General features: G+C 34.8%; 48 protein-coding genes and 4 pseudogenes (2 of these 52 running past the window's edge). 37 read left to right on the top strand and 15 right to left on the bottom strand.

Annotated elements, in window-relative coordinates:
• The 21 genes and pseudogenes from QWZ06_RS12275 to QWZ06_RS12375 all read left to right on the top strand — a co-directional run.
• Positions 1–469 carry the 3' portion of a DUF4199 domain-containing protein gene (locus tag QWZ06_RS12275; protein ID WP_290298387.1) on the top strand. 134 nt of this gene lie to the left of the window's left edge, so 469 of the gene's 603 nt are visible here — the last part of the coding sequence; its start codon lies off the left edge, out of view; the stop codon is at positions 467–469.
• Between the two features lie 16 nt (positions 470–485).
• Positions 486–1,435 (top strand): annotated as a pseudogene (locus QWZ06_RS12280) (glycosyltransferase family 2 protein).
• On the top strand, positions 1,435–1,824 hold the full coding sequence (locus tag QWZ06_RS12285; protein WP_290298388.1) for a hypothetical protein: 390 nt from the start codon (positions 1,435–1,437) through the stop codon (positions 1,822–1,824). Before QWZ06_RS12280 ends, QWZ06_RS12285 begins: the two are co-directional and overlap by 1 nt.
• A 110-nt stretch (positions 1,825–1,934) precedes the next feature.
• Positions 1,935–2,693, top strand: a complete 759-nt coding sequence (locus tag QWZ06_RS12290) for a hypothetical protein (protein WP_290298389.1) — start codon at positions 1,935–1,937, stop codon at positions 2,691–2,693.
• A gap of 389 nt (positions 2,694–3,082) precedes the next feature.
• Positions 3,083–3,559 carry a DUF4280 domain-containing protein gene (locus QWZ06_RS12295; protein ID WP_290298390.1) on the top strand — a complete coding sequence of 159 codons (477 nt, stop codon included), beginning with the start codon at positions 3,083–3,085 and terminating at the stop codon, positions 3,557–3,559.
• 11 nt (positions 3,560–3,570) lie between these two features.
• Positions 3,571–4,128, top strand: coding sequence for a hypothetical protein (locus QWZ06_RS12300; protein ID WP_290298391.1), 558 nt, complete (start codon positions 3,571–3,573; stop codon positions 4,126–4,128).
• 305 nt (positions 4,129–4,433) lie between these two features.
• On the top strand, positions 4,434–5,543 hold the full coding sequence (locus QWZ06_RS12305; RefSeq protein ID WP_353959964.1) for a phospholipase effector Tle1 domain-containing protein: 1,110 nt from the start codon (positions 4,434–4,436) through the stop codon (positions 5,541–5,543).
• Positions 5,544–5,621: 78 nt separating this feature from the next.
• Entirely contained in the window at positions 5,622–6,662 is a 1,041-nt protein-coding gene (locus QWZ06_RS12310) for a DUF2931 family protein (protein ID WP_290298392.1), read from the top strand.
• 74 nt (positions 6,663–6,736) lie between these two features.
• A complete protein-coding gene (locus QWZ06_RS12315; protein WP_290298394.1) occupies positions 6,737–7,768 on the top strand; it encodes a DUF2931 family protein in 1,032 nt (343 codons plus the stop codon).
• A 158-nt stretch (positions 7,769–7,926) separates the two neighbouring features.
• Positions 7,927–8,325, top strand: coding sequence for a hypothetical protein (locus tag QWZ06_RS12320; RefSeq protein ID WP_290298395.1), 399 nt, complete (start codon positions 7,927–7,929; stop codon positions 8,323–8,325).
• A gap of 151 nt (positions 8,326–8,476) precedes the next feature.
• Positions 8,477–9,178: a GIN domain-containing protein gene (locus QWZ06_RS12325; RefSeq protein ID WP_290298397.1), complete on the top strand. Its 702-nt coding sequence runs from the start codon at positions 8,477–8,479 to the stop codon at positions 9,176–9,178.
• Between the two features lie 56 nt (positions 9,179–9,234).
• Positions 9,235–10,950: a phospho-sugar mutase gene (locus QWZ06_RS12330; RefSeq protein WP_290298398.1), complete on the top strand. Its 1,716-nt coding sequence runs from the start codon at positions 9,235–9,237 to the stop codon at positions 10,948–10,950.
• A gap of 17 nt (positions 10,951–10,967) precedes the next feature.
• Positions 10,968–11,867, top strand: a complete 900-nt coding sequence (locus QWZ06_RS12335; RefSeq protein WP_290298399.1) for a hypothetical protein — start codon at positions 10,968–10,970, stop codon at positions 11,865–11,867.
• Positions 11,868–11,897: 30 nt separating this feature from the next.
• Complete coding sequence (locus tag QWZ06_RS12340) at positions 11,898–13,151, top strand: pyridoxal phosphate-dependent aminotransferase (RefSeq protein WP_290298400.1); 1,254 nt, start codon at positions 11,898–11,900, stop codon at positions 13,149–13,151.
• A 150-nt stretch (positions 13,152–13,301) separates the two neighbouring features.
• Positions 13,302–13,892: a hypothetical protein gene (locus tag QWZ06_RS12345; protein WP_290298401.1), complete on the top strand. Its 591-nt coding sequence runs from the start codon at positions 13,302–13,304 to the stop codon at positions 13,890–13,892.
• A gap of 131 nt (positions 13,893–14,023) precedes the next feature.
• Positions 14,024–15,010 (top strand): phosphatase PAP2 family protein, encoded by a 987-nt coding sequence (locus QWZ06_RS12350; protein WP_290298402.1) that lies wholly within the window; start codon positions 14,024–14,026, stop codon positions 15,008–15,010.
• Positions 15,011–15,243: 233 nt separating this feature from the next.
• On the top strand, positions 15,244–15,966 hold the full coding sequence (gene kdsB, locus QWZ06_RS12355) for a 3-deoxy-manno-octulosonate cytidylyltransferase (protein WP_290298404.1): 723 nt from the start codon (positions 15,244–15,246) through the stop codon (positions 15,964–15,966).
• Positions 15,967–16,068: 102 nt separating this feature from the next.
• Positions 16,069–16,467 (top strand): hypothetical protein, encoded by a 399-nt coding sequence (locus tag QWZ06_RS12360; protein WP_290298406.1) that lies wholly within the window; start codon positions 16,069–16,071, stop codon positions 16,465–16,467.
• Positions 16,464–17,129, top strand: a complete 666-nt coding sequence (locus QWZ06_RS12365; protein WP_290298407.1) for a histidine kinase — start codon at positions 16,464–16,466, stop codon at positions 17,127–17,129. Before QWZ06_RS12360 ends, QWZ06_RS12365 begins: the two co-directional genes overlap by 4 nt.
• A gap of 37 nt (positions 17,130–17,166) precedes the next feature.
• The gene (locus QWZ06_RS12370) at positions 17,167–17,742 is read left to right on the top strand and encodes a glutathione peroxidase (RefSeq protein ID WP_290298408.1); all 576 of its coding nucleotides are present in this window, start codon (positions 17,167–17,169) and stop codon (positions 17,740–17,742) included.
• A 61-nt stretch (positions 17,743–17,803) separates the two neighbouring features.
• Entirely contained in the window at positions 17,804–18,595 is a 792-nt protein-coding gene (locus QWZ06_RS12375) for a tetratricopeptide repeat protein (RefSeq protein WP_290298409.1), read from the top strand.
• Positions 18,596–18,710: 115 nt separating this feature from the next.
• Here the strand turns inward: QWZ06_RS12375 and QWZ06_RS12380 are convergent, their stop codons facing one another.
• Positions 18,711–19,370 (bottom strand): NAD(P)H-binding protein, encoded by a 660-nt coding sequence (locus QWZ06_RS12380; RefSeq protein WP_290298411.1) that lies wholly within the window; start codon positions 19,368–19,370, stop codon positions 18,711–18,713.
• Between the two features lie 175 nt (positions 19,371–19,545).
• Here QWZ06_RS12380 and QWZ06_RS12385 point away from each other — a divergent pair, with 175 nt between their 5' ends.
• Both QWZ06_RS12385 and QWZ06_RS12390 read left to right on the top strand, forming a co-directional pair.
• Positions 19,546–19,899, top strand: a complete 354-nt coding sequence (locus QWZ06_RS12385) for an MmcQ/YjbR family DNA-binding protein (protein WP_290298412.1) — start codon at positions 19,546–19,548, stop codon at positions 19,897–19,899.
• A 101-nt stretch (positions 19,900–20,000) separates the two neighbouring features.
• Positions 20,001–20,483, top strand: a complete 483-nt coding sequence (locus tag QWZ06_RS12390; protein WP_290298413.1) for a hypothetical protein — start codon at positions 20,001–20,003, stop codon at positions 20,481–20,483.
• 44 nt (positions 20,484–20,527) lie between these two features.
• Here QWZ06_RS12390 and QWZ06_RS12395 read toward each other — a convergent pair whose 3' ends face one another.
• Positions 20,528–21,448 carry a bifunctional riboflavin kinase/FAD synthetase gene (locus tag QWZ06_RS12395; protein WP_290298415.1) on the bottom strand — a complete coding sequence of 307 codons (921 nt, stop codon included), beginning with the start codon at positions 21,446–21,448 and terminating at the stop codon, positions 20,528–20,530.
• Positions 21,449–21,736: 288 nt separating this feature from the next.
• On the opposite strand from QWZ06_RS12395, the gene atpD reads away from it, so the two are divergent.
• The 3 genes from atpD (at position 21,737) to QWZ06_RS12410 (ending at position 24,524) form a co-directional block, all read left to right on the top strand.
• The gene (gene atpD / locus QWZ06_RS12400; RefSeq protein WP_290298416.1) at positions 21,737–23,245 is read left to right on the top strand and encodes a F0F1 ATP synthase subunit beta; all 1,509 of its coding nucleotides are present in this window, start codon (positions 21,737–21,739) and stop codon (positions 23,243–23,245) included.
• Between the two features lie 88 nt (positions 23,246–23,333).
• Complete coding sequence (locus QWZ06_RS12405; protein ID WP_123871407.1) at positions 23,334–23,615, top strand: FoF1 ATP synthase subunit delta/epsilon; 282 nt, start codon at positions 23,334–23,336, stop codon at positions 23,613–23,615.
• 90 nt (positions 23,616–23,705) lie between these two features.
• On the top strand, positions 23,706–24,524 hold the full coding sequence (locus QWZ06_RS12410) for a hypothetical protein (RefSeq protein ID WP_290298420.1): 819 nt from the start codon (positions 23,706–23,708) through the stop codon (positions 24,522–24,524).
• Between the two features lie 605 nt (positions 24,525–25,129).
• Here the strand turns inward: QWZ06_RS12410 and QWZ06_RS12415 are convergent.
• From QWZ06_RS12415 to QWZ06_RS12440, 6 genes are all read right to left on the bottom strand, one after another.
• Positions 25,130–27,325, bottom strand: coding sequence for a B12-binding domain-containing radical SAM protein (locus QWZ06_RS12415; protein ID WP_290298422.1), 2,196 nt, complete (start codon positions 27,323–27,325; stop codon positions 25,130–25,132).
• A 454-nt stretch (positions 27,326–27,779) separates the two neighbouring features.
• Positions 27,780–28,532 carry a hypothetical protein gene (locus QWZ06_RS12420; protein ID WP_290298424.1) on the bottom strand — a complete coding sequence of 251 codons (753 nt, stop codon included), beginning with the start codon at positions 28,530–28,532 and terminating at the stop codon, positions 27,780–27,782.
• Between the two features lie 54 nt (positions 28,533–28,586).
• Positions 28,587–28,820, bottom strand: a complete 234-nt coding sequence (locus QWZ06_RS12425; protein ID WP_290298426.1) for a DUF4870 domain-containing protein — start codon at positions 28,818–28,820, stop codon at positions 28,587–28,589.
• 217 nt (positions 28,821–29,037) lie between these two features.
• On the bottom strand, positions 29,038–29,295 hold the full coding sequence (locus QWZ06_RS12430; protein WP_290298427.1) for a LytR/AlgR family response regulator transcription factor: 258 nt from the start codon (positions 29,293–29,295) through the stop codon (positions 29,038–29,040).
• 14 nt (positions 29,296–29,309) lie between these two features.
• Positions 29,310–29,771, bottom strand: a complete 462-nt coding sequence (locus QWZ06_RS12435; protein ID WP_290298429.1) for a LytR/AlgR family response regulator transcription factor — start codon at positions 29,769–29,771, stop codon at positions 29,310–29,312.
• 3 nt (positions 29,772–29,774) lie between these two features.
• The gene (locus QWZ06_RS12440) at positions 29,775–31,619 is read right to left on the bottom strand and encodes a sensor histidine kinase (RefSeq protein WP_290298431.1); all 1,845 of its coding nucleotides are present in this window, start codon (positions 31,617–31,619) and stop codon (positions 29,775–29,777) included.
• A gap of 378 nt (positions 31,620–31,997) precedes the next feature.
• Here QWZ06_RS12440 and QWZ06_RS12445 point away from each other — a divergent pair, with 378 nt between their 5' ends.
• From QWZ06_RS12445 to QWZ06_RS12455, 3 genes are read left to right on the top strand one after another with little or no spacing between them, the layout of a single operon-like run.
• Positions 31,998–32,459, top strand: coding sequence for a hypothetical protein (locus tag QWZ06_RS12445; protein WP_290298432.1), 462 nt, complete (start codon positions 31,998–32,000; stop codon positions 32,457–32,459).
• 55 nt (positions 32,460–32,514) lie between these two features.
• Positions 32,515–34,074, top strand: a complete 1,560-nt coding sequence (locus QWZ06_RS12450) for a hypothetical protein (protein ID WP_290298434.1) — start codon at positions 32,515–32,517, stop codon at positions 34,072–34,074.
• Positions 34,075–34,091: 17 nt separating this feature from the next.
• Positions 34,092–35,780, top strand: coding sequence for a tetratricopeptide repeat protein (locus QWZ06_RS12455; protein ID WP_290298435.1), 1,689 nt, complete (start codon positions 34,092–34,094; stop codon positions 35,778–35,780).
• 218 nt (positions 35,781–35,998) lie between these two features.
• Here QWZ06_RS12455 and QWZ06_RS12460 read toward each other — a convergent pair whose 3' ends face one another.
• The 3 genes and pseudogenes from QWZ06_RS12460 to QWZ06_RS12470 form a co-directional block, all read right to left on the bottom strand.
• Positions 35,999–36,883 carry a DMT family transporter gene (locus QWZ06_RS12460; protein ID WP_290298437.1) on the bottom strand — a complete coding sequence of 295 codons (885 nt, stop codon included), beginning with the start codon at positions 36,881–36,883 and terminating at the stop codon, positions 35,999–36,001.
• Positions 36,884–36,959: 76 nt separating this feature from the next.
• Positions 36,960–38,230, bottom strand: a pseudogene (locus QWZ06_RS12465) (aminotransferase class I/II-fold pyridoxal phosphate-dependent enzyme).
• An 80-nt stretch (positions 38,231–38,310) separates the two neighbouring features.
• Positions 38,311–39,347, bottom strand: a pseudogene (locus tag QWZ06_RS12470) (PLP-dependent cysteine synthase family protein).
• A 222-nt stretch (positions 39,348–39,569) separates the two neighbouring features.
• Between QWZ06_RS12470 and QWZ06_RS12475 the strand changes: the two are divergent.
• From QWZ06_RS12475 to QWZ06_RS12485, 3 genes and pseudogenes are all read left to right on the top strand, one after another.
• Positions 39,570–43,053, top strand: a pseudogene (locus tag QWZ06_RS12475) (glycosyltransferase family 117 protein).
• A gap of 90 nt (positions 43,054–43,143) precedes the next feature.
• A complete protein-coding gene (locus tag QWZ06_RS12480) occupies positions 43,144–44,631 on the top strand; it encodes a DUF8728 domain-containing protein (protein WP_290298438.1) in 1,488 nt (495 codons plus the stop codon).
• Between the two features lie 120 nt (positions 44,632–44,751).
• On the top strand, positions 44,752–45,279 hold the full coding sequence (locus QWZ06_RS12485; RefSeq protein ID WP_290298440.1) for a DUF1697 domain-containing protein: 528 nt from the start codon (positions 44,752–44,754) through the stop codon (positions 45,277–45,279).
• A 112-nt stretch (positions 45,280–45,391) separates the two neighbouring features.
• Here the strand turns inward: QWZ06_RS12485 and QWZ06_RS12490 are convergent, their stop codons facing one another.
• Positions 45,392–46,975: a Na+/H+ antiporter gene (locus QWZ06_RS12490; RefSeq protein ID WP_290298442.1), complete on the bottom strand. Its 1,584-nt coding sequence runs from the start codon at positions 46,973–46,975 to the stop codon at positions 45,392–45,394.
• A 523-nt stretch (positions 46,976–47,498) separates the two neighbouring features.
• Between QWZ06_RS12490 and kdsA the strand changes: the two genes are divergently transcribed.
• The 5 genes from kdsA (at position 47,499) to QWZ06_RS12515 (ending at position 54,602) form a co-directional block, all read left to right on the top strand.
• Complete coding sequence (gene kdsA, locus QWZ06_RS12495; RefSeq protein WP_076351837.1) at positions 47,499–48,308, top strand: 3-deoxy-8-phosphooctulonate synthase; 810 nt, start codon at positions 47,499–47,501, stop codon at positions 48,306–48,308.
• Between the two features lie 43 nt (positions 48,309–48,351).
• Positions 48,352–50,589, top strand: a complete 2,238-nt coding sequence (locus QWZ06_RS12500; RefSeq protein WP_290298447.1) for a TonB-dependent receptor plug domain-containing protein — start codon at positions 48,352–48,354, stop codon at positions 50,587–50,589.
• Between the two features lie 154 nt (positions 50,590–50,743).
• Complete coding sequence (locus QWZ06_RS12505; RefSeq protein ID WP_290298449.1) at positions 50,744–51,124, top strand: HYC_CC_PP family protein; 381 nt, start codon at positions 50,744–50,746, stop codon at positions 51,122–51,124.
• 115 nt (positions 51,125–51,239) lie between these two features.
• Positions 51,240–51,713, top strand: coding sequence for a DUF3347 domain-containing protein (locus tag QWZ06_RS12510; protein ID WP_290298450.1), 474 nt, complete (start codon positions 51,240–51,242; stop codon positions 51,711–51,713).
• Positions 51,714–51,818: 105 nt separating this feature from the next.
• Positions 51,819–54,602, top strand: a complete 2,784-nt coding sequence (locus QWZ06_RS12515; RefSeq protein WP_435384138.1) for a multicopper oxidase domain-containing protein — start codon at positions 51,819–51,821, stop codon at positions 54,600–54,602.
• A gap of 205 nt (positions 54,603–54,807) precedes the next feature.
• Here QWZ06_RS12515 and QWZ06_RS12520 read toward each other — a convergent pair whose 3' ends face one another.
• From QWZ06_RS12520 to QWZ06_RS12530, 3 genes are all read right to left on the bottom strand, one after another.
• Entirely contained in the window at positions 54,808–56,841 is a 2,034-nt protein-coding gene (locus QWZ06_RS12520) for an alpha/beta hydrolase family protein (RefSeq protein ID WP_290298453.1), read from the bottom strand.
• Positions 56,842–57,071: 230 nt separating this feature from the next.
• Positions 57,072–57,572: a GNAT family N-acetyltransferase gene (locus QWZ06_RS12525; protein WP_290298454.1), complete on the bottom strand. Its 501-nt coding sequence runs from the start codon at positions 57,570–57,572 to the stop codon at positions 57,072–57,074.
• Positions 57,573–57,580: 8 nt separating this feature from the next.
• Positions 57,581–57,671, bottom strand: the final stretch of a protein-coding gene (locus QWZ06_RS12530) for a hypothetical protein (protein ID WP_290298455.1). 488 nt of this gene lie beyond the right edge of the window; the window shows 91 of its 579 coding nt (coding positions 489–579); its start codon lies beyond the right edge, outside the window; its stop codon occupies positions 57,581–57,583.

Genomic DNA, 57,671 nt, shown 5'->3' on the forward strand with positions numbered 1-57,671 from the left:
AATTCTATACACCGGAGCCGCATTCTGGTCGGTAAAAACCTATTGGAACAACAATAGAGTGGTAACTTTTAAGGAAGCTTTCAAAAGAGCATTCATTCCGATGTTTATCGGAGGGATTCTTTCAATATTCAGTATTTATGCATTTTTAAACTTTGCAGATACTGATGCAAAAAAGCTTTTGAACTATCAATATGTCCAAAGACAGAAGTCGGAACTGGATACAGAATATACTTCAGCGAGAAAAATTTTGAAGCATCAGAAAGATATTGATGAGCTGGATCAGAAGTATAAAGAGAGAGTACAGAGCTTTGCTCCAGACGTTGTAAAAGGAAAAGATATGCTTACTGCAAGTCATTTTTCAGGATATTTTGCAGCAATTCTTATATTTTACGTAGTTTTGTCGGTGTTTTTCGGAGCATTTTTCAGAACAAGAAGTATCTATCAGCCCGAAGAAACAAATCAAGACTAATTTTTATTAAAATTAAATGAACTTATCTATAGTTATTCCGTTACTGAACGAAGAAGACTCTCTGGAAGAGCTTTTTTCAAGAATTGATAAAGTCTGTCAAACCAGCAGTTTATCTTACGAGATTTGGTTTGTAGATGACGGAAGTACGGATTTATCGTGGAGTATTATTGAGAACCTGAAAGTACAGTATCCTCAGATCCACGCTATTAAATTTCCAGAAATTATGGGAAATCTCAGGCACTTCATGCTGCCTTTGCAAGAACAAACGGTGATGTAGTAATTACCATGGATGCCGACTTACAGGACTTTCCGGAAGAAATCCCTGAACTGTATAATATGATCATTCAGGACAATTACGATATTGTTTCCGGTTGGAAGAAAAAACGTTTTGATAATGTAATGACGAAAAATATTCCGTCAAAACTCTTCAATGCAGCAGCAAGAAAAGTTTCCGGGGTTTATCTTCACGATTTCAACTGTGGTTTGAAAGCTTACAAAAAGCAAGTGGTAAAATCTGTAGATGTATATGGAGATATGCACCGCTACATTCCGGTATTAGCTGCCAATGCAGGTTTCAGAAGAATTACGGAAAAAGAAGTACAGCATCAGGCAAGACCTTACGGGACTTCGAAATTCGGAACGGAGAGATTTGTAAGAGGATTTTTGGATCTGGTAACCCTTTGGTTTGTAAGCCGTTTTGGAGGAAGACCAATGCATTTCTTCGGAGCAGTAGGAACTGTAATGTTTATTTTAGGTTTCCTTTCAGCATTATGGCTGGGAGTATCCAAGCTGATTGATGTAGCCAGAGGAATCTATGGCCATTTAATCACCAATAATCCTTGGTTTTACATTGCTTTAACCATGATGATTATGGGAACTTTGCTATTTGTAGCCGGATTCTTAGGAGAAATGATCATCAGAACCAACCGCGAGCATAAGAATTATAATATTGATGAAGTGATATAATGGAAGGACAATTACCCAAAATTTATTCTAAAAAAGTAATCTTAGGATTTTCTATTTTTCTATCAACACTCTTTGGTGGGGTTTTATTATATCAGAATCTAACCGCAGTAAATAAGAAAAAAGAGGCCTATTTAGTATTGGGTGTTTCTATTATAATCACTATACTTTCCGGAATTATTGTGAGTATTCCTGAAAACCCTAAAAGTTCACTTGCCTATTTGTGTGGCCTTGCAGGGGGATCAATACTTTCGTATTACTTTGTTCCAAAGTACTTTTCGAATGAAGAACAATATCCCAGAAAAGCAATTTGGAAACCGTTAATTGTAGCTATTATTTTGGTAGCAATTTTGGTTACTGCAGCAATATATTCGTTGCCTGCTGAAAATTAGACTGTATCAATATACACAAAAAAATACCTCAGAAGTGATATGCTTTCTGGGGTATTTTTTTGATTCATACATTTATTTTCCGATATTAGTGTGAGATGAAAAACACACAAATGGAAAATATTAGAATTGAAATTAAAGATATTACCGATCTGGATTCCCTTTCCAGAGAATACGATATTTCTAAGGAAGAACTGATTGCCTTTCACAATCAGCATTGTGCTTTACACGAAATTATTCCGGGAAATCTACCGAAATACCTTAAATATATTTATATCCCTGCTGAAAAGAAAAGCAAATGGAAAGAGAAAAGCCTTCTCATTTCACAAATAACACTTCCCGATACCCTTGAAGAATCTACCTATGGTATATTGATTACGACTCTTCTTCCGGAGACAAAAATACAATACCTTGTTGATATCCAAAGAAAAAGAGAGCTGATTGTATCCGTTGTCAGGAGAAAAATGTACATCAATGATCAGGAAATAGAATTGATGGTTGAAAAGCTAATGGAAACAGCAAGTGAGGCGCTCTATCCACTACAAATTTCTTTAAAAAAAGACGGAAGAACAGAAGAAATACTCAACGGAAATGAGATCAGAAAGCGGTGGAAGGAAGAATATTACCCCAAAATACAAGAATATTACGTAGGAGAGGCAGCAGATGAAATCATTGAGAAGTTAAACCGATTTTATGAAAAGATGAGCGGAAGTACAGAAGCATTGCATTACAATCTGTTTTATGCAACTTACTTTATACCGCTATACACTTCATATCCTGATTATCAGAAAGAAGAAATACTTAGCTTCTATTTCCTTCTCTGGGGAAGAGCATTTCTTATACAGCTGTTTTTTCGTTACAAAAAATGCTGACGGATCATGATCAAATTCTCATCCATGTAAAAGGAGAACAAGTAAATAGCCCCATTACGACGGATTTGAAGAAAGGTACTCTTGACCTTCTTTATCAACTTGATAGAGAGACAAAAAGTATTTCTTCGATCGTAGGGAGATTATCATCTTTTCATCAAAATAATGAAATTGATATTGTTATTGAAATATATCGGCAAGAATCTTATATTTGATATACCTAATCATTAAAATTAATGGTATGAAATATATTGTGACCCTAAAAAAGGGCATACTTAAATTTCGACCTATTTTGTTACCGGAATAAGAAATTTCCAGAGCGAATGATCTATCCTTTAGATGGTTCATGTAAGCCTTAGAACAAAATAAAATTGTAAAAACACAAAAACACAATGAGCGAGAAACATTTAGTATGCCAGGGGGCTATATGTAAATGCCAGTTCGGCACGGCTCCGGATAAGTTGCTGGTGAAAACCCAGAGCAAACGATACATTAACGATAAGGATGGCAGTAGTAAACTGACGGCTACTCACGTAGATATTGGTAAAACTTTCGAGAAAAATACCTTTGGAAGTTGTGCTAAAATGAACAACAATCCTTGTCAGGTTACCATCACCCAATGGAGCGGTTATTATCAGAACATTACACTGGAAGATAATGGGGGGAAAGCTCTGTTGGAAGACAGTAAAGCGACCTGTCCGATAGGAAGCCCGGATTGTATTACCATTATCAACCATGGACAAACAGCGGAAATTTCGCAACAAAACACAAATAATGCACGTTCCGAGGTGCTTGCAGAAATATTTCCGTTTGTTGATTTGAAGAAAGAAGAAGTTGTAGAGGAGGAAGAGGATATCGTTAAACTTTAAAAAATACATTGATGAAAATTATAGGAGAAACAAGACCTCTTACTTATAAATTATACAACTACAGCCTGCTGGCCATCACAGGAAATCCTAAAGTAAAAGAATGGAAAATAGAATACAACGGTAAGATACTATCGACCAACGCTGCGGGAATTTTTAAATTTCATCCCAATCTGGCAGGAAAGAAAGTAAGACTTATTGCTGTCGTTACTCAGAATAGTAAAAATACTGAATATTCTATTGATTTATACGTTCTTTTGGGAAATCCAAAAATTCTATCCATAGAATGGCAGGATTTCAGAGGTAAACCCATAGGAAAAAGGAAGGTGGGGTATCTGGATAAAATACGATTAGCCATTAAAACAATCAATATCCCAAAAGGGGATTCCCTGAAAATATCCGTGTATGAAGATGATACTACTGGAGACCGTACAATGGGAGTGTATACGACCAGTGGCGTAGATGATAAAGGATTTGCCTATCTGTATTTTAATCAACTCAGTCTTTATCAGGATGCTCTGAACAAAAAGATTGGATTGATGAAAGCGAACATGAGTATTATATCAAGGTAAAATATGAAAATTATATCAACCGTACAGAAGAAAAAATACAGCTAGTTGTACAAAATGAGCTCGTACAGCATGTTGATAAGCCGCAACCAACGAATAAGCCTGTCGTAGTTGCTGCACCCGATAAAAAGCCTAAACAAAACGATAAAGTGAAAAAAAATGTAGTTTTCAATATGTTCTTTGATGGAACCATGAACAATATGACTAATACTACGGAAAGGATTGGAAAAACAGATGTTTATAACAGGAAAAGTAATAAAAAAGATGATAGTTATACTAATTTCTACTCCAATGTGGCTTTATTGTATATGAATAATGATGTTAAAGAAAATGAAGATATTATTAAAATTTATACAGAAGGGATAGGTACGGAAGATAAGAAAATGGATCAGACCTTTCCGGGGGGAGCATTGGGTACGGGTATCGCTATTTACATGAGGGGTATTAAGGATAAAGTACAGCGGGGAATACAACAAATGAAGGATTTTGCCGATAAAAAATATTTCGATAAAGGTGTATCTATTGGAAAGGTCACGATCAATGTATTTGGCTTTAGTCGTGGCGCAGCTGCCGCAAGGTATTTTTTGTCTCAAGATTCATTAATCATGATTAAGCTGAATTTAAAAAGTTTTCAAGATATTACCTTTAACTTTATTGGTTTGTTTGATACCGTTGCATCTTATGGTATCCTCCATTTAAATGATGTTATAGAGCTTCAGTTGAAATTAAAAAATAGAGCAAAAAAGATAGTACAATTAGCTGCTGCTGATGAATACAGGAATAATTTTAAATTGACTAATATTGATAGTTCTGTAAAAGCGGGTGTAGGATATCAGCTTACCATGCCTGGAGTACATTCGGATATTGGCGGGGGCTATAGCGAAGTAAGTGACGAAAAAAGATATTTAGGAGAATACATGGTATATGGAGATAATGACATTACAGCAAAAAAAGAACTTGAAAAAATAAAAAAACGCTATATTGAAGAAGGATGGTATCAGCCGGAGCAGTTTATGATTACAAAAGAACTTAAAACCAATTTTTCTAAACTGTATAATCTTTCTTACAGTCATTTATATACATTATATGGAGTAAGAAAAGGGTTGTCTAATAGCTACCAATATATTCCTTTTGCAATTATGAAAACATTTTGTGAGAAGCATGGAAAAATGGTATTTAAAAAAACAACTGATAACATATATACCGTATCAAAAGAATTACAAACTGTAAAGGGAGAGTTGTATGATTATGCAATTAAAAACGATGGTATTAATTCTCTTGCAGTTACGCTTCCTAAAGAGCAATTAATGTGGGTTCGAAATAAATATCTTCATCGTTCAAATAAAGATGATGAGACATTTAAAATGGATGGACGTTATGTAAACGGAAAACCAGAAAGAGATATTTTAAAAGGTTAAAAAAATATTATGAAAAAGTTATTAGGACTATTACTGATAATTGGGCTGTTAGTTAATAGTTGCGAAAAAATAGACAATATGAACAATAGGTACGAATGGCTGACTTTGACAACTGCCGATATGGGATATCCAATGGAAATAAAAGGAGGTACTTTCTATGATGAAAAATATGAAGATATTGCAGGCATTCCTGCTGATATGACTTTATCGTCTCAATGGTGGAGTGGCGATTCTGGAGTAGTTATAGCTGGAGATCAATATCGTCCTGTTCCTTTTGGTATGAAGATCAGATGGTTTTCTTATGCAGAAGACAAGTTTTATGAAGGTGATTTTAAGTTGGATTATGAAAAATTGTCTAGCCTATTTAAGGAAGGGTTAAAATGTAAGGAAAGTTCTAATTATAAATATTTTAAAGTATCTATTGCTCCTGGAGGACAAGTATTCCTTTATTTACTGGGTGGCAATTCTCTTTTGGTGGGAAGTTATCAGGCTAAGGAATATGTTGTTAATGATTTTAAAAAAGAAATGCATCTGCCTTTGCATACAGAAATTACAAGGAATGAATTGGTAAACCTTAATATAAAAGAGATGCCTCTTCAAACCCAACAGGAAATTTCAGAAAAAAGAATCAATACCAAGATTTGGAAAGATATAAACCTTCATTATCCATGGAAATATACTTTTAAAGTAGCTGACTTTAACAATTCTTTTGATTTGAAAAAACAGAAAATGGGGGTTGATTATATTAATGGTGAGGAAGCATGGTGTATCTCTGACGTAGATTACTTGACACAGTCCTCTCCCAAAGCTATTCCATTAGAGATCGATGGAGAATTTGAAACATCAGCGGGAAGAAAATTTACTATTCGTATTTATCCTGGGAATGTAAATAGACAAGAACCTAAGATGCAGCCTTATGAGATAAGGAGGGGTCGCGAGCAGGAACTGGTGAAGTTGTTTAAAGATTTTTATACAAAAATAGGAAAGAAGGATTTTGAGATCCACTTAAAACTTTCACCAGATTTTAAAACTGGTAAAGTATATCTTAAGAAAGACAATGTAGAGCAGGAAATCCCTAAGGTACAAGTAGATATTTTTGATATGACATTTGATCAATGATAAATAAGCTATTCCCAATATTACTCTCATTATTGATTGTTTTGCAATTTTTTAGTTGCGAAAAAATAAATAATATGAACAATAAGTACGAATGGCTGACTTTGACAACTGCCGATATGGGATATAATATGGAGATTGTAGATGGATCTTTTTATGATAATAAAGGAGAAGAAATCGCTGGAATTCCTAGTAGACAGGTTCTGCAATCTCAATGGTGGAATGGAGATTCCGGAGTTATGATTGTAGGAGAACAATATCGACCCATTCCTTTCGGTATGAAAATCAGATGGTTTTCTTATGCGGAAGATAAGTTTTATGAAGGCGATTTTAAATTGGATTATGAAAAACTGTCGAAGCTATTTAAGGAAGGATTAAACTGTAAAGAAAGTTCCAATTATAAATATTTTAAAATAGCCCTTGCTCCTGGTGGGCAGGTATTTCTTTATTTACTGGGAGGGAATTCTCTCTTAGTTGGTGATTTTTTAGCGAAAGAAAGCCATTCGTTGCAATGGACTGATCTTGGAAATAAAAGTAATGAACAAAGGAATAATGCGGTAAAACATTTTCAAGGTGAAATGCCTCTTCAAACGCAGCAGGAAATTTCAGAAAAAAGAATCAATACCCAGATTTGGAAAGATATAAACCTTCATTATCCCTGGAGCTATACTTTTAAGGTAGCTGACTTTAACAATTCTTTTGAAATAAAAGAAAAGGATATAATAATTAACTATATCAATGGAGAAAATGCTCGATGTATTTCTGGAATAGATTACTTAACCAAGCCATCTCCCAAAGCGATCCCATTGGAGATCGATGGTGAATTTGAAACTTCAGCCGGCAGGAAATTTACCATTCGTATTTATTCAGGCAATGTAAATGGAGAAGAACCCCAAAAACAAACGTACGAGGTGCAAAGAGGTCGCGAGCAGGAACTGGTAAAACTGTTTAAAGATTTTTATGAAAAGGTTGGGAAGAAAGATTTTGAAATTCATCTAAAACTATCACCAGATTTTAAAACCGGTAAAGTATATCTTAAGAAAGATAATATAGAGCAGGAAATCCCTAAAGTACAGGTGGATATTTTCGATATGACATTTGATCAATGATAAATAAGCTATTTCCAATATTACTCTCATTATTGATTAGAGAGCTTTGCGTTAAAATTAAATAAGTCCTATATAAAGAATATAAAGAGAGGCACCCTTAGAAAATAGGGTGTTTTTTATTTATTTTTACGCCGAATATAACCCTTAAATAATATTAAATGCCTAATGTACAAAGACTGTTTGCTGTTATATTTCTATTGTCTATATCCTCATGTTCATCCAAAAGATTGATAGGTTCATGGGAATTTATAGAACTATATGAAGGAACAGTGCCAAAGATTGATACCTTGAAAAACAAACAGAATCATTCCAAGTACGGAACAGGCATTTTGAGTTTTCATCAAAATAATTCTTTTGACTCCAGAGACCTTACAGGAAATTACCAAAGTAAAAATAACCTGGTGAAAATGAAATACAGTGAAGGTAAAGATACAGTACAAATGAAAATCTCCTATATCAATAAAGACTATTTGCTGTTGTCATCAATGTCTGAGAAACCTTATACATGGTTTTATAAAAGAATAAAATACAAAAAACAGCTTCCACCTGAAAACTGAAAAATTGAATATTATCAGGTATTTTATTGCCAAAAGACAAAGATTTTTAGAAATTTTAATCCTATTTTTGTTAAAAGATATTGTTGAAAGCCCTGAAAACTTTCAATAAAGCAGATCATAATGATCATCAGTAGAATATTTAAAATTAAATATGAAAAAAGTACTATACACATTGATGCTGGTTGCCGTAGTTTCCTGCGGGAAAGTTTCCCCAAAAGGAAATATTGAAAAGAAAGATGTGGACGTTCCGGAATTTGTAAACCTGGATCTGGATGGTAAATTCCGTGTATTTTATGCCAGAGGGGAAAAGAACTTCGTGGAAATAGAGACCTATCCTAACGTAGCCAGTAATTTGGATGTAGATGTAAAGGATAAAACCCTTACCATCAAAGAAAAAAGAGGAACAAAAGGTGTTGATTTTTACAATGTAACGATCTATTCAAAATATAACCTTGAAAAAGTAGCTGTTTCAGACTCCGTTGAAGTAAATATTTCAAGTGAAATTAAAACCGATAATTTCAGACTGAATATGAAAAACAATGCAAGCTTCATGGGATCTGTCAATACAAGAAGGGCAGAAGTGGAAATGCATAACAGAAGCCGTGCCAACTTTTTAGGATTAACCAAAGATGCCGTGATCAAGATTTCAGATACAGCAAGCTTAATTGCTCCTTACTGGAAAATTACCAACCTGAATATCGATTCTAAAAATGGAAACTATGCTGAGGTAAATGTAAAAGACTCTTTAAAAGGAAATATCCAGAACACGGCAAAATTCATCTACTATAATGATCCGATCAAAGCATTTAAAGTAGAGAAAACAACTAAGGTTGAAAATAAAAAACTGGATTAAAACAGTAAAATTTAAACGAGAACTTTACGAACTATAAAAAAGAACAACATACAAATATGAATACATTAGAAAAAGCGAAACTTTGGTTAAGTGATACCTTCGATGCAGAAACGAGAAGTGCAGTACAGGCATTAATCGATAGCAATTCCCCGGATCTGGAAGACTCTTTTTATAGAGAATTGGAATTCGGAACAGGAGGTATGCGTGGAATAATGGGAGTAGGAACCAACCGCTTAAATAAATATACATTAGGACAGGCGACTCAGGGATTGGCCAACTATATGCTTGAGCAGTTCAAAGGAGAGGAAATCAAAGTTGCTATTGCTTATGATGTGCGCCACAATTCAAAAGAATTCGGGAAACTGGTAGCAGATGTTTTAACAGCAAACGGAATTAAAGTATTGCTTTTCAAAGATCACAGACCAACTCCTGAATTGTCTTTCACGGTTCGTGATAAAAAATGTAACGGCGGAATCGTATTAACAGCTTCTCACAATCCACCTGAATATAACGGGTATAAAGTATATTGGAATGACGGTGCACAGATCGTTCCGCCAAACGACGAGGCCATTATCAAAGAAGTATATTCTGTGAAATTTGAAGAAATTAAATTCAACGGAAATGATGACTTGATCGAATGGATCGGAGAGGAGCAAGATGACGTTTACATTGATGCATGTATTGAAAACTCTACATACCAAAACGAAGGAAAAGAAAATTTAAATATTGTTTTCACCTCTATTCACGGAACTACCTATACTACGATTCCTAAAGCATTAGCAAAAGCAGGTTTCAAAAAAGTAGATTTGGTTAAAGAACAGATGATCCCAAGCGGAAATTTCCCTACTGTAGACTCTCCAAATCCGGAAGAACCAGCAGCATTAGAGATGGCTATGGATCTTGCAAAGATTACCAATGCTGATATCGTGATTGGAACAGACCCGGATGGGGATAGATTAGGAATTGCAGTAAGAAACCTGGATGGTGAAATGCAATTATTGAATGGAAACCAAACCAATACAATCCTTACGTATTACATCCTGAATGAATGGAGAAAACAAGGCAGAATTACAGGTAAAGAATTCATTGGTTCTACCATCGTAACTTCTGATATTTTCTATGATATTGCACAGAAATTTGGGGTTGAATGTAAAGTAGGTCTTACAGGATTCAAATGGATCGGAAAAATGATTCGTGAAGCTGAAGGAACTCAGAAATTTGTGTGTGGTGGAGAAGAAAGTTTCGGATTCATGACCGGAGATTTTGTTCGTGATAAAGACTCTTGTGGAAGTATCCTTTTAGCTTGTGAAATTGCTGCATGGTGTAAAGCCAACGGGAAAACAATGTATCAATACATGATCGAAATCTATGAAGATCTGGGGATGTATTTTGAAGGATTAATCAATATTGTTAGAAAGGGAAGACAAGGTGCTGAAGAAATTCAGAATATGATGAAAGACTTCCGTGAAAACCCTCCAAAAGAATTAGCAGGTTCATTAGTAGAAGAAGTAAAAGATTTCAAAGAACAGACAAGTCTTACCATTTCTACAGGAGAGAAAAAAGTAATGAACGAAATTCCACAATCTAACGTATTGATTTACTATACACAGGACGGAACTAAAGTGTGTGTAAGACCTTCAGGAACAGAACCGAAAATTAAATTCTATGTTTCAGTAAAAGATGCGATCTCTTCTGAAGCAGATTTTAAAGATAAATTAAAATCATTGGAAGCAAAAATTCAAGCCGTTAAAACAGATTTAAAACTGGATTAATCTCTTGTAAAGCAGATATGATAAAAAAAATAGTAGCAGTTTGCATACTGTCTGTAGCTGTAGTTTCTTGTAAAAAGGAGACTGCAGTTCCGGATGGAAAATCTGTAAACGACTCAATTGCTAAAAACGAAACCAAAGAGAATCAGTACAAACCCATTGATACAGCTTGTTCTTCCAACAATAAAACGGAAGATTATATTGCAGCTCTTCAATGGTATCGTACGAAAATTGATAAGGAAATTGCAGGAAACAGTCCGGAACAGAACAATAAAGTGTACGAAGATTATGTGAAAATCAGAGATAAGTACACCGATTGTTTTAACGATTCACAAACTGAGATATTAGATAAATATATTGATTATCACACGAATGAACCGGGAACCGAGCACCTGCCGGATAACATAAAGAAAATGGCAGCCGAGCTGAATAAAGCAGGTCTTGAATTCCGTGAAATGGGAGAAGGACTTACAGAAATTCATTCGTTACCAGGATATTATGAGTCTGTCTTTAAAAATAAAGTAACTCCTGATTATGGAGCCTATATCTCGCAGATGGCAAAAGACAATAAGGAAAACTATGCTGTGAATGGTGGTCTTTTAATTACCTGGGAAGAATTAGGAGATCGTTTGATCGAATGGGAAAATTTTATCAATAAATATCCCAAAAGCCAATTAATAAGGGCAGCAAAAGATAATTACCACAATTATTTGCTGGATTATCTTCTGGGAATGGACAGTGATCGTATCTATGATAATGAGGAAGGAAAAATTTATGATGATAAAAAGGAAGCGTACAGCACACTCATCAAAAAATATCCAAACTCTGCTACTGCAAAAAAAACTAAAGAACTAATAGCCGCTTATGATGCCCATGTACCTGTGGATCAGATAGAAGAGAGAATCAATTTGAAAAGATAAAATATTAGTAAATTTTAAATAAGAAATAAAGTGAAAGTTTCAAAATTAGCAGCGAACCTGATCGGTTCTGAAATTGTAAAAATTGGTAACGAAGTAAATGATCTAAAAGCAAAAGGTGCAGAAATTGCCAATCTTACTATTGGTGACCTGAATTCTAATATCTATCCTATCCCAGCATTGCTGAAGGAGGAGATTCAGAAAGCCTATCAGAATAACCTGACAAACTATCCACCTGCCAACGGACTTTTATCTTTAAGAAAAGAAGTTTCCAAAGACTTAAAAAACAGATGGAATCTGGATTATTCACCCAATGATATTTTGATTACAGCAGGATCAAGACCGTTGATCTATGCCGTATACAAAACCATCGTAGACGAAGGAGATAAAGTAGTATATCCTACACCATCATGGAACAACAATCACTATGCTTACCTTACTTCAGCCAATGCTGTAGAAGTAAAAACAAAGCCTGAAACCAATTTCCTTCCAACAGCAGATGATTTAAGACCTCATTTGGACGGAGCAGTTCTATTGGCACTTTGCTCTCCATTGAACCCAACAGGAACCATGTTCACAAGGGAACAACTTTCTGAAATCTGTGAATTGGTAATTGCTGAAAACAAAAAAAGAGGAGCAGACGAAAAACCATTATACTTAATGTATGATCAGATCTATTCTAACCTTACTTTTGGTGCAGAACATGTAGATCCGGTTTCTCTTTTCCCTGAAATGAAAGAATATACAGTGTATATCGATGGGATTTCAAAATGTCTGGCTGCTACAGGAGTACGTGTAGGTTGGGGATTCGGACCTGCACATATCATTGATAAAATGAAAGCACTTCTTACTCACGTTGGAGCTTGGGCACCAAAACCAGAGCAGGAAGCTACAGCAAAATTCTATGAAAATCCTGAAAATGTAAATGTATTCGTAGAAGACTTCAAAGGAAAATTGGAAGAAAGCCTAAAAGTTCTTCATGGTGGAATTCAGGATCTGAAAGGGAAAGGTTTAACGGTAGACAGTATTGAGCCGATGGGAGCACTTTACCTTACTATCAAATTAGATTATATCGGAAAAACAAAACCTGATGGAGTTGTTCTTGAAAACTCTTCAGACCTTGTATTTTACTTAATCAATGAAGCAGGGGTTGCTTTAGTTCCGTTCTCAGCATTCGGGGAAGATACATCTGAACCTTGGTTCCGTGCTTCCGTTGGAGGGTTAGCTGTAGATGAAATCAAAGGAATGCTTCCGAAATTGGAAACTGCTTTGAATAATCTGAAGTAATAAGTTTAATTCATTTATAAATGTACCAGTGTAACAATAGCCACCAATAGAAAAATTGGTACATTGTTACACTGGTATATTGTTATATTGGTACATTATAGTAATTATCGCGCTGAGCGGAGTCGAAGCTTTTTTACAACCTTATAACCCATGAAACCTTCCAGAAAATCCTTTATTGAAACAAAATATCTGTTCTATTCCACACTGGTTATCATTCCAATAGTGATCATCAGTGTTTGGCTTTCCGGGAAAGGTGATCATCGCTCATTATTTCAAAATTCTATCTTATCAACCTCTATTTTGGCAGGAGCATTTTTCCTGTTTATTACTTTAGGGTTATATTATGGTCTGAAATTAAAAGATAATATGGGAGGTATTTTAAACAAGGAAAGAATAAAGAAATATGCCAACAAAACTCCTGTAATGGATGGTTTTGATTTTGATCCTCCTGCAGTCGGAGATGGAATAGGAGGATTCATCATTTCAATCTTCTTATGGATTATATTTTCCATTGTGCTTATATTCCTTTCCTATTTTTTAGGGCTTTTCTTTTGGTCGGCCTTATTATTTCTGGCTGCCATGCTATATTGGATTTTTTTTCGGGCATTGCGTTATGTATTTAAAAACTCTCGCAAATGCAAAGGAGATTTTGTAAAAAGCATTGGATTCGGCTTTTTATACTCGTTTGTCTATATTTCCTGGATCTATGGTATCATTTTCATGATCAATTATATCAACTAAGGCCTGGTTATTATTTTACAAAAAATTAAATAAATATTAAAAATTAAATAAATATTTTGTAATAAGGATAACAAGGAATTATCTTTGAGCCCTTTATAAGCTAAGAATAAACAGGGTTGAAAACAACAACGATGAAAAAATTGAGATTTTTGCTATTGCCAATGTCTATATTGGTATGTTCACAAGAAATAGATACACTTCAGGTAAAAGAATTATCACAGACACCTGAACTCCCTAAAGTACAAACATATACCCTAAAAGACGGATCTGTACGAACGTATCCAAAGCCTAAATTACTAGATTTTGTGACCAAGCTGCCTCGAAATTTTATTGATACTAATAAAGACTTTGTAGCAAAAGATCATGCTTACTATTTAGGAGGTGCCATTGCCTCAACACTCATCCTTATTCCTTTTGATCAAAAATTAATTGATAATTCAAGAGAGTTAGGAGAAAGATGGGGAATGGATAAAGATAACAACTATACCAAACTGGGTGGGGTTTTCAAAATTCCTAAAGACATCGGATCTACATTATATCTTATAGGAAATGGATCTACATTGGTATTCCTGGGAATTGGTTTTGGAGCCTATGGTTTGATTAAAAATGATTATAGAGCGCAAGCTACAGCCAGTGGATTAATGGAAAGTTTAATTCTTTCCGGAGTTTTCACTCAAACGATCAAAAGAATTACCGGAAGAGAAAGCCCGTTTATTGCAGAAGAAAATGGAAATAAAGGCGGTGCTTGGAATCCGTTTCCAAGTTTTTCAGCATTTGGAAAAAACACTTCTAATTATGATGCTATGCCATCTGGGCACTTAACAACATTTATGGCTGGTATTACCGTAATTGCAGACAACTATCCGGATGCAAAATGGATAAAACCTGTAGGATATACATTAGCCGGAGCTTTATGTTTTCAGATGATGCAAAGTAAAGTTCACTGGGCTTCCGATTATCCGGTAGCATTATTAATGGGGTATTTTATTGGAAAAACAATCTCAAAAAGCAGATATACCTCTTCAGAAAAAACAATAGGAAAAACAAAATATAAATTTGACCTTATGGCATCCCGCCAATGGGAATATAATATGGTAGGGGTAAAGCTATCCTTTTAATGCATTGACTCATTTAAATAAAAATCTATATCCGATTCTCACATTTTCATCGAAAATGTGGGAATTTTGTTTTTTGAAAAGAATAAAAATTGCAGATTTTAATGAGGAAATTAGTCAGAATACCACATTTATAGGACAAACTAAAATAGTTTTCACTATTTTTGGTCTGAATAAGCCCTATCACTCTTTATTTTGGAGAGATAGCTTGAAAAGACTTAATTAATATTTACTGAATGAAAATAATCGCTGTCATCCCTGCACGCTATGAAGCAAGCCGTTTTCCAGGAAAACTAATGCAGACACTGGGAGAAAAAACTGTTATTACCACCACTTATCAAAATGTAGTAGAAACAGGACTGTTTGACGAAGTATTTGTAGCTACAGATTCTGAAATCATCTTTGATGAAATCACCAGGAATGGAGGAAAAGCTGTAATGACAGGACAACATGAAACAGGAAGCGATCGCATAGCTGAAGCTGTACAGAATATCGATTGTGATATCGTAATTAATGTTCAGGGCGATGAACCGTTCCTTAAGCTGGAACCCTTACAACAACTGATCGAAGTTTTTAAACAAGATATACAACAAGAGATTTCTCTGGCATCCTTAAAAATAAAATTGTCCGAAAAAGGAGAAATAGAAAACCCCAATAATGTAAAAGTAATTACTGATAATAACGGTTTTGCATTATATTTCAGTCGTTCTGCCATTCCTTTCCACAGAGAAGTTTCCTATGATGTGAGCTACTTTAAGCATATCGGGGTATATGCATTCAGAAAAGAAGCCTTATTACAATTTTCAAAACTGGAAATGAAACCATTGGAAATATCTGAAAAGATCGAATGTATCCGATACTTGGAGTACGGAATGAAAATCAAAATGATAGAAACCAATTTCATTGGAGTAGGGATTGATACACCAGAAGATCTGGAAAAAGCAAGGAAGTTAATTTAAAAATAAAATAATTTGAGAATAGCATCATTTCGATTTTACTTTCTCTGCCTTTTTGCTTTTTATCCCAATTCCTCTTATATTTGAATTGATAAATAAGTTATTTTGGTAAAGATCTTATTTTTAATAACATTATTCTACGGTTCAGGTTTGAAATCTCAGAGTCTGAATCATAAAAAATTCTATGCCCAGATTCATCATAGTTGTGTGGCAACCAGCAACGGTGCCTATGATAGATACACTTTTCTGGTTTTAGAGTTTAAAAATAATGAAGTATTTCCGTCGTATTTACAAATACCTTCCGGAGAGAAAAAAAGAAAAGATCCTGTTACTTATCGATTTGAAAATAAAATATTATATCTTACAAAAACGTTAGGTTTTAAAGAAGATCCGGGAATGGTTTTTAAATATATAAATGGAAATCTGGTTCCCCAACATAAAAAAAGCAAGCCAGACTTGATTTTTAAACCTTCTTTAAATAACTATTTTAATAAAGCTAAATGAAAAAAATAATATACTTAGTCCTTTTTACCGTTACAAGTTCACTGTATTATGCCCAGACCGCAAAGGAAATTATAGATAAAAATATTGAATTATCCGGAGGTTTAACCAATTGGAAGCTTTTAAACTCCGTATTGTTACAAGGAAAAGTAGTATTAGGAATCAAAGATGAGTATCCCATAAAAATATACCAACAACGTCCCAATCTTACCAAAACCATTATTGTAACTGGTGGGAAAGAAACAGCGATTGAAGGTTTTGACGGAAACAAAGGCTATGCAATGAATTATGCTGCCAATAAGCTTCAGGAATATCCGGAATATGTGCCGGAAAATTTTGATAACGATTTTATTGACTGGGAAAATAAAGGCTTTGTTGCCAAATACCTTGGAAAAGAAAAAGTAGGTGAGGTTTATTGCCATAAAGTGGAACTTACCAAGAATGTAAATAAGAATATGTATTATTTTGATACAACCACTTATATGCTTTTAAAGGAAATTAAAAAAGAAGAAACCGTCGTATATTCCGATTATAAAAAAGTAGGAAATCTTACGATGCCTTTCAGGATAGAGTCTTCAAGCCCTAAAAAAGATGGAGATTATGTAATGTTACTTAATAGAATAGATATCAACAAGGTTTTTCCTGCGAATATCTTTAAGTTTTAATTCATCTGCAGTTCAGACTGCGTAAAATTTATAAGAAATGAAAAATATTTTTTTACTGTTGCTTTCATTAACAGCGTTCCTGCAAAGCTGCACCAACCAAAAAAGTGAAATTTCTAAAGCTAAAACCAATGAACTTATGGGAAAAACAATATATGATTTTAAAGTAGAAAGCCTTGATGGAAAGGAGATCAACTTTGCGGATTTCAAAGGAAAGAAAATCCTAATCGTCAATACCGCTTCCGAATGTGGGTTTACTCCTCAGTATGCAGATCTTGAAAAAGTATATGAAGAATATAAAGATAAATTGGTTGTAGTAGGTTTTCCAGCGAATAACTTTGGCGGTCAGGAACCTGGTACTAACACTGAAATCGGAACATTCTGCCAGAAAAACTATGGCGTAACATTTCCAATGGCTGCAAAGGTTTCTGTAAAAGGGGATGATACGGCACCGATCTTTAAATATTTAACGGAACAGGAACTCAACGGAGTAAAAAATACAACGATCCTTTGGAATTTTACCAAATTCCTGATCGATGAAAACGGGAAACTGATTGATAGCTATGTAAGCACAACAAAACCTACGAGCGAATCAATTACAAAGCATTTGAAATAAATAAAAAAAATATTTATATACAGAAAGTGGATGTTATCATCCACTTTTTTATTTTTGCACCATGAAAAAACTAGTAATTATTTTTATACTTATCCTTTCTATTAAGGGGTTTTCACAAAGTTATTTTTCAGGAAAAATCAACTATTGTACCCCAAAAAAAGAAGAATCCAAAAAGAAATTTGATGCAGCTATTATTGCCCTGAGCTATCCTGATCTTTATGAAAAAGCTGCCAATGCTATGGTGCTAATTGCAGATAAAGATCCTACCTATTGTGATGCTTATTTTATGGCAGGATATCTTTTCAGATTACAGGAAAAGCATGATGATGCTCTTGCTTATTATTACGTAGCAGATAGCCTAGCCCAGAATAAATCTCCAGAATTTAAGCAAAACTTTGCCATCGAATTGATGAGATCCGAAAAAGCTGATATGGCGAGAGAAAAGTTTCAGGAAATGGTAAAGTACTTTCCTAATAGTCCGGAAGGATATTATGGAATAGCCAATACTGCAATTGTTCTGCATGATTTTGATAATGGATTAAACAATTTGAAAAAAGCTGAAAAGCTATATGAAAACTCTGGAGAAGTAAAGAATGATGTAAAATATATGTATGGAATGTTGAATTGTCTCAATGAAAATTATGAGGAAGCATTACCTTATTTTGATGAAGTATATTCTACATATAAAAAAGATGTAGGGTATTTATCTCTTTATGCACTTACCCTAATAAAGGTGGGTAAGGCCAGTAATGATGAAAAAATTATCAAAAAAGCCTGGAAAACGTATGAGAAAATAAAAGATGTACAAGGGCCAGAGGATCTTTCTGAAAAAATAAAGAAGGAATTCTCTTAAAAATTAGAATTTGTTATATAAAGCAATTCCGTAAATCTGTGTAAATCCATGCAGGCTGTGGTGATATTTATTTAGCCACAGATTTTTGCAGATTTACACAGATTTTTTGTTAGTACTATTTATCAATCACCTTGTCCGCAAAACAAAAGATATTTCCAAGCTTGATACTGGAGTAGCCATTACTTTTTATTTTAGAAGAATTGATCATAGCTTTGGCTAAAATATCAGTAGGTAAGGGTTTTTGGCTTTCCAATAACCCCAATTTATTGGCAAATTTTATAATCCTGCTGCCCAGAACTTCACCTGTTCTTTCAGAATCTTTTCGTTCCAACATTCCAGGTTTAAAGATGGTGATTTTATTGAAATGTAATTGTTTTACAGCTTCTTCCAGTTCGCCTTTCATTTTAGAGTAAAAGATCTTAGACTTCGGATCGGCTCCATAAGCTGAAACAAGAATATAATCTTCCACATTATTTTCTTTGGCAGCTTTGGCAAACTCATACTGATAATCAAAGTCTACTTTTTTCTGAGCTTCTTTGCTTCCGGCATCTTTCAAAGTAGTGCCCAAACACGAAAATGCAACATCTCCTTTTACCATTCCGTTCCATTCTTCAGGTTTTTCGAAATCTACAACATGAACATTAAGCCTGTCGTTCTCAATTCCAACAGGTTTTCGTACAAAAATATCGACTTCCTCAAAAGCCTTATCATTAAGTAGTTGATTAACCAAGTCTTTTCCTGTAGCGCCTGTAGCACCGATTACTAGAGCTTTCATAATAATGGAGTTTGATGTAATAGTATTTTCTTTCTTAAATTTACTAAATTTGAATAAAAGATAAAAGATAAAAGATAAAAGATAAAAGATAAAAGATAAAAGATAAAAGAATACCTTAAACATCTAATCATCAATCCTAATATTTCTAATTACTATTACTCATTACTCATAATCTATGGATGCCAACGAAATACTAGACTATTGTCTTGCCAAAAAAGCAGTTACGGAAAGTTTTCCTTTTGATAACGAAACCCTTGTTCTAAAGGTAGATACCAAAATGTTTCTATTGATGGGACTGGAAAAGCAGCCTTTGTCCATTAATGTTAAGACAGATCCGGAATGGAGTGCAGAGCTTCGGGAACAGTACCCGCAGATTACCGGAGCCTATCATATGAATAAAACCCATTGGAATTCCATCTCTGTAGACGGTTTGAAAAAAGATTTGATTTTTAAATTAATAGATCATTCTTATGATCTAGTATTTCGGTCTCTTACTAAGAAAGTTCAAAATACAATCAATAATTCTTAAAAACGTTCAGTTGATACTTCAGCCTAAAATCAATTCGGGTATGAATTTTGTTGTCAAATATCTGTGAAATATTAAATACACATTAATTAAAATAAGAATATATGAAAAATCACCTTTTATTATTCATGGCAGCGGGGGCACTAACTTTATCAAGCTGTAATAAAACTGAGAAAAAAGATCAGATCGTTACTCCTGAAACCACTGAGAATATGAAGTCAGAAAATCTTAAGATTGAATTTACAGGAACAGATAAATTTATGATCAAGAATCCAAAGCTTAAAGTGAGCTTATATGGAGTAAGTGAAGGGCTACAGGATGCTCCTGCAACCTTAATTACTGAAAAAGAATTTGAAGGAAAAACAATTCCTTTTACCATTGAATTGCCAGTACCACAGGATGCAGAAAGCAAAATCAATCCAAAACCTACCAATGGAGTAAAATATTATATTGCTACTGAATGGGATTCTGACGGCAACGGAAAGGCCAATGAAAAAGGAGATGTCTTTATTGACCACGATAAAGCTTTTCCTACTGTAAAATTAAATAGTGACACTCAAAAAATCTATGTCAAGATTTTGAAATAAAAACAAAAAAGGCTATTCATCACTGAATAGCCTTTTTCTCTATCTTAAAAATTAAATTCTTCTGTTAGCCGCTTGTCCTCATCAAGTCGTTCAATAAGTTTTTCCAATCCTTCAAATTTGATTTCATCATGAAGAAACTCTCTGAATCTCACCGTAACCTTTTCATCATAGATATCATCATTAAAATCAAGGATATATACTTCAACTGTTAATTTTTCTCCATTTACCGTAGGGTTGGTTCCGATGCTCAGCATTCCTTTATATTGCTGGCCTTTTACTTCCACTTCAACAATATAAGCACCTTTTTTAGGTAAAAGTTTGATAGATTCAGTATCAATATTGGCTGTTGGATATCCAATGGTTCTTCCGATTTTTTTTCCATGAACTACAGTTCCGGAAACAGGGTAAGCATACCCCAACATTTCATTGGCCTCTTTAATATTCCCTGTTAAAAGAGCATTACGAACCTTGGTAGAGCTGATGTTATTCTCATGAATATTAATGGCTTCCATTTGTTCCACTTCAAAATCAAGTTCTTTAGATAACTCTTGAAGTAGTTCAAAATTTCCGCTTTTATTTTTTCCGAATGAATGGTCGTATCCTATAATAAGGTATTTTACATTCAGTTTATCAATCAGAATCTGACGTACAAATTCTTCTCCGGTAAGGTTTCTGAATTCTTCATCAAACTCTTTCAGGAACAAATTATCAATATTATATTTTTCAATACGTTGTTGCTTTTCCTGTATGGTATTCAGAAGCTTTAAATCTTCATTAGGATTAAAAACAAACCTTGGATGTGGCCAGAAAGTAAGAATGGCAGTTTCCAGATTGTTTTCTGTTCCTACTTTAATCAATTCATCGATAATACTTTTGTGCCCAAGATGTACTCCGTCAAACATACCTAAAGACAATGCTAGAGGCTTCTGAGAGGAATAATCTTTAAAATTCTTGAAAACTTTCAAAACGGAAAAATTTGATTGCAAATATAAAGCCTTTATTTTGAATGCAGCGATTGTGAATAGGGGAAATTGAAATTATGAAAATAGAAAAATTTGAAAATAATATTTGAAGAGATGATCATATATTGCCTTCAAATAATAAATAGATCACAAAAACAACATTATAATTCTCCTTTCAAAGGGATAAACCTTCATCTTGCAGCCTTTGGTAAAAGCATGATAAAAATCTTTTTTTTACCAATTGCGTGTTTACGAAGAATCACTATATTTGCACCAAGAAAAAATTTAGCAATGGCAAACCAAATTAAAGGTAAAATTTCTCAAATTATTGGTCCGGTAATCGACGTTGTCTTCAATGATGTGGAAGCAATTCCATCAATCTATGATGCGTTAGAAATTACAAAAGAAAACGGTGAAAAAGTAGTTTTAGAGGTAGAACAACATATTGGCGAAGATACAGTAAGATGTATTGCAATGGACGCTACTGATGGTCTTAAGAGAGGTCAAGATGTAATCGGATACGGAAATCCTATTACTATGCCAATCGGTGAGGCTGTAAACGGAAGACTATTCAACGTTGTTGGTGATGCTATCGACGGACTTCAAGATATTTCTAAGGAAGGTGGTCTTCCAATTCACAGACCAGCTCCAAAATTTGATCAATTATCAACTTCAGCAGAAGTTTTATTTACAGGTATTAAAGTAATCGACTTAGTTGAGCCTTACGCAAAAGGGGGTAAAATTGGATTGTTCGGTGGTGCCGGTGTAGGTAAAACAGTATTGATTCAGGAGTTGATTAACAATATTGCAAAAGGACACGGAGGTCTTTCTGTATTCGCCGGAGTAGGTGAAAGAACGAGAGAAGGAAATGACCTTTTGAGAGAGATGCTTGAATCAGGAATTATCAAGTATGGTGATGATTTCATGCACTCTATGGAAAACGGAGGTTGGGATCTTTCTAAAGTAGACCTAGAGGTTATGAAAGAATCTAAAGCAGCTTTCGTATTCGGACAAATGAACGAGCCGCCAGGTGCAAGAGCTAGAGTAGCACTTTCTGGTCTTACATTAGCTGAGTACTACAGAGATGGTGGTGAAAGCGGACAAGGTAGAGACGTACTTTTCTTCGTAGACAACATCTTCCGTTTTACACAGGCTGGTTCTGAGGTATCTGCACTTCTTGGTCGTATGCCATCAGCGGTAGGTTACCAACCAACTCTTGCTTCTGAAATGGGTGCGATGCAGGAAAGAATTACTTCAACTAAAAATGGTTCAATTACTTCAGTACAAGCGGTATACGTACCTGCGGATGACTTAACTGACCCGGCTCCTGCAACAACGTTTGCTCACTTGGATGCAACTACGGTACTTGACAGAAAGATTGCTTCATTAGGTATTTACCCAGCGGTAGATCCATTGGCTTCTACTTCAAGAATCCTTTCTCCAGAAGTTATCGGTCACGATCACTATAACTGTGCTCAAAGAGTAAAAGAAATTCTTCAAAGATATAAATCACTTCAGGATATCATCGCGATTCTTGGTATGGAAGAACTTTCTGAAGAAGATAAATCAGTTGTTTACCGTGCAAGAAAAGTTCAGAGATTCTTATCTCAGCCTTTCCACGTAGCAGAACAGTTTACAGGTATTCCAGGATCATTAGTAGATATCAAAGATACAATCAAAGGATTTAACATGATTATGGATGGTGAATTAGATCACTTACCAGAAGCTGCTTTCAACTTGAAAGGAACGATCGAGGAAGCTATCGAAGCAGGACAAAAAATGTTAGCTGAAAACGCTTAATAAATTAGACACAAGATACCAGATAGCAGACATGGGACTTTAACGTTGTCTGAAATCTGAAATCTGAAATCTTCAAATCTAAATTAAAATGAATATAAAAATATTAACACCAGAATACGTAGTTTTTGAAGGAGAAGTAAACTCAGTATTATTGCCTGGAAAAAATGGTGAATTCCACATCATGAAAAACCACGCAGGAATCGTTTCTTCTTTAGTTGGTGGGAAAGTAAAGCTTTTTACTAATTCAGTAGATGAAGCTTTCGCTAAAAACCTAACCAAAGAAAATGATAAAGACTCTGTTTTTTCATATTCTATCAAGAGCGGTGTTGTGGAATTTAATCATAACAAAGGAATTATCCTTTGCGAATAATTAAATGAAAAGCTAAATATATTTTCAAAAAAGTGTAACTTTGGTTACACTTTTTTTATTTTATTTCAAGTCATGTAAAAATCTGATTCTATGAAGAAAAATATAATCATATTCTTTACAATTTTGAGTGCATGCCTCAATGCTCAAAATATTAAAACCAAAAGAGGAATTATCAATTTAGATGGCGTTCCAGTGGCTAAAATTTCAAATAAATCCAATGAATATACTTTCATGGATCTAAAGGAAACACCCTTATACACTATAAAATTTATTGATAAAAGTATTGTAGACTCTGTAAGAGACAGCTATATTCAGGTCAATAGAGTATACAATAGGGATAAAACCATCGAAGTGGATTATACCTCACCTTCTGCATTTTCTGGGGAAGAGAGATCGGCTGTCTACACTTCTGTGAAAGACTTTAAAATCATTGATAATAAAGGTATCAATGTGAAAACTCTTGATGAGTTGTTTTCAAATGTTCCCAAAAGAAAATTGGATAGTAAGACCAAAGATGCCTATACGATCAGAAAAAAGATCGATAAAATGAATCTTGAGGTAAATAAAGTAGGAGAGATCCTCAGCAATGGGGTTCCTGTAGGATATTTTACCAATTTACCTGTAAGTTTTGGTTCAGATGATAAGATCCAGGAAAAGAGTTTTATAGATATTGAAATCTATGATGCCAAAAGTAAGCTCATTGGGAAATATATTACGACAACTAAACAGCTAAAAACAGCTGGCGGAAAGTCTTTCACTCTTTTCAGAGAAATGTCTGGAAGAGCCTCAATTTTAAAGTATCCAACTTATAAAGCTCTTGCAGAACGTATGGCCATTATGGATCCAAATTTTATTAAAATTCAGGAAAAAGTATCTGTAGGGCCTGTTACAAAAGATAGTCCTAATTAAATTTAGCTAAAAAACATATGATAAAACCTTGGAAAGATTTTCTGAGGTTTTATATTTACTAATATTTTGAAAATAGATCTTCTATTCGTGCATTCGTGGTGTATATTTTTTGCCACTAATGCACGAATTTTCTTTTTCCTGGATATAAATAATGATATAATATTCAGTGAAATCAGTGGCATCTGTAAGAACCCTTTTAGTAGAATTTTATCATTCTGAAAAGAATCCCACTATTGCATTTTAAAATAAGAGGCTGAATTCCTGTAGAATGACAAAGATTGTGTATATGTTGTTTTAACAGATATAATAGAAATGTAAATGCTATTCAATAGAAACGGGCTTTAGCCCGTTTTATAATAAGCATAAAATTCCATTGGCTTTAGCCAAAACCTATAAAAATTTTGTCTATAGTTTTAATAAGTTTCTTTTTATTCTGAAAGAATATACACAAAGTAATGAATGAAATTATGATTCAGATTCCTACGAAAAGATAAACATGCAGATTATTTTTTATTTTGGAAAATTCATCTGCGTTATCAGCAAAATCAGCGCGAGAAAAAAAAAAATCATTAATTAGAAAATCCCTGAGAAAAATCATCACAATTTTACAAACTCAAAATCACCCCATTTTCCTTCAATTGCTGCATCGGTTTTGAGAACCAAAACAATTCAAAATCTTCAAAATTCTCCTCAAATTGAGTCTTAAGTTGTTGAGCTGTAGGTTTTTTCTGATTGTCTATAGAGTGTTCTTCCAGAATAGTCATCAGCCATTCCGCTTTGTCCTGTTCCATTTCAACCTTTACAATATTGGTTTTTAAATGAAATGTAAGAAGCGTATATGTACCAGAATATTTCTTTTTATTTTTTACGCGATTCTCAGCGATTACATTTTTGGTTAAAAAGACAACTTTTGAATTGGCCTTAAATTTAAAATCTTCATCCTCCAGTAAGCTATCGTGAATATAATCGGGATGAATGGTTGTTCTCGGAATTTTAAAATCAAACCATTCCTGAAGGGGAAGTTCAAAGTTGATTCCGTGCATATAGTTGAACAAAGATTTTTTTAAACCTGAACTAAATTTATCATGATTGATTCCGGTCTTGTCTGTAAAATCGATATCATTATTAGCAAATAGGATTTCCTGTTTGATTGGAGTAACTCCAAACTCTTCTGGGTTCAATCCAACAGGCGAATGGGCGGTCATGGCGAACTGATGCCAAAAACCACTTTGTAAAATTCCCATTTCAAATAACTGACGAATCATTTCCATGGAGTCAATCGTTTCCTGAATGGTTTGTGTTGGGTAGCCATACATCAAGTAAGCATGGATCATAACTCCGGCTTCTGTAAAATTTCTTGTCACTTTTGCAACTTGTTCCACAGAAATTCCTTTATCAATTAATTTTAATAAACGATCACTGGCTACTTCCAATCCACCGGAAACGGCAACACAACCTGAAAGCTTTAATAAATAGCATAAATCGCGGGTGAAGCTTTTTTCAAAACGAATATTAGTCCACCACGTAACCACGAGATTTCTACGAAGAATTTCAAGGGCAACTTCTCTCATTAAGGCTGGTGGCGCAGCTTCATCTACAAAATGGAAGCCGGTTTCACCTGTTGTCTTAATAAGTTCTTCCATTCTGTCAACCAGAATTTTGGCGGAGATAGGTTCGTAGATTTTAATGTAATCTAAAGAAATATCACAAAAAGTACATTTTCCCCAATAACATCCGTGAGCCATGGTTAGCTTATTCCATCTTCCATCACTCCATAAACTGTGCATTGGATTGGCAATCTCAATAACTGAAATATATTGATCCAGCCTTAGATCCGTATAATCCGGAGTACCAATATCTGCCTGCTTATAATCATGTCTTTTGGTGGTGTTTTTATAAACAACTTCATGATTTTCAATTAAAAATGTTCTCTTATATTCAGATTCTTTGTTGTGTTCAGGGTGACAAACATTTTCACACAAAAGTTCAAGAGGAAGTTCACCATCATCCAACGTTATAAAATCAAAAAATTCAAATACTCTTTGATCTTTGATTTCTCTTAATTCTGTATTGGGAAAACCACCACCCATTGCAATTTTAATGTGTGGAAAATTTTTCTTTATAAACTGTGCACATCTGAATGCTGAATATAAATTACCAGGAAAAGGAATCGAAAAACAAACTAATTTAGGCTGAATCGTTTTTATTTTTCCACGAAGAATGGTTAAAGTAAAATCATCGATAAATGTTTGATGATCAGATAACTTTGAGTATAACTCATCAAAGGAATTAGCACTTTTACCAAGACGTTCCGCATATCTGCTGAATCCGAAATCAGCATCAATATTTTCAACAATATAATCTGAAATATCTTCCAGATATAACGTTGAAAGATGCTTTGCTTTATCTTGAAGTCCCATATTTCCAAAAGCAAATTCCATATCGTCCAATTGGTTGAAACGGGAAGCTTCCGGAAGAAAATTCATGCTGCAGATCTGTCTTGCCAGCGTTGGGCTTTTCCCTTGTAAAAAAGGAATAACCTGATCGATGGTTTTTAAATATTCTTCTCTTAGTGCATAAATTCTCTGAGAGTTTTCAGAAATATTCTGAAGGTCAACTTCTTTATTGAAAACCTTTTGCAGTCCACCTTTTGAAAATAGCTCCAAAATAACATCTATTCCCAAATCGATCTGATAACTGGAAATATTTTTAGTATTTAAAAACCCTTTAATATAAGCTGTTGCCGGATAAGGAGTATTAAGTTGGGTAAAGGGCGGAGTAATAAGAAGTAGGTCTTTCAACAGAAATTTTTTGCAAAGTTATTCTAAAGTTTTTTTAGAAAAAAATTTTTTGCTCTGATTATAAACAGGGTTGAAATAATACCTTCCTACTTTAAATTATTCTATCACAGGTCTCACAGATTTTGCAGATCATCATATAGTGTTAGAGTACTATTACATAATGAAAAATTCGTGCATTCGTGGCAAAAATATCTGCCACGAATGCACGAATTAAATAGCCTAGGTGTACAAATTTTCAAGTAAGCTATTTGGATTTTGTTTTGACACAAAGTTTTTTATAACTAAGCTGAATATTTCAAGGAAGCAAAAGATGGAATCAATTTCATTGATTCTAATTAAGCGAGCGCATAGTCATACAGCTTCTTCAAAGACGAAGTCGGTTACTTAGCTCTCTAAAATAAAGCATTAGAATCATTTTAGCTTTACGTTTTTAAAAAACTATAAAAATAAAGAATTATTTAAATACAGTATCAGCAGGGTTACTACTGATGAAATTAAGAAAAGATTCCTCGTCGAAATATCCATTTTCATCTATAATTTCAGGACATAAGAATTCCGCCTCATTAGAACCATCCAAACTTATATTTTCAATAAATTTTCCTGCTTGTCCCTTAATTTCATTGTGCAGACTTATTAGATATTTTGAATGTATACTGCCTTCTGCAACTGTATAGTGCCCATTTTCTGCAATAAGAGAAGTTGTAATATCTCCAGCAGCATACGTTTCATGATCATTTGAAGATGCTCCAAACAAAATATCAGCGGAAAGTGATCCAGAGCAGTAAAGAGAACCGTTTACGATGATATGTTTAGCGTTGATATTTCCTAGGACAATAAGGACAATGTAGTCTTCAATAAAAAGATCTCCGGAAAGGTGAATATCTTTATCAAAAAGAATGACTTTATATCCTTCTCCATCTTCGGTTACTAAATCAAGTGTGGTTGAGACTTCATTTTCTGCAAAGATTATTGTAGGAAGTTCATCTTCATCTGGTTGTAAAGAAGTTGTTTTTATCTTTTCAGCGGTTTCTTTATCCAGCATTTCAAGAAATTCTGAAAGATCTTCTTCATTGAAAGACTGATCTCCAAACAGGGTAAAATCCAAAGTGGAAGAAACTGTGGAATAAAAATCTTCTGACTGATTTTTCAGACAGGTATATAGTTGATCCTTTGTGAGTTGTTGTAATTCTTTCATAAACTTAGCCATATCGCACCTACTTTCTAAAAAATAGATAGATGCAATATAAGCAGATAAGTTTTGTTATGCCAGAAAGCCAAATTGATTCTCAAACATTTTTCCTACTATCGGAATAGGTTTCTTTTGTTCATTGGCCGCATTAATGATTCCGAATACCCATAAGATCAACAGAATCAATCCTATATAATTCAAAAAAGATAAAGCGGGAAGAATGGAAATTATAATGGAAAGAATAACATTTACAACAACGCTTAATAAAAAAAAACCTAAACCTTGCTCCAAATGATAATTGGCCAAATCACTTTTATGACTTAGATCTTTGTTTTTAATATAGGCGATAATCCATCCGATAATGGTTACATAACTTAAAATAGAAATTGTTTACTGTTCATATTGAATATTTTTTGCCAAAAGTAGAACAGTAACTACCATCTATCAATAGTTGATTGGTCAATGGCAACTTTGAATTGGTATTCGGCAGACTCTGAAAGGAAATGATCTCTTAATGATGTTATTATTCCTTCATCAACTTGAAAAAAGCATCCTTTTTGGCTCTTGATATCGGAATACTGGCTCCATTTTCCATTTCAATCATTCCTTCTCTGGAATAGCTAATAATATAATGAGTATTGATCAAGTAAGACTGGTGTACCCGAAAAAAATCAGGCGGAAGAAGGATGTTTTCATAATTTTTAAGAGGCTTGGAAATCATAATTTTTTTTCCATCGTTCAGATAGAAAGTAGTGTAAGAGCCGGAGGTTTCACAATGCATAATTTGACTAAGCTTTACGACATGCATTGCTTCCTGAGTAGGAAGAATAATTCTTTGTGGAGTTTCGTCAGATTATTATTGAGTTCACGTACTTGCTGTTCTTCAAGGAATTGCTCCTTTAATCCTGAAATTCTATCAATGGCTGCTCTGAGTTCTTCAGCATCAATAGGTTTTAACAGGTAATCCAATGCACTGAATTTGAATGCCCGAATAGCGTACTCTTCATAAGCCGTGGTAAAAATTAAATGAAATTTTCGGTAAGAAATCTGCTGGAGTACATCGAACCCTGTTCCATTTTTTAACATAATATCCATGAATACTAGATCGGGTTGCAGTCGATCAATCAATTTTGCCGCTTCATGAGCATTTTCGGCATAACCTATGATCTGTATTTTACTTGAAGCAACCATTTCCAGCATAATGGATAATGCTTCCCGTAAATGATATTCGTCTTCTATGATTATGGCTTTATACATACTTTACAATATAGGAATATATAAGGTTACCAGGCAACCTTGTTGCCCATCTTGAGCTATTGTGAGTTCTCTGACTTTAAGCTTAGCACTGGAATTATTTTCGAGCATCAGAAGCAACCTTTCATCTGTAATTTTGGTAGAAAGAGAACTATGGGAATCATCTGTTTTTTGCTTTCTGGAAGCACTAAGTCCAATTCCATTGTCTTTAATAGTACAGATAAGAAGATTTTCTAATGGTTTTTCTTCAAAAGTGATGAATAATGCTCCTTTTTGAAATGCTTCTAACGGTTTAAGCCCATGTTCAATTGCATTTTCAACAAATGGCTGTATTAAAAGAGGCGGAATATGAAGCTGCTGATCTATAGAATCATCACATTGTATCTGGTAATCAAAGCTTTGATTTAAACGAAGCTGCTGGAGTTCGATATAGTTTTCCAAAGTTAGTATTTCTTCTTCCAACGTAATAGTTTCCATTCGTGATTGTTCCAGGACTCTTCTGCTCAGTTTGGCAAATTTGCCAAGATACAATAGGGCTAGGTCGGTATCCTTTCTGAGAATCATTCCCTGGATATTCCCCAATGCATTGAAGATAAAATGAGGATCCATCTGAGATTGTAATAATCGTCTTTCAAGAGATAATTTTTCTGCCAAATTTTCCAACGTTTCCTTTTCTAAAAGCTCCATTTTAAGTTCATTATTGGCTTGTTGTTGTTGAAGAAAATCTTCCCTTTTTTGATGGTATCGTTGACGGAAATAGTAAGACCGATACATAAAAATAAGTCCAATAAACAACACTGCAGAAATTCCATATCCCAGTAACTGATTCTGTTTCTGAAGTTTATTTTCTTGTTCCAGTTGTTGAATACGGGCTATTTTCTTTTCCGATTCATATTTGGCATCAGCATTCTGAAGAATTTGTTGAGTTGATTCATCGTATTTTAGTTTGTTATATTTGATAAAAAAGGTATCATACTCAAGATAGGCTTTGTAATCTTTCTCTTCTGCTGCAATATTTTTCAGACATTCATAAAATGCTGCCAAAAGATAATTGTCTTTGTAGGGAAGATTCTGTTGATAAGAAATTCCTTCTTTAAAGAGACTTTCAGCCATTCTGTAATCTCCTTTTGATACATAAAACTGTCCCCGTAGTCCCATCGAGCTTCTGTATACGCTTTTAATTCCATATTGTTTACCAATGACTAAGGCTTTTTCTAAAGCAGACAGAAACGATTTTTCATCAATAGGCTTTGGGTCATTCATATATAAAGCTGCGAGATTGATATAAGCAACTCCAATGTTACTTTTACTATCTATTTTTGCTTCATTTTTCTCTATGAAAGCAATGGTTTGTATAAAAAATGAAAGAGCTTCCTGCCAACGATCAGTTTTTCCAGAAGCAATGAGATCAGAAAGATAATTGCCTACTGCCAGTCTTGCATGGAGAATGCTTTCAGGGTTTCCGGATTTTTCTGCATAAGAAAGCCCTTCATCAGCATATTTTTTAACTTTTTCGGGAGAATTTGGTGAGAAGAGATAAGAAATATCTGCGCCAAGTTTAGCAGATTGGTCGTAACTCTGTATGGTATTAAATAAGGCATAAGCTTCCAGGAAAAATGTGAGAGCTTTTGATTTATCATCAGTATATGATTTGAGATAACCCATTGCTGCATTAGCAAAAGCTTTAGCACGATTGCTTTTTAAAGACTTGGCAATGTCATAGGACTTTTCAGCATATTTTGTAAATTCCTTGAGATGAAGAAGACGTTTATGAGTTAAGGCCAAATAAGCACTGCAGATGGCTTCATCCTCTTTACTTTCTGCTTTTTGAGAAGTTTGAAGAGCTGTCATCTGCATTTTGAGACTTGCTGATGAATCGGTAAACCTTTTAGAATACCCTTCACTGGCTTCTCGTTCTACGGGCGATATCTGTTGAGCTTTTATAGTATTTAAAGAAATCAAACAAAATAAGAAGCAAAATAAGAGTCGGGTTATGTCGTTTTTTTTGATCATGTTCATTGATAGGCAGAGCTAAATTATACATTGTGTAAGACTTGGCAAAATAGCAATCGGTTTAGAATGCTGATTTTAATAGGAAATATGAATCCAATTAAACACTTTGCCGCTAATTTTTCACCAAATACCAATTCAAAATGTATCAATACCAATTGATGCTGGCAGATACACTTTTGAATATTTAATCTTGTATAGAATATAAATACAATAGCCATGAAAACTATATATAAATTCCTGACTTTCCTTATTTTATTTTTACCTGCTAAGATCCTGCTTGCCCAACAGACAGATGAAAAGCGTATGAAAATTGAAGTATCTGTGAAGGATGGGAAAAATCAAATTGTTTCTGTGATCAAGTCCTATACAATATCATATAATAGAACTTTAATAACCCCTGAGAATAATAAATCGGGAGAGACCAAAGCATTTTATATATCATTGGATTTTGAAAAGCAGGATATTCCTTTTTTAAGAGCGTTTGTTCAAAATAAAACAGGTTTGGACGGGCAGATTACGGTCACGGATACCTATGGGAAACTGCCACCCCGAAAAATTGACTTTCAAGCTGCCACAATGGATGTCATGAACGATCAGGCAATGGGAGAATATACAGGTATGTACATGAATCTGAGTTGTAATGTTCTTACTATTGATGGGCTGAAAATCGCGCATTAAGTCTCACAAATGATGAAAAAAATACAATATACTTAATGCATTAAAAATTCCTGAAATGAGATATCTGCAGTTTAAAGATATTAAACATAAGTTCCCTAAAGACAGTTGGTTATTTTGGCGGAATGAAAAGCATAATGGTGAATTTGATGAAGATTGGGTGATTTATATTGATCGTAATATAGAGGTGCAGAACTTAAATCTGGATGATCCTTTTAGTACTTTTGAAATAATTGAAAATCTGGATGAAATAAATCAAGAAGGCTGTCTTGCTATTCTTATTGAAGGAAAACTTACCGCCAAAAATATCTATAACCATGAATCTGATGGTTCTATCTGTCTGTGTGTATTAGGAAGTCTTGAAGCCAATAATATGATTGTTGGCGGTCAGGAATTATACATTACCGGAAATCTAACAGTGGATGATTGCTTTTGGGGAAATTATAATCATGGGGATCTTATTGTAAAAGGTAACACAAAAACTAAAGTTTTTATAGCGACAGAAGGCTATCATTATGATTTCAAAAAAGAAAGAATGGCTGCTGAGTTTTTCCTTTGTGATGAAGAGGAAGAAGATGGAATTTTTGATCGTACATTTCCTGCAGCTATTTTCCCTGAAGAAATTTTATATACAGAAGATGAAGTAGAGGAAGAAGATCTTTTTACCTGGAATGCCTGGCTTTCACGTTCTACAGCCATTAAAATGTTGGAAGAAAACCGTTCAATTTTAAATCAAAATATCCAAATCCTTTCAAAAGAAGAAGAAAAAGCTATCGAGCTTGCTTCCATTCCAAAGTATTTTGAAAATACACGATTTAATGATTCTATTTCTTTTCTTTTCCAGCTGGATAACTTTCATAAGTTGTTGAAAATTGTGGAATTACATAAGGAAGAATATCAATATTATACTTTTGAAGAATATGAAGTGCAATTACATCCTGATTCCGAAGATGGCCAGGCTCATGTGATGTTTACCCATCCATCAGGTTTTATATTTTTCATCTGCATTATAGGGGATGAAAATAATAGGGAAGTACTGTCTGCAGTATATCGTGAAAATGAAGAAGCTTCGTTCATCGATGTTTTTCATCCGGGGACTTCCATCCATTATCGGACTCAATTAGATATTATATGGAATGATCTTCTCACAAGAGCTGAGCGTGGCGCTTACTTTTATAATAAATTTTTGGAGACTGTTAGTCCCTCAGAAATTCTCAATTATCTGAATCTTGCCATGGTTCAAGAAAAGTACAATGATTATAAGGATTCGGATAAAAATAACTTTTGGTATAGTGGTTATTGTTTCCTGATGCGTAGACATGGTGAAAGAGGGTTAGTAGGAAGTCTAGATATTGGAAAGGAGAGAGAAGCCGAAATATTTGATATGAGAACCTATTGTTTCCGTCCGAATCAACTCGAAAATCCTCAAAAGTGTGACCTTTTTTATGCTTCAAGTCAGGAGAATCTAACCCATGACAGTTATTCAGGTGATGGAGGCGTATTCAGAGTATTTCTTTACGATTGGGAGCTTTTCAGAGAAGCAATAGAATGGTATCCTAAAATAGGAAGAGCTTTTACAACTATGAATGAAGAATACCTGGAAGAAAAGAATATATAAATCTATAGACAAATACTGTGAATACATTACATCAAGAAGCTCTTGAAGCATTTCGTCAAAAAAACTATGCTGTAGCTGCTAAAAACTGGATAAAAGGACATTTCCTTCCGGATAACAAAGAAGAATTAAAGGAAATCTATCTGGTGGCAAATTCTTTACATGAAACTTCTCCTGATGCTGATCTTTGTGCCATATTAGGAATCATTGCTCTGGATCATTATGAAGTATTTACGAGTAATCGTGAAAAGGCTCTTCTTCAGTGTATAGAATGGAGTAAACAGGGCATTAGCATTAGCCCGAATCATCCTTGGTGTCATCGTCATGCCGGTTCTGCCTTCTATTGGTTGAATCAATGGGAAGAAGCAGCTCCTTATTATGAAAAAGCATTATCACTGGTGCATTCTCCAACTTTGCAGATAAGATTATTCATGATAAAAAATAAAGGAAACTCTAATCCCGATTTTTTGTTACTGGATGTAGCTCCTGAAACTTCCGAAGCAATGGAGGCCTATAATGCCGGTGTTGAAATCAATAGAATTCTCAACCAAAACCCTCAGACATCTGAGTTTGAAAAGGAGAGGCTTACCCAGTTGAAAAGAGATTGTTATACTGTAGCTTATCGTCTTTATCATAAAACATTGGTGGAAAGAAGCGGAGACCCCTACAATGAAGATCCTCATACCTTTGCGATGTGCTGTAATAATTTAGCAGCAGAATATATCAATCAGGAACAATATGATGAAGCCATTACTGTGACTACAGAAGGAATGAAATTCAGTTATTTTATGTATATTCTTCAAAACAGATTTAATGCCCGCTTAGAGGCTGGGTATTTCGAAGAAGCTATTGCTGATGGAGAACAGTTCATGGAAGATTTTATAGATGATATGGATTCTGTAACCTATTTTAACAGTATAGATCAGCTTTGTTATAGTTATATGGAATTGAAGAGGTATGAGCCTGCAATGAATTGGATTAATGCAGGGTTGGAAAGTTACTATGCATTAGATACCACAAATTCTTTATTGGCTCATCCGGAAATTGTACGATGTTTTACTAATTTTTATATTCATAAAGCTAAAATTGAAGAACAGACAGGCATAAAACCGGATACAGATACCGCATCAAAAGAAGCAGATCATATTTTGGAGGAAATGCCGGACAATCCAAGTATATTAATCAGCCGTTCCAATATTTTTTTAGAAGAAGAAAATTATGCAAAAGCGCTGGAATGTCTTCAGTATGCTGTACATTTTGCATCAGAACAAAATAAAGTAAGATCTATGCAGGTGGCTTTATACAATATGGGATATATTCAGGTAGCGAAACTTGGGGACGAAACATCCGCATTTGAAAGCTTTGAACAGAGTATTGCATTAGGCAATGAAGATTTTTGGTGTTATTACTGGGCGGTTCACTGCGGTTATCATCTGCAGGAGAATGAAAAAACGGTAGCATATGCATTGCAGGCTATCCAGGCTCTACCCCAACAAGAAGGGGTGACCAAAGATATTATAGCGGAAATTTATGAACATTTAGGAACAGCACAATTAGACTTAGCTCAATATAATGAGGCAACAGAAAACCTGAAATTATCTTTACAATACAACCATTCGCCCATCGCTGAAGAGAATCTGAAAACTGCTGAAGCAGAAAATAAACGCAATAATTCCGGAGGATTTTTCAAAAAGATATTTGGGAAATAAGGAGGAATGAAGCTGGAGGCTGGAAGAGGGAAGTCGTCGAGAACAGCAGAAAGACTATTACGTCTTCTTTCACTTTTCGAGAGTCGTTTATCATAATTTTATTGGTTATCCGGCAAATAGAAACTTCCAGCCTCCATCTTCCTGCTCCCATCCTAAAAAATAAAACCCCGCAGAACGTCTGTTCTCCGGGGCTATTTTTATAATTTACTTTAAACTATCTAAGCGTGGGCTATATTTTTCCGATCTGAAATCACATTCATGATAACTCCCAGCAGAATAAGCGTAATCCCAATCAGTAAGTTGGTTGTAAATTTTTCATTAAACATAAATACACTTACCATGACAGCCACTACAGGTTCCAGTGCACCTAAAATCGCTACTGGAGTAGAGCCAATACTCTTAATTGCATAGACCAAACATAAGCTGGAAATAACTGTAGTAAGGAACGCAAAAATAAGGAAGTTAACAAAAATGCTCATTGAGGGGATTACAAATGATTGATGCCCAAGAACAGACTTGCTCATAAAAAACAAGGAAGTAAAAAGCATAGAGTAGAAGGTAAGCTTAAACCCTGAAACTTTCAGTTTTGATTTGTTGACAATTACCATATAAAGCGCATAGAATAATGAACTGAGCATAACGATTCCCAACCCTGCAAAATTGATCTCAAAACCTGTTCCTTTCAGACATAAAACAATGACTCCGGCAAAGGCAAGAAATAATGAAACAATAGACAGTTTGGTCAATTTCTCTTTATAAAAGAAAAACATAATCAAGGCAACGATCACCGGGTAGATGAACAGAACTGTAGAAGCTATTCCTGGAGTAAGAAAATCATAGCCTATAAACAGAAATTCAGAAGAAAGAGCATAACATATTCCAAGAATAGCTAGTATTAAAGCTTCTTTTTTATTGATTTTAAAATTTTGTTTAGAATAAATGAGATATCCGCCCACCATTATGGCTGAGAAGAAAAACCTGTAGAACAAGGTAATATCCATTGAAAAATGAGCCTGCTTGATCGGCAGGATAAAAATCGGAATCAATCCATATGAAACCGCCGACAAAATACCCAATAAATAACCTCTAAGTTTTATTTGCATTGTATAGTTTTAGTTTTTAAAAACAAAAAACCACTGGATCCATTAGATCAGTGGTTTTTTTTATTTTGTTTAAAGATTAGATCGGTTTGAAACTTAATCCTTGTTCCTGCAGTAATAATTGTTCCTGCTCTTTATAGTAACCACTTACCAGTTTATCATGAATCCCTTCAAATGCGGCCAGAGTTTCATTAATCTCTGCATCCGTATGAGAAGCGGTAGGAATCAGTCTTAAAAGAATCATTCCCTTAGGAATGACCGGATATACTACCACTGAAGTAAAGATCCCATAATTTTCTCTAAGATCTTTTACTAATAGAGTCGCTTCTACAGGAGTTCCCTGCATCATTACAGGAGTTACACAAGTATTGGTGTCACCAATGTTGAATCCTCTTTCTTTTAATCCGCTCTGTAGTTTTTCTACATTTTCCCAAAGTTTAGCTTTGATCTCAGGTCTTGATCTCAACAACTCTAACCTTTTTAAACCTCCGATTACCATTGGCATCGTAAGAGATTTTGCAAAGATTTGTGATCTTAGGTTAAATTTCAGGTATCTGATGATTTCTTTGTCACCCGCAAGGAATGCTCCGAAACCAGCCATTGATTTTGCAAAAGTAGAGAAATATACATCAATCTGATCATTACAGTCCTGTTCTTCACCTACACCAGCTCCGGTTTTACCTAATGTTCCAAACCGTGAGCATCATCTACTAAAAGTCTGAACTGATATTTTGATTTAAGTTCGCAGATCTCTTTAATTTTTCCCTGCTGACCTCTCATTCCGAAAACCCCTTCGGTAATCACAAGGATTCCCCCTCCTGTTTCTTCTGCTACTTTAGTTGCTCTCTGAAGGTTTTTCTCAAGACTCTCCATATCGTTATGCTTATAGGTAAATCTTTTACCTGCATGAAGTCTTACCCCATCCACGATGCAGGCATGAGAATCCATATCGTAAACGATAACGTCGTTTCTGCTTACCAAAGCATCAATGGTAGAAACCATTCCCTGGTAACCGAAATTCAATAAATATGCTGATTCTTTTTGTACGAAGTCTGCCAATTCTCTTTCCAATTGAAGGTGCTGATCTGTTTCACCAGACATCGCTCTTGCTCCCATTGGATAGAACATTCCGTATTCTGCAGCCGCCTTTGCATCTGCTTCTATTACTTCAGGATGGTTACATAATCCTAAATAATCATTGGCACTCCAGAAAATTACTTCTCTACCTTGAAACTGCATTCTCGGGCCAATAGGACCCTCTAATCTTGGGAAAATAAAATATCCTTCTCCGTAATCTGCAAATTGTCCAAGAGGTCCTGGATTTTCTTTTATTCTTTCAAAAATATCCAACATGTATCGTAATTTTTAATTAAAAAAGCCTTTCTTGTAGAACACGCAAAAGGCTTTATTATATCGTGATTTTATTTGTTCTATTTAATAAACTCTGTCTTAAAGACTTCGTCATAATTGTGGACACAGTTGTTAACAAATCCCTGCTCGGCCATCCACTTATCACTATATACTTTAGTGATGTATCTTGAACCATGGTCAGGATATATTAAAACAACCATATCATTTTCAGTTAGTTCATGGGACTTTGCATATTGTATAAGTCCCTGAGTCACAGCTCCTGTAGTATAACCTCCCATAATTGCTTCCTTTAAAGCAATTTCACGAGTTCTGTACGCGGCCATTTCATCATTTACCCTTACAAACTCATCTACCTTATCGAAAGAAGAGCGGAAGGGATCAAATTTTTTCCCATTCCCTCAATCTGATAAGGATGTACATCTTCCTTGTGAATCTCACCTGTCTCGTGATAGCTTTTTAATATAGAACCATCTGCATCCACCCCGATAATTTTAATATCCGGGTTTTTCTCCTTCAAAAACTTTGCTGAACCAGATAAAGTACCTCCTGTTCCGGTACAAGCAAAAAGGTGAGTGATCTTACCTTCTGTCTGTTCCCAGATCTCTGGACCTGTGGTCTGGTAATGGGCATCAATATTCAGTTCATTAAAGTACTGATTGATGTAAATAGAATTGGGAGTTTCCAAAGCGATTCTTTTCGCTACTTCATAATAAGATCTTGGATCATCCGCAGGTACATTGGCAGGACATATATAAACAGTAGCTCCTAATGCTTTCAGATAAGCAATTTTCTCAGGTTTTGTTTTGTCGCTTACTGCGAGAATACATTTATACCCTTTGATGATACATACCATGGCAATAGAAAATCCAGTATTTCCGGATGTAGTTTCTACAACTACAGAATCTTCTTTCAATAAGCCTCTTTCCTCTGCGTTCTCAATAATATGAAGTGCGATTCGGTCTTTGGTGGAATGTCCAGGATTATATGATTCTAACTTGGCATAAACGGTTGCTGGAATATCTTTTGTAACAGTATTTAGCTTCACCATAGGAGTGTGTCCTATTAGGCCAAGAATATTATCGTAAACATTACTCATTATTTGTTATTTTCAATAAAAATCTGACTGCAAAAATACAAAAAAATAAATAATTACTAAACTTTTGTTTGATTTCTAGGGCATCGTTGTGTAAAAAAATATTTTCTTGTTTACAGTATTAGCAGGAGTTTAATCGCAAATTCTAAGCCAAATTTTTAAAATTTGTTAAAAACAATATAAAATAATATAAAAGCCTTATTTTCGCATAATTGATTTAATACTATGAAAAATTGGACTTTTAGGCAATGGAACACCGTTCTAGGATGGGTGATTTTCGTCATTGCGTTTTTCACGTACTTGTCCACAATAGAACCCAATTTCAGTTTTTGGGACTGTGGTGAGTACATTTCTTCTGCAGTAAAACTTGAAGTAACGCATGCTCCCGGAGCTGCTTTATTCCAGATAGTGGGTGCCGTGGCAGCCATTTTTGCATTAGGGAAAGGCGAAAATTACTCCATCGTAATCAACGCGATGTCTGCATTGTTCAGTGCGCTGACTATTTTATTTTTGTTTTGGACGATCACTCACCTTGTGAGAAGATTACTGAACAAAGATTTTGAAGAAATTACAAAACATCAGGAAATTTCTATCCTGTTTGCCGGAGCAGTAGGAGCACTTTGCTTCACGTTTTCAGATACCTTTTGGTTCTCGGCAGTAGAAGGTGAGGTTTATTCTATGGCTTCTATGTTCATCGCGCTTTTGGTCTGGTTGATTACGAAATGGGAAAACGAGTATCAGGCAGCAGACAATGAGAGATGGATTATCCTTATTTTCTTCGTTTTAGGACTTTCCGTTGGGGTACACATGATGTGTATGCTGGCAACTCCTATGGTATGTCTTGTATATTATGCAAGAAATTACAAGTTTACCTGGAAGAATTTTATCTGGGCAAACCTTATTACATTAGGGATTTTGATTGTTGTTTTCAAAATTATTTTCCCTTTGATTATGACCATGTTTGGAAGATTAGAAATTTTCTTCGTCAATGGTCTTAACCTTCCTTTCCATTCAGGAACTATTGCAGCCTTTATTATAATGGTAGCAATCTGCTATTTCTTGATTAAGTATGCAAGAAAAGCAAAAAAGAATATCTATCAAACGGCTGCTTTATCTGTAGTTTTCATGATGATTGGTTTCTCTTGCTGGATGGTAATTCCAATCAGAGCGAATGCTAACCCACCGATGAACCTTAATGATCCGGATACGGCCATTGGGATGTTAGATTATTATAACAGAGAACAATATGGTGACTGGCCAACCATCTATGGACAGAACTATACGGCTTTCCTTGATGCAACGGAATTCAAAAGAATGAAGACGGAAGCTTCAAGACAAAAAAGACCGGAGAAATCTACGAAAAAGATGAAAAAACCGGAACCTACAGAAAGACAGGAGACCGATTCAATTATGTTTTCAGCCAGTCTCAGGTGAGCTTAATGCCAAGAATGTTTAATGAGGATAAAGATGTAATGGCTAACTACATTTCGATGTACGGAGCTCCAGATTTTACATTTAATTATGCCAATGAAGATGTGGCAGATAACCCTCAGGCTAAACAAATCTTTGATGAATTGAGAGCTAAATATGAAGATAAATCCATTACAGCAGCAGACTATTTAAAGGTAAAACCTTATAACCTTATTAATGTTCAGAAGCCTTCATTGCTTCAGAATATGGATTACTTTATTTCTTTCCAGAACGGATATTACTTTGTAAGATACCTGATGTGGAACTACGTAGGGAGACAGAATGACCTTGAAGGAAACATGGAAAGCACAAAAGGAAACTGGATTTCAGGTATTCCGTTTATTGATAATGTAAATGTAGGAAATCAGGATAAAATGCCTGCTAAATTCAAGAATGAAAGTACAGTTGCATTTTTCTTCCTTCCGTTAATTTTAGGATTAATTGGATTCTTTTTCCAGTTAAACAGAGATTTTGGAAGATTCTACGCACTATTATCTTTATTCATTATTACAAGTGTCGGAATTATTTTCTATACAGGAGTAAAGCCTTTTGAACCAAGAGAAAGAGATTATGCAATGGTAGGATCATTCTATGCCTTTGCGATTTGGATCGGATTGGGAGCAGGAGCTATTTTATGGTTTGTACAATCTAAAGTAAAATCTAATGGTGCTAATATTGCACTTGGAGTTGTATTATTAGGGGTACCTTTTATGATGGGCTTCCAGAACTATAATGTTCATAATAGAAGTAACAGATATACAGCGTATGATTATGCCTATTCAGTGTTAAATCATTACCAAAGAATGATATTTTATTTGTGTATGGTGATAACGATACGTATCCGGTTTGGGCTATCCAGGAAACGGAAAGATTCAGAGATGATGTGAAAGTGGTTAACTTCACTCTTGCTTCAACACCTTGGAACCTTGATCAGGTAAAAAGAAGAACCTACAATGCAATGGGAATCCCAAGTGAACTGACTCATGAAGATTACAGAGATGGTGTAAATGACCAGATCTATATGATGAAGAAGGAAGATTGGGAAGGGGTTTTCTCTATGCTGAAAGAACAAGGAGTTCCGGATACAGAATTCAAAGACTTCAGAAAGTATCTTACACAAGATTCTTTAACCCTGAAAGATGCGATTAAGTTTATCAAATTCAAGTCTCCTGAAAAAGATCAGTTATTGAAAATGTACTTTGGAGAAGAGAAATATGAAAAGTATAATATTCTTCCGGTAAACAAATTTATCCTTCCTGTAAATAAAGAAAATGCTTTAAAAGCTGGAATTATCAATCAGGCAGATCTTCCGAATGTAGCGAATCAGATCATGATTACTTACAAAGGAAATACCTTATATAAAAACAACCTGATCCTAATGGATTTATTGGCGAATTTTGATTGGAAACGCCCAATTAACTTCTCTTCAGGAGGCATTTATGACAGTGAAAACATTTTCTACCTTAACGATTATCTTCAGTTTGATGGCTTCAGCTACCGATTGATTCCAATCCAGACACTCCCATCAGCTGACGGAGATATGGGAAGAGTAGATGCTAACAACCTTTATAATGTAGTGAAAAACTTCAGATGGGGTAACTTTAAAGATCTGAGTGCTCACTTTGATGAAACGGCAACGTCTAACATCATCAGCTACAGAATGTCAGCAAGCAGAGCTGCTTCAGCATTAGCATTAAGCGGACAGAAAGCAAAAGCATTAGAGATCCTTGATCTTGCAGCAAAAGAAATCCCTGCTGAAAAATACAATGATCCACGTTCATTAAGCTCAATTGTAACCGGATATATTATTGCAGGACAAGAACAGAAAGGATTACAGCTTGCGGAAGTTCTTAAAAAAGGAATCTTTGATGAGTACGACTATTACTTAAGTCTTTCTAAAGCAGATCAAAGTTACTTAAGAAGACAGATGAGAACAAAACCAATGGAATATTCTCTTGTTGTAGCCGCAGTTACTGATGCTTATATGAAGATCGGACAAAAAGAAAAAGCATATGCTTATCTGGTAAAATCCATAGAGCCGATTGATAAAAAATTCAATGCTTTTGTAAAGGAACTTCAGCAGATGGGCAAAGAGAAAGCAATGAAAGAATCTGAAGATGTTCAAAAGATCACACCATTCTATCAATATTTATTTGACGTTATGGAACCTTTTGATTCAACTTATTCTAAGGAAAAAGAAAATCAGATTACTTCAGCAATTATCAAAGCAACACAGTAAAATACTTTTAAAAACGGAACTTCGGTTCCGTTTTTTTGTTATTGGAAGTCCTGAATTTTAAGATTATATTTGTGGAACTAAAAAAGCAGAATGGCTGAAACACAAAAAAGCAAATTCCCAATATATGCCGTAATTGTTACGGTAGTTTTTAAACTTCTTTTCTTATTAACGCATTACATTCAGGAGGATGCTTTCATTACCTGGAGAGTAGCTCAGAACTTATTGGATTACGGGGTAATTGGTTTTAATGGTGATACTAAGATTTCTGCTTCTACCACCCATTTGTATGTTTTTGTGTCTTATATTTTCAACCTTATTTTTGGGAAAGAACATTTTATTGAACCTCTTCTGATTTTTAATTCCATATTGTTTACAATAGGAACACTATTCTTATCTCATTTGGTTCTTAAAAATCCTTGGCATAAAGCTATTTTTATCTTTTTAATTGGAATTCTGCCTCCAGCCATCAAGATTTCAATCCTGGGAATGGAGTATGGAATTTTGTTCTTCCTGGAAATGTCTTTGTTGTACTATGGCTTCCATAAAGGGAAAAAATGGGTATTGACTCTTCTTCCTATCCTGATCATGTTTACAAGGATTGACACGGTTATTTTCCTTGGAATAGTGTTTCTTGTTGACTTATTTTGGAACAGAAAAATCAGATGGAATTATATTTTTGGCGGAGTTTTAGGGGTTCTATCAACCGTCGCTTTCAATTGGTTTTACTTTGGAGAAGTCGTTAATAACACCATTACTGCTAAAAAATTACTTTACGAACAACAATTTACTTTCGGAGAACATCTTGATTATTTCATGGTAAGTTTTGGAAACTTCTGGGGAATGCTGAAGGTTCCGGGAGTGTTTAATCCCATCACTATTATTGTTCTTATTTTTGAATTACTTTGCTTTATTTACCTGATCAGACAAAGAGAAAAAAGAAATTATTTCTTATGGATAATTTTTATTTTCGGTTGGGCAAAACAGATCATTTTTATCTCTCAAAAAAGCTTATTTGATTGGTATTATTGGGTTCCTCAACTTCTGCTTTTCGTTCCGGTTCTTATCTTTATTCTGGAACAGAAGGAGAGAAGAAACTTATGGTTGTCCCTGCTTGTTATATTCTATATTGTTCCTATGTTGGCTTTCCAAACGATTCATTCTATTGCAACAGGAAATGGAGAATGGAATTATCGTAGAACGATTGGGCTGTTCTTAAATAAGTATGAGAAAGATAAAAATCAGTGGATTTTATTGGAACCTGCAGGCTATGTACCTTATTTTTCCGGACTAAAAACCATTGATGAAGTAGGCTTGGTAGATAAACAAATTCAGAAAGAGATCAAAAAAGATAAAACGAATTATTGGATCAATACGGTTAAAAACAGAAAACCAAAATATCTGCTTTCCTATCAGAATCTATATGAAGGAAAAAATGCAGATTATTATCAAGCTCATTATAAATTATTGAAAGAATTCAGAGTAAAAGATCACCTGAAAAGTGACAACAAAATATTGGAAAAGATCTACAATCTGAAACCTTCCGGAACAGACTATAATTTGTACATCAGAGTTGACTAAAAGATTAAAAATTAAAGAGTAGATTGATAAGGAATGAATAATTTCACTCTAAAACTCTAAAACTCTAAAACTCTAAAACTCTAAAACTCTAAAACTCTCAGCCTCTAAAACTTATAACCTATGAAATATTGTGCTTTTCTCCGCGGTGTCAACGTTAAAGGAACGAATATGAAAATGGCAGATGTTTGCCAGGTTTTCAAAGATGCCGGAATGAAGGAGGTAACTTCTATACTGGCTTCCGGAAATATTGTATTTTCCTCTGATAAAAATGCTGACGAATTAAAAAAAATTCTGGAAAAAGCAATGTCTACCCATTTTTCCTATGAAGCTTTTTTGTTCATTAAATCTAAGGAGGAAACTGAAATTTTCTGGAATAGTATTCCTTTTGAAAAAAATGGAGATCTTCACATTTATAGTTTTGTCGGGATGTCTGGTGTGGAAAATGTTTTGATGGAAGAATTTGAAAAGGCAGCTCAGGCTGAAAACGAAAAAGCGGAAATTGTGAATGGTATATTTTATTGGCAGGTTCCAAAAGGAAATACATTGGATTCTACATTCGGAAAAGTTTTGGGAAAGAAGAGTCTGAAAGATCAGATGACCAGTAGAAATGTCAATACATTTGAGAAAATTCTGAAAAAGATGGAGTAGTTCTAGTCTACAATACAAAAATTCAATAGGAACGGGCTTTAGCCCGTTCTTTTTAATATAAGCAATTCCATAGGCTTTAGCCTAAAATATCCATAATCCTTGTCTCTTATATTTATCCTAATTTCAATCGTTCTTCCTGAAGATCTAATAAATATAACTGCTTGCGGATGAGTTCTTCGTTAATATCTGGGTCTTTGTTCAGTTCAGAAAGATATTGGCGCTGTGCTTCGAGCGATTCTATATATATGTTTTTCGTTTCTTCGTTCATCCATTCATCATCATCAGCTTTTTCATTTTTTTCCCAATGCATCATCATCTTTTGGAAGATCACGTTATTTTGTAAATGGCCGTTATCATACTTCTGCTTTAAAAATTCATACATTTCTTTTCGCAAACCTATTTTTATTTTTTTGTCTTGTTCTTCTTCAGAAGAATCGGTAAGTAGTCGAATGTCAAATACTTTAGATTTTGTAATAAAATAAGGCAGCGTAAGTCCCTGTACTATAAGGGTGAGGAATATGACTACAAAGGTCATAAACAGAATAAGATTCCGTTGCGGAAATGCTATACCATTGTACATGACCGGTATTGATAATGCTGCAGCCAATGATACTACACCACGCATACCCGTCCAGCCCATGATCAATGGCACTAAATACGCCCGTCGCGGAATTTCAGGAGGCAGTAATTTCTTTCTGAAAGTAAAAGTGGCTATCTGAGCAATATAACAACAAATAATACGGGTAACAATTAATACAACCGTGACCAATACACCATAGCCGATGGCTGTACCTAAAGGAATACCTTCTGCTCTTAGGCCTTTTACAATGTCAGGTAATGTTAATCCAATAATAAAAAACACAATGCCATTGAGTAAAAAGATAAAGCTTTCCCATACACTTACCGCTCTTAAACGGCTACTGCTGTTTAAAAAGATAAGCCATTTATTAGAAATATATAAACCTCCCGCTACTACTGCCAATACACCCGAACAATGTACCTGTTCTGCAATCCAATACATTGCATACGGTTCCATTAGAATTAAAACAATATCCGTAGGGGCATCAGTGGGCAGAAGTTTATGCATCTGTACAAAAATCCATCCCAACAATAAACCAATGCCTGTACCACCAATAATCATCCATAAAAAGCTGACCGTGGCATCCTGCCAGATAAACTGACCCGTACCTACAGCTATCAAGGCAAACCGGAAAATAATAAGGGATGATGCATCATTTACAAGGCTTTCACCCTCTAGTACAGAAGTAAGTACTTTTGGAATTTTTACAAACTTTGTAATGGCAGCAGTACTTACAGCATCAGGTGGTGATACTATACCTCCTATTAAGAATCCTAAGCCAATGGAAAAGCCAGGAATAAAATAATTGGTTACAACAGCTACTGTAAGTGCGGTAATAAAAACTACCGGGAAGGCAAAGCTGCCAATCATTCGCCACCATTTACGCATTTCTTTAATAGATGTAGCCCCTGCCGAAAAAAATAATAATGGGGGAAGAAACACGAGAAAAATTAAATCGGGTTTTACAGATATATCCGGTAATCCAGGAATAAACCCAATTAACAAACCTCCTATTACTAATAGTATGGGGTAGGCGACCTTAAGTTTTGTAGCAAGCATATTGAGCAATACAATTGCTGTAATCATTATCAGAAAAAAAGGAAGTAATGTATGCATACAATTTTATACCCAATATAAGTTATGATCTGCTGTATATCTTGTTAAATATAATAAAAATTAACTATGAGTGATCGTTTATAGTTTCCACTTTATTATTTATTATCAAACGATAAGGTCAAGAAATGGTTAGCGTTTTCTTTATTGATTACGAGGGGGATAGCGGATTGAAGAACTGTGTAGTTCTTTTATTTTAAATCAAAATTCGATTGGTTTTAGTCAAAACCTAAAGTACTCCATTATACTTTTCATTCCGTCAGGAATCCAGCCTTAGATCTTAAAAATATAATGTTTAGATTTTTTCGGAATAACAAGCTGGATATTGAAAAATAAGAGGGAGTTATATCATTGAATACCCTCCAGAATTTTAATTAAAACTTAACCTACTAAAATGCAGCCTAATCAAAATATAGCAATTCCCCTCTCTAAAACTCTAAAACTCTAAAACGAAAACGTCTCCTCAAATAATTTCCATTTCTAAAACTTTCTCAGTATTTTTACTGAACTTTTTAATAACAACAAAATGATTCAGTATTTAGATAATATTCAGCACAAAGATTCAAAAAACTTTTTCCTTATCGCAGGACCTTGCATTATTGAAGGAGAAGATATGGCATTGAGAATTGCTGAAAAAGTAATCAACATTACAGATAAATATAATATTCCTTATATATTCAAAGGGAGTTTCAAAAAGGCAAACAGAAGCCGTGTAGACTCTTTTACAAGCATCGGAGAGGAGAAGTCTCTTGAAATCCTTAAAAAAGTAGGCGAAACTTTCAATATTCCTACCACCACGGATATTCACGAAAATGAGCATGCAGCATTAGCCGCACAATATGTAGATGTTCTTCAGATTCCTGCATTTTTGGTACGCCAGACAGACTTATTAGTGGCTGCAGCGAAAACAGGAAAATGTGTGACTCTGAAAAAAGGACAGTTTCTTTCTCCGGAATCTATGAAATTTGCTGTTCAGAAGGTGACGGATTCTGATAATCAGAAAGTAGCGATTATTGAAAGAGGAAATTCTTTCGGATATACAGATTTGATCGTAGATTATAGAGGAATTCCTACCATGAGAGAATATGCACCAGTGATTTTGGATGTTACGCATTCATTACAACAGCCTAATCAAAGCTCGGGGGTAACCGGAGGAAGACCAGATCTTATTGAAACTGTTGCGAAAGCAGGAATTGCAGTAGGAGCGGATGGAATTTTCATCGAAACTCACCCAACACCCGAAACTGCATTATCTGATGGTGCCAACATGCTAAGACTAGATTTATTAGAAGATTTATTACAAAAATTGACAAGAATTAGAGAATCGATTTTGTAATTGTTAAAAAAACATTAATTTTAGAAATTCTAAAATATTTCTTTTGAAAAAACTAGTTTTACCGTTAAGCCTTATGGTTCCTGTTCTGCTTTTCTCTCAACAGAGGAAAAAAGACACATCAACGACTAAAGTAACCGATATAGAGGAAGTTGTCTTCCAGAAAAAAATAATTGGAAAGACCAGTGACATTACCAATGTTAAAATTTCTGCAAAAGAAGCTAAAGCCGTAGCTTCTATCAGTGGTGGAATTGAAGGATTGATTAAAACATTACCTTCCGTAAACTCCAACACTGAACTTTCTTCCCAATATATGGTGCGTGGTGGAAACTATGACGAAAACCTTATCTATATCAATGATATTGAGATTTATAGACCTTTCCTGATCAGGAATTCTCAACAGGAAGGGATGAGTATCATCAATCCGGATATGGTATCGGCCGTGAACTTCTCAGCAGGAGGATTTGAAGCAAAATATGGTGATAAAATGTCTTCTGCTTTAAATATTTATTACCGTGAACCTGAAAAATTTGAGGTTTCTGGGGAAGCTAGCTTAATTGGTGGTCGATTAACAACCGGTTTAGCTTCAAAAAATAAAAAATTTACCGCATTATTTTCAGGAAGATACAGAAATACCAATCTTGTTCTGAATACGTTAAAGGAAGATACCGATTTTAATCCTACTTATTGGGACTTTCAGTCTTATCTGAATTATCACGTTAATGATAAATTTTCCATGTCGTTCATAGGATATTATTCTAAGAATGATTACGAAATGATTCCTAAAGCGAAAAGTGTAACTTTCGGAAGCCTTCAGCAGCCTATTACCGTAAATATAGGATATGGTGGTAAAGAAAATGACCAGTATAAAAATATGATGGGTACATTTTCCATGAACTATAAGCCTGCAGACAAATGGAAACTTACATTAGATGCTTTTGCTTATCAGAACAGGGAAAGAGAATATTATACCATTCGCTCAGAATATGATCTGCAGACATTTGATCCGATAACCAAAGAGCCTGTTTCCAGTTATGATGTTGGGGGACAGACGGAACATGCCAGAAACGATTTGTTTGTAAGAACCTATGGAACACAGTTTAGAGCTAAGTTTTCGCCTAATATAAATACAGATATTGAGGTTGGGTTCAAATATGAAAAAGAAAACCTTAAAGATCTTACCAACGAATGGAAATTGGTAGATTCTGCAGGATACAGCCTTCCAAGACCGGAAGTTATTGACCCGAGAACAGGAACTACAACAGGAGATCTTAGAATGTTCTATCATATTGCCGGAAATAATAATATAGAGCCCACAAGATTATCAGCTTATGCTCAGTATTCTCAGAAATTCTATTGGGGAGCCAGCAAGGTATTTTTGAATGCCGGAGTAAGAGTATCTAACTGGAGTTTCAATAAAGAAACAATATTCTCACCAAGAGTCCAGTTTGCTATAAAACCGGATTGGGATACAGATATGTTGTTTAAACTTTCCGGAGGAATCTATTATCAGTCACCTTTTTACAAGGAGATTAAAGATCTTGATGGAAACTTCAACTCTAATATTAAGTCACAGCGATCTATCCAGGCAATCCTTGCTAATGATTACGAATTCTATATGTATGACAGGCCGTTTAAATTGACAACGGAGCTTTATTACAAGAAAATGGATAACCTGATTCCATATTATATGGATAATGTGAGAATCCGTTATTCAGGAGAGAATAATGCAAAAGGATATGCATACGGAATTGATACCAGATTATTCGGTGAATTTGTTCCCGGAGTAGATTCTTGGTTATCTGCAAGTTATGCAAGAGTGTATGAAAATATTGATGGAAAAGGAGATATTCCAAGGCCAACAGATCAGAGATTTAGGGTTGCCTTGTTTTATCAGGATTATATGCCGCAGTTTCCATCCATGAGGGTAAATCTTACATTGGTGTATGCAATGGGATTACCAACAGGATCTCCAGTAATGTTTGATAATGGAAAGCCGGATTTCAATTCAGCATATAGCTATCAGCAAACATTACCTGCTTATAAAAGAGTAGATATTGGATTGACAAAAGTATTTATTGACCCGAAGGATAAGAATAAGAGATCCGGTTTTTGGGGGAATTTCCAGGAATTATCTTTAGGAGTTCAGGTTTTCAACGCATTTAATATTAATAATACAGTAGCTAATCAATGGATCACAGATTACAATACAAACTATATGTATCCGGTTCCGGTACGTCTTACAGGACGTTTCTTCAATGTGAAGTTAGAGTTCAAACTGTAAAATCTACTTAATTCGCATCATTTGCGAGAGTACATAAATTATAAAAAATCCTTTGAATTATTTTCGGAGGATTTTTTATTTACCTGAATTTTATAACAAGATTACAGAATTTTATAACAACAGTTTCCCGGATATTTCTACCTTTGTCTCACCAATGAAAAAGATTCTAGCCATACTATTCTCTATTTTCTACTTCGGATTCTCTTCCGGAGCAGCTTTTAGCGTTCATTATTGTATGCAGGAATTTGTTTCTGTAAGTCAGAAAGTTGATGATATTTGTGGTAAATGTGGTGTTAAAGACAAAAAAGGATGCTGCAAGACCGAAATAAAAGTTGTAAAAGTTGATGATTCTCAAAAATCTGATTTGCTTAATGTTGACTTTTTAGGTCAGATTGCGGAAATTCCTGTGAAACATCAGTTTGCTTTTGTAGACAAGTCTTTTTCGGCAACCAAGTTTACCCAAATTCAAATCAATGCACCACCGGAGTACAAGCCGGTATCTATCTATATCAATCATTGTAATTTTAGAATTTAGAATTTGTCAGTCGTTTTCGAGGTTAGGATAACATCGAAGAAATGACACGTCTTGACGCATTACCTGTGCGTTACCCTTATTCTTTATTAAAAAATTAATTCTAAAATTTAAAACAATGAAAAAGTATATCATTACAGCAGCCCTATCTTTATTTTCAATTATTTCACTTTCAGCACAGTCTAAAAAAGACGTTCAGGTTTCAAAGCTTTATCAGAACTATATCGCGATCAAATCAGCTTTAGCTTCAGATGATGCAGACAAAACCTCAAAAGCGGCTACGGAATTCATTAAAACAGCTTCTACTATAGACTATAAGCTCGTCTCTGAAGGAAATCTGAATATTCTTAGAAAAGATGCTTCTGTGATTTCCGAAGCAAGAACTGTTGCCGCTCAAAGAGAAACATTCTTCAATCTTTCAGATAATATGATTGCCCTTACAAAGCAATTCAAACTTTCCGAAAAACCGGTGTATGTACAATATTGTCCAATGGCTGACGGAAGTTGGTTAAGTGATGAGAAACAGATCATGAATCCCTATTACGGAAAATCTATGCTTTCATGCGGAAGTGTAAAGTCAGAAATTAAATAATTATCGTATTTATCTTTAAAACAATTGGTTGTATGGTTTAAGTTATTTTTTACTTTAAACTCTACAGCTACAAAAAAAGTTCGGAATATTATGAAAAAACTAATAATGTTTCTGGTGCTTTTGTTCTCTGTTTTTACGTTCGCACAAACAACGAAGACCTATTATACCTGTCCTATGCATCCCGAAGTGGTCTCTTCAAAACCTGGAGACTGCCCGAAATGTAAAATGACATTGGTAAAGAAAACGGTTGTGGTACAGCCTAAAGTTGTGGCAAAACCAACAGTAAAACCTATCCCTAAAGCAGAGACGAAAACAAAGCTCACAGAAATAAATAAAATAAAGGTTGATGTTAAAAAGCCAAAGAAAGCTGAAGAGGCTAAGAAAATAAATACAGTAAGGAAAGCAGAGCCGGCTAAAGTTGCTTTAAAAACAATCAATCAACCCCAAGTTTCATCTCCATCAAAACCTAAATCCCAGACTTCAATCACTTATACTTGCCCTATGCATCCTGAAGTGATTTCAGAAAAGCCAGGAAAGTGTCCTAAATGTGGAATGGAGCTGGTAGAGAAAGAGAAACATCAGCATGCTGTTGTGGAGGAACCAAAAGAAGAAAAGTCTGTTTTAAAAAGAAATTCTGAGAATGGGAAAATTACTTTTGGAGGAAAAACGGTTCGTTATGATCTGTATGTAAAAGATACTATTGTCAATTTTACAGGGAAAAATAGAAGAGCCCTTGCCATCAACGGCAAGCTTCAGGCACCTACATTGTATTTTACAGAAGGAGATACTGCAGAAATTTACCTGCACAATATGCTTAAAGAAAATACAGGACTTCACTGGCATGGAGTTATTTTACCTAATGAACACGATGGAGTTCCTTATCTTACTACAAAACCTGTAACTCCCGGAGAAACTCATTTATATAAGTTTAAAGTTTCTCAAAACGGAACCTATTGGTATCATTCACATGAAGCATTGCAGGAACAAATAGGAATGAACGGAATTTTGGTCTTTAAAAAGCGAGAAGGAGAACCTAGAGCAGAATATAATGCAGAAATCCCAGTATTATTAGGCGACTGGAGTGATGATGATCCTATGCAGATTGCCAGAAGGCTTCACATGGCCAATACAGATTGGTATGCTGTAAAGAAAAATGCTGTTCAGAGTTATTGGGAAGCGATCAAGTCCGGAAATTTCGGAACAAAAGCTCTGAATGAATGGAAGAGGATGGAAGCCATGGATGTGAGTGATGTTTATTATGATAAATTTTTGATCAACGGGGCTCCCAGCTCAGATTATTCTAATTTAAAAGCTGGAGATAAAGTAAGATTAAGAGTGGCCAACGGAGGTTCTTCTACCTATTTCTGGCTGAATTATGGTGGTGGAAAAATAAAAGTAGTAGGGAATGACGGGAATGATGTAGTTCCCGTAGAAGTAGACCGATTGATTGTCGGAGTTTCGGAAACCTATGATATCGAAGTAACCATTCCTGAAAACAAAAGCTTTGAATTTCGTGCTACTTCTGAAGACAGAATAGGACATGCTTCTCTTTGGCTGGGTTCCGGTGAAGTAGAAGCTCCAAATCTACCGAGACTGATGCTCTTTGAAGGCATGAAAATGATGAACGGAATGATGGAAATGAGTGGGAATATGAAGCCGATGACCATGACGATGGGAAATCAGATGATGGATATGAATGAAGTGATGTATCCGGAAATCCCGGAAAGTCAACGAAAAACGACAGCAAAGCATATCAATGAAATGATGGGAGTGAAGACAAAGGAAGAGAAAAAGGATGAAGACCATTCCCAACATGCCGGAATGGATATGAAGGAGGAGAAAACCATCAAAAGATTGTCTTACAATATTTTAAAATCCCCTGAAAAAACAATTCTTCCTACAGACAGTATCCGCAATATGAAGTTTACTTTGGAAGGAAATATGAACCATTATCTGTGGACGCTGGATAATAAAACGGTTACAGAAACAGATAAAATTCTGATCAAAAAAGGAGAGATCCTGAGAATCAAATTATATAATAACTCCATGATGCGTCACCCAATGCACCTTCACGGGCATGATTTCAGATTGATCAATTCAAAAGGAGAGTATTCGCCATTGAAAAATGTAGTAGACATCATGCCGATGGAAACGGTTACTATTGAGTTTGCAGCCAATCAGGATGGAGACTGGTTTTTCCACTGTCATATTTTATACCATATGATGGCTGGAATGGGAAGAATCTTCAGTTACGAAAATTCAAAACCGAATCCACAGCTTCCTAACAGAAAATTGGCATGGAAAAACTTTCTGCAGGACAATAAAATGATAAGTTCTATGGCGATGCTGGACGTGGCAAGTAATAAGATACATGCAGAAACGATGACGATGTTTGGGCCAAGATGGGCCAACCTGAATGAATTTCATACAAACTGGAACTTCGATCATTTTGAAGGAAGTGCAAAAGTGGGAAGATTTCTAGGAAAATTCCAATGGGCTTTACCTTATGCTGGAGTTAGAGTGCAAAAGAATCATGAGATCATGGAACGCCAGATGGCAGAAGATATGGGAATGGATTTTCATGGTAAGAAAACGTGGTTTGGACAACAGAAAGCTTCAAAAAGCAGATATGCTTTCATTGTCGGGATGCAATATGTATTACCCATGTTGATTACAGCCGATGCCAGTGTAGACCATAACGGAAAAGTCTTATTAGAATTAAGTAGGGAAGATATTCCGCTTTCAAGAAGATTGAGAGGAAATTTCAGTGTGAATTCTGACGGCGAGTTTTCAACAGGAGTAAGGTATATCGTTCAGAAATACCTGTCCATTTCCGGAAATTATGATAATGAGATGGGCTGGGGAGCTGGTATTACCTTAACCTATTAGATAAAAGACCGTCTCAGTGAGGCGGTCTTTTCTATAGATAATTATCTCTCGCAGATCTTACAGATTTTGCAGATCTCATGATTAATGCTTAATAACTAGGATGTTCGAGGATAAAAGAATTTGATAGAGTTATTGTTCATATTATTAAAAAATATAAAAGCCATCTTCATTGAATAGATGGCTTTTATATTACATTTTATTTCGTTTATTTTTTAGATTTAGTTTCCTTAGCTTTTTCTGTGGGAGTATAGGTCACTTTTGTAATATCCACTGTCATTTCTTTCAGGCGCTTTGCTACATCTTCAGGCATATCTTTCTGATATCTTCCTCCAATTACTTCAGAAAGGAATTTTTCTGTTTCAGCATACATCGCCATGCTGTTTACAGGCTTTCTGAATCCATGTCCTTCATCATCGGCTAAAATATAATTTACTTTTTTACCTTTATCACGAAGAGCAATAACAATCTGATCAGCCTCTGCCTGTTTTACCCTAGGATCATTGGCTCCCTGAATAATCAATAGAGGTCTGTTAATTTTATTGACACTAAACAATGGGCTTGCTTCACGCATTAACTTTTTACCTTCTTCAGTTTTTGGATCTCCTACCATTCCATACAAAAAGGCACGTCCAGATTCCCAATAAGCAGGTACAGAATCCAATAAAGTGAAAAGATTACTTGGGCCTACAATATCCACTCCTGCAGCATATACATCGGGAGTAAAGGCTAATCCGGCAAGAGTAGCATAGCCACCGTAGCTGCCACCCATAATGACCACTTTATTTTTATCGGCAACTCCATTATCAATCAGGTGCTTTACACCCCAGGTAATATCATCCTGCATAAGTTTTCCCCATTGCAGATCCCCGCCGTTTTGAAACTTTTTACCATATCCGCCACTCGCTCTGAAGTTTGGCTGTAACACAGCATAGCCCCTGTTCGCCAGAAATTGTACGATGGAATTATAGCCCCAATAATCTCTTGGTCCTTTTGGTCCTCCATGAACCAGTACGACTACAGGTACATTTTTACCCGAAGATCCTGCCGGTAATGTAAAATAGGCAGGGATTTCAAGGCCGTCACTACTTTTGTAGCTAATTGGAGTCATAGAAGCCAGATACTTTTCAACTTTCTTTAGTTCTGGTCTTGGAGTATACTGAAAAATTAATTCTTTTGTTTTAGTATCAAAAAAATAAGACTCAGAAACATATTTATCGCCCCAAACAGAAATTAAGAATTTCGAATAATCTTTTGTTGAGCTTGAAAAGTCAACCTCCTTGCCTGGAAATTTGCTTTGCAGGAATTTATAATTAGCTTCCCAGGTTTTATCTTTCCAGTAGTATTCGGTTTTATCGGCTGTATAAGACGTGTAAATAATTTTTCTTGTATTTCGGTCTATAGACAATCCTCCAAAATCTACTTTTCCCTTAGGGTCACTTTCTATTTTTGTGATTTGTTGAGTTTTGGGATCCATAAGAAATAACGCAGACTTATCCAGATCTCCTTTATTGGTTACCAGATAAAACTTTGAATTATCTTCATTCCATCTTGAAATATAAGCTTCTTCTGTTACCAATGTCTCGTAGATAGGAGTCAGTTTTTCACCATCTTTATAAAGAAATTGAGTTGTTCCTTTATCATCAGTTCTGTTTAAGATCCTGAGTTTTTCATCCCAATCAAAATTGTACCCTGTAATACGATCTTTATTTTCGAAGATCTTTTTCAATTCACCGGTAGAAATTTTTAAAGAATAGAGATCATGCCATGCTTTATCTCGATTATTTAATCCAATCATCAACAGATCAGGATCCTTTTTGCTCACCATATAAATTTGGGCAGCCACTTCATTAAGAGGAGTTAGATTTCTTGACTCAGGAACGCCGCTGGCCACTTTAGCCATTGGATCTACAGCGAAAATATTGATATTTTCATCTCCGTTTTTATCCTTTACATACAATATATATTTTCCATCTTCAGACCAAAAATATCCATTTAACGGCCTTTTACTGTCTGTTAATGGTTTTGCTTTTTCAAACGGTTCATCAAATTTTTTCACCCAGATATTCATGATTCCGCCATATTCTTTCAGGAATGAGATCCATTTTCCATCCGGGCTTAGCTGGCCACCGGAGATCTCGGGATTTCCAAAAAATAGTTTTCTGTCCAATAATTGAGCCTCTTGTGCCTTAAAGCTTTGAAACCCGATTATCAGGAGGAGTACATAAAAGATTTTTTTCATAGTTTTTTGATTTTGATATGGGTTAATTTAATCATTTATTTCCATAGAAAATAAAGATTTTAATTCTTTTTATTTGAAAATGTGAAGGTTATATTTACATGTTCAATTCAATTCAATCAAACGAAAGCAACCATTTTTACCAAAAAGAAGAATTTTTATCAATAAAAAACACTCATAATGCTTGCTTATTAACATAGAAATCTTTGCATATTTCCGGCACCTATTAAAACTTATAATGTCAGCATATAACTTTCAGATACTTTCTGAAAACCATATTTACCAAAAAAATGATGGGCACCGTGATTATCAACACCGCTTTCCAGCATAATAAAACTTACATTCCAGTTTTTGGATTCCTGGATCACCTCTTCTAGAAGCCTGCTTCCAAGAGATTGTCCTCGTACGGATTGATCCAAAAGCATATCTTCAAGAATAGCATATTTTTTAAATGGGCTGTTGATCACATTGAAAACCAACATTCCGACAATTTTTCCTTCTTCATTTTCAGCGATTAAAATATTCAGTTTTGAAGTTCCGTCATAATCATAATCATTCATAAGCTGTTCTGTGAATATTTTTCTAAGATCAGGGTTCCAATGCTGGGAATCCAGAGCCCTGCCATACATAATCTCACTGTGAGAGATATAGGAATCTGTTTTATGGGTAATAAAAAAGTCTACGAGTTCTTCAACACGCGTTTTATCAGTAAGCCATTTCGTAGTATATTTCATAAAAGGTATTATTTTATATTTTTTAATTCTTCAATCAACTTATTCTGTTTGTTGATAAAATGCTCCAGACTATCTGTTTTTAAAGGATGAGCGTTTTGA

This window comes from Chryseobacterium tructae, assembly GCF_030409875.1.
In the GTDB taxonomy this organism is placed as follows: Bacteria; Bacteroidota; Bacteroidia; order Flavobacteriales; family Weeksellaceae; genus Chryseobacterium; species Chryseobacterium tructae.

What these genes read in the sequence shown, in the direction of transcription:
- QWZ06_RS12285 (WP_290298388.1), top strand. Translation starts at nt 1,435, where the DNA reads ATGGAAGGACAATTACCCAAAATTTATTCTAAAAAAGTAATCTTAGGA.
- QWZ06_RS12290 (WP_290298389.1), top strand. Translation starts at nt 1,935, where the DNA reads ATGGAAAATATTAGAATTGAAATTAAAGATATTACCGATCTGGATTCC.
- QWZ06_RS12295 (WP_290298390.1), top strand. Translation starts at nt 3,083, where the DNA reads ATGAGCGAGAAACATTTAGTATGCCAGGGGGCTATATGTAAATGCCAG.
- QWZ06_RS12300 (WP_290298391.1), top strand. Translation starts at nt 3,571, where the DNA reads ATGAAAATTATAGGAGAAACAAGACCTCTTACTTATAAATTATACAAC.
- QWZ06_RS12305 (WP_353959964.1), top strand. Translation starts at nt 4,434, where the DNA reads ATGAATAATGATGTTAAAGAAAATGAAGATATTATTAAAATTTATACA.
- QWZ06_RS12310 (WP_290298392.1), top strand. Translation starts at nt 5,622, where the DNA reads ATGAACAATAGGTACGAATGGCTGACTTTGACAACTGCCGATATGGGA.
- QWZ06_RS12315 (WP_290298394.1), top strand. Translation starts at nt 6,737, where the DNA reads ATGAACAATAAGTACGAATGGCTGACTTTGACAACTGCCGATATGGGA.
- QWZ06_RS12320 (WP_290298395.1), top strand. Translation starts at nt 7,927, where the DNA reads ATGCCTAATGTACAAAGACTGTTTGCTGTTATATTTCTATTGTCTATA.
- QWZ06_RS12325 (WP_290298397.1), top strand. Translation starts at nt 8,477, where the DNA reads ATGAAAAAAGTACTATACACATTGATGCTGGTTGCCGTAGTTTCCTGC.
- QWZ06_RS12330 (WP_290298398.1), top strand. Translation starts at nt 9,235, where the DNA reads ATGAATACATTAGAAAAAGCGAAACTTTGGTTAAGTGATACCTTCGAT.
- QWZ06_RS12335 (WP_290298399.1), top strand. Translation starts at nt 10,968, where the DNA reads ATGATAAAAAAAATAGTAGCAGTTTGCATACTGTCTGTAGCTGTAGTT.
- QWZ06_RS12345 (WP_290298401.1), top strand. Translation starts at nt 13,302, where the DNA reads ATGAAACCTTCCAGAAAATCCTTTATTGAAACAAAATATCTGTTCTAT.
- QWZ06_RS12350 (WP_290298402.1), top strand. Translation starts at nt 14,024, where the DNA reads ATGAAAAAATTGAGATTTTTGCTATTGCCAATGTCTATATTGGTATGT.
- kdsB (WP_290298404.1), top strand. Translation starts at nt 15,244, where the DNA reads ATGAAAATAATCGCTGTCATCCCTGCACGCTATGAAGCAAGCCGTTTT.
- QWZ06_RS12365 (WP_290298407.1), top strand. Translation starts at nt 16,464, where the DNA reads ATGAAAAAAATAATATACTTAGTCCTTTTTACCGTTACAAGTTCACTG.
- QWZ06_RS12370 (WP_290298408.1), top strand. Translation starts at nt 17,167, where the DNA reads ATGAAAAATATTTTTTTACTGTTGCTTTCATTAACAGCGTTCCTGCAA.
- QWZ06_RS12375 (WP_290298409.1), top strand. Translation starts at nt 17,804, where the DNA reads ATGAAAAAACTAGTAATTATTTTTATACTTATCCTTTCTATTAAGGGG.
- QWZ06_RS12380 (WP_290298411.1), bottom strand. Translation starts at nt 19,370, where the DNA reads ATGAAAGCTCTAGTAATCGGTGCTACAGGCGCTACAGGAAAAGACTTG.
- QWZ06_RS12385 (WP_290298412.1), top strand. Translation starts at nt 19,546, where the DNA reads ATGGATGCCAACGAAATACTAGACTATTGTCTTGCCAAAAAAGCAGTT.
- QWZ06_RS12390 (WP_290298413.1), top strand. Translation starts at nt 20,001, where the DNA reads ATGAAAAATCACCTTTTATTATTCATGGCAGCGGGGGCACTAACTTTA.
- atpD (WP_290298416.1), top strand. Translation starts at nt 21,737, where the DNA reads ATGGCAAACCAAATTAAAGGTAAAATTTCTCAAATTATTGGTCCGGTA.
- QWZ06_RS12405 (WP_123871407.1), top strand. Translation starts at nt 23,334, where the DNA reads ATGAATATAAAAATATTAACACCAGAATACGTAGTTTTTGAAGGAGAA.
- QWZ06_RS12410 (WP_290298420.1), top strand. Translation starts at nt 23,706, where the DNA reads ATGAAGAAAAATATAATCATATTCTTTACAATTTTGAGTGCATGCCTC.
- QWZ06_RS12420 (WP_290298424.1), bottom strand. Translation starts at nt 28,532, where the DNA reads ATGGCTAAGTTTATGAAAGAATTACAACAACTCACAAAGGATCAACTA.
- QWZ06_RS12430 (WP_290298427.1), bottom strand. Translation starts at nt 29,295, where the DNA reads ATGCATTGTGAAACCTCCGGCTCTTACACTACTTTCTATCTGAACGAT.
- QWZ06_RS12435 (WP_290298429.1), bottom strand. Translation starts at nt 29,771, where the DNA reads ATGTATAAAGCCATAATCATAGAAGACGAATATCATTTACGGGAAGCA.
- QWZ06_RS12440 (WP_290298431.1), bottom strand. Translation starts at nt 31,619, where the DNA reads ATGACAGCTCTTCAAACTTCTCAAAAAGCAGAAAGTAAAGAGGATGAA.
- QWZ06_RS12445 (WP_290298432.1), top strand. Translation starts at nt 31,998, where the DNA reads ATGAAAACTATATATAAATTCCTGACTTTCCTTATTTTATTTTTACCT.
- QWZ06_RS12450 (WP_290298434.1), top strand. Translation starts at nt 32,515, where the DNA reads ATGAGATATCTGCAGTTTAAAGATATTAAACATAAGTTCCCTAAAGAC.
- QWZ06_RS12460 (WP_290298437.1), bottom strand. Translation starts at nt 36,883, where the DNA reads ATGCAAATAAAACTTAGAGGTTATTTATTGGGTATTTTGTCGGCGGTT.
- QWZ06_RS12480 (WP_290298438.1), top strand. Translation starts at nt 43,144, where the DNA reads ATGGCTGAAACACAAAAAAGCAAATTCCCAATATATGCCGTAATTGTT.
- QWZ06_RS12485 (WP_290298440.1), top strand. Translation starts at nt 44,752, where the DNA reads ATGAAATATTGTGCTTTTCTCCGCGGTGTCAACGTTAAAGGAACGAAT.
- QWZ06_RS12490 (WP_290298442.1), bottom strand. Translation starts at nt 46,975, where the DNA reads ATGCATACATTACTTCCTTTTTTTCTGATAATGATTACAGCAATTGTA.
- kdsA (WP_076351837.1), top strand. Translation starts at nt 47,499, where the DNA reads ATGATTCAGTATTTAGATAATATTCAGCACAAAGATTCAAAAAACTTT.
- QWZ06_RS12505 (WP_290298449.1), top strand. Translation starts at nt 50,744, where the DNA reads ATGAAAAAGATTCTAGCCATACTATTCTCTATTTTCTACTTCGGATTC.
- QWZ06_RS12510 (WP_290298450.1), top strand. Translation starts at nt 51,240, where the DNA reads ATGAAAAAGTATATCATTACAGCAGCCCTATCTTTATTTTCAATTATT.
- QWZ06_RS12515 (WP_435384138.1), top strand. Translation starts at nt 51,819, where the DNA reads ATGTTTCTGGTGCTTTTGTTCTCTGTTTTTACGTTCGCACAAACAACG.
- QWZ06_RS12520 (WP_290298453.1), bottom strand. Translation starts at nt 56,841, where the DNA reads ATGAAAAAAATCTTTTATGTACTCCTCCTGATAATCGGGTTTCAAAGC.
- QWZ06_RS12525 (WP_290298454.1), bottom strand. Translation starts at nt 57,572, where the DNA reads ATGAAATATACTACGAAATGGCTTACTGATAAAACGCGTGTTGAAGAA.